General features: G+C 71.4%; 50 protein-coding genes, 1 pseudogene and 3 riboswitches (2 of these 54 only partly in view). Of the genes and pseudogenes, 25 read left to right on the top strand and 26 right to left on the bottom strand.

All coding sequences use genetic code 11. From position 1 onward, the window contains the following. The 5 genes from KAK07_RS20950 to KAK07_RS20930 all read right to left on the bottom strand — a co-directional run. A protein-coding gene (locus KAK07_RS20950) for a beta strand repeat-containing protein (RefSeq protein WP_210863056.1) crosses the window boundary here: on the bottom strand, nt 1-4,482 show its 5' portion. The gene continues 1,254 nt to the left of window position 1, outside the view; 4,482 of the gene's 5,736 nt are visible here — the first part of the coding sequence; the start codon lies at nt 4,480-4,482; its stop codon lies beyond the left edge, outside the window. Between the two features lie 177 nt (nt 4,483-4,659). Next, nucleotides 4,660-5,412, bottom strand: a complete 753-nt coding sequence (locus KAK07_RS20945; RefSeq protein ID WP_210863054.1) for an SDR family oxidoreductase — start codon at nt 5,410-5,412, stop codon at nt 4,660-4,662. Between the two features lie 2 nt (nt 5,413-5,414). Next, nucleotides 5,415-6,062 carry an HAD hydrolase-like protein gene (locus tag KAK07_RS20940; RefSeq protein WP_210863052.1) on the bottom strand — a complete coding sequence of 216 codons (648 nt, stop codon included), beginning with the start codon at nt 6,060-6,062 and terminating at the stop codon, nt 5,415-5,417. 4 nt (nt 6,063-6,066) lie between these two features. After that, on the bottom strand, nt 6,067-8,886 hold the full coding sequence (fdhF, locus tag KAK07_RS20935; protein WP_210863049.1) for a formate dehydrogenase subunit alpha: 2,820 nt from the start codon (nt 8,884-8,886) through the stop codon (nt 6,067-6,069). A gap of 5 nt (nt 8,887-8,891) precedes the next feature. Continuing rightward, on the bottom strand, nt 8,892-10,673 hold the full coding sequence (locus KAK07_RS20930; RefSeq protein ID WP_210863047.1) for an NADH-ubiquinone oxidoreductase-F iron-sulfur binding region domain-containing protein: 1,782 nt from the start codon (nt 10,671-10,673) through the stop codon (nt 8,892-8,894). Between KAK07_RS20930 and KAK07_RS20925 the strand changes: the two are divergent. The 3 genes and pseudogenes from KAK07_RS20925 to KAK07_RS20915 form a co-directional block, all read left to right on the top strand. Next, nucleotides 10,672-11,781, top strand: a pseudogene (locus KAK07_RS20925) (substrate-binding domain-containing protein); the annotation flags it as partial. The gene KAK07_RS20930 and the pseudogene KAK07_RS20925 sit on opposite strands and share 2 nt — an antisense overlap. Then, nucleotides 11,724-12,986 carry an NAD(P)/FAD-dependent oxidoreductase gene (locus tag KAK07_RS20920; protein ID WP_310740757.1) on the top strand — a complete coding sequence of 421 codons (1,263 nt, stop codon included), beginning with the start codon at nt 11,724-11,726 and terminating at the stop codon, nt 12,984-12,986. The pseudogene KAK07_RS20925 and the gene KAK07_RS20920, both read left to right, overlap by 58 nt. A 234-nt stretch (nt 12,987-13,220) precedes the next feature. After that, entirely contained in the window at nt 13,221-17,246 is a 4,026-nt protein-coding gene (locus tag KAK07_RS20915; protein WP_210863044.1) for a beta strand repeat-containing protein, read from the top strand. Between the two features lie 49 nt (nt 17,247-17,295). On the opposite strand, the gene KAK07_RS20910 is transcribed toward KAK07_RS20915, so the two are convergent. Together KAK07_RS20910 and KAK07_RS20905 are read right to left on the bottom strand one after the other, a co-directional pair. After that, nucleotides 17,296-17,484 (bottom strand): hypothetical protein, encoded by a 189-nt coding sequence (locus tag KAK07_RS20910; RefSeq protein ID WP_210863042.1) that lies wholly within the window; start codon nt 17,482-17,484, stop codon nt 17,296-17,298. A 154-nt stretch (nt 17,485-17,638) separates the two neighbouring features. Beyond that, nucleotides 17,639-19,423, bottom strand: coding sequence for an MFS transporter (locus KAK07_RS20905; RefSeq protein WP_210856781.1), 1,785 nt, complete (start codon nt 19,421-19,423; stop codon nt 17,639-17,641). Nucleotides 19,424-19,749: 326 nt separating this feature from the next. Here KAK07_RS20905 and KAK07_RS20900 point away from each other — a divergent pair, with 326 nt between their 5' ends. Then, nucleotides 19,750-20,451, top strand: a complete 702-nt coding sequence (locus tag KAK07_RS20900) for a ZIP family metal transporter (RefSeq protein WP_210802022.1) — start codon at nt 19,750-19,752, stop codon at nt 20,449-20,451. A 25-nt stretch (nt 20,452-20,476) separates the two neighbouring features. Here the strand turns inward: KAK07_RS20900 and KAK07_RS20895 are convergent, their stop codons facing one another. Genes KAK07_RS20895 through hppD form a run of 4 tightly spaced genes read right to left on the bottom strand, consistent with a single transcriptional unit; the run spans nt 20,477 to nt 22,934 of the window. Continuing rightward, nucleotides 20,477-21,061: a 2-hydroxychromene-2-carboxylate isomerase gene (locus KAK07_RS20895; protein WP_210863040.1), complete on the bottom strand. Its 585-nt coding sequence runs from the start codon at nt 21,059-21,061 to the stop codon at nt 20,477-20,479. A gap of 10 nt (nt 21,062-21,071) precedes the next feature. Further along, nucleotides 21,072-21,290 (bottom strand): DUF1289 domain-containing protein, encoded by a 219-nt coding sequence (locus KAK07_RS20890; RefSeq protein WP_210802018.1) that lies wholly within the window; start codon nt 21,288-21,290, stop codon nt 21,072-21,074. Between the two features lie 15 nt (nt 21,291-21,305). After that, a complete protein-coding gene (locus KAK07_RS20885) occupies nt 21,306-21,809 on the bottom strand; it encodes a YbaK/EbsC family protein (protein ID WP_210802016.1) in 504 nt (167 codons plus the stop codon). Nucleotides 21,810-21,845: 36 nt separating this feature from the next. Continuing rightward, entirely contained in the window at nt 21,846-22,934 is a 1,089-nt protein-coding gene (hppD, locus tag KAK07_RS20880) for a 4-hydroxyphenylpyruvate dioxygenase (protein WP_210802014.1), read from the bottom strand. Nucleotides 22,935-23,271: 337 nt separating this feature from the next. Between hppD and paaA the strand changes: the two genes are divergently transcribed. From paaA to paaZ, 6 genes are all read left to right on the top strand, one after another. Beyond that, nucleotides 23,272-24,285 (top strand): 1,2-phenylacetyl-CoA epoxidase subunit PaaA, encoded by a 1,014-nt coding sequence (gene paaA / locus KAK07_RS20875; RefSeq protein WP_210802012.1) that lies wholly within the window; start codon nt 23,272-23,274, stop codon nt 24,283-24,285. Beyond that, complete coding sequence (gene paaB / locus KAK07_RS20870) at nt 24,282-24,581, top strand: 1,2-phenylacetyl-CoA epoxidase subunit PaaB (RefSeq protein WP_210802010.1); 300 nt, start codon at nt 24,282-24,284, stop codon at nt 24,579-24,581. Before paaA ends, paaB begins: the two co-directional genes overlap by 4 nt. 4 nt (nt 24,582-24,585) lie before the next feature. After that, nucleotides 24,586-25,404 carry a 1,2-phenylacetyl-CoA epoxidase subunit PaaC gene (paaC, locus tag KAK07_RS20865; protein ID WP_210856782.1) on the top strand — a complete coding sequence of 273 codons (819 nt, stop codon included), beginning with the start codon at nt 24,586-24,588 and terminating at the stop codon, nt 25,402-25,404. A gap of 128 nt (nt 25,405-25,532) precedes the next feature. Beyond that, on the top strand, nt 25,533-26,090 hold the full coding sequence (gene paaD / locus KAK07_RS20860) for a 1,2-phenylacetyl-CoA epoxidase subunit PaaD (RefSeq protein ID WP_210856783.1): 558 nt from the start codon (nt 25,533-25,535) through the stop codon (nt 26,088-26,090). Nucleotides 26,091-26,106: 16 nt separating this feature from the next. After that, nucleotides 26,107-27,189, top strand: a complete 1,083-nt coding sequence (gene paaE, locus KAK07_RS20855; RefSeq protein WP_210856784.1) for a 1,2-phenylacetyl-CoA epoxidase subunit PaaE — start codon at nt 26,107-26,109, stop codon at nt 27,187-27,189. Nucleotides 27,190-27,383: 194 nt separating this feature from the next. Then, nucleotides 27,384-29,432, top strand: a complete 2,049-nt coding sequence (gene paaZ / locus KAK07_RS20850) for a phenylacetic acid degradation bifunctional protein PaaZ (protein WP_210863038.1) — start codon at nt 27,384-27,386, stop codon at nt 29,430-29,432. A gap of 13 nt (nt 29,433-29,445) precedes the next feature. Here the strand turns inward: paaZ and KAK07_RS20845 are convergent, their stop codons facing one another. Both KAK07_RS20845 and gshA read right to left on the bottom strand, forming a co-directional pair. Then, entirely contained in the window at nt 29,446-30,009 is a 564-nt protein-coding gene (locus KAK07_RS20845) for a lipocalin-like domain-containing protein (protein ID WP_210856657.1), read from the bottom strand. 117 nt (nt 30,010-30,126) lie between these two features. After that, nucleotides 30,127-31,644 carry a glutamate--cysteine ligase gene (gene gshA / locus KAK07_RS20840; RefSeq protein ID WP_210856732.1) on the bottom strand — a complete coding sequence of 506 codons (1,518 nt, stop codon included), beginning with the start codon at nt 31,642-31,644 and terminating at the stop codon, nt 30,127-30,129. 179 nt (nt 31,645-31,823) lie between these two features. Between gshA and KAK07_RS20835 the strand changes: the two genes are divergently transcribed. Further along, nucleotides 31,824-32,480: a class II glutamine amidotransferase gene (locus tag KAK07_RS20835; RefSeq protein ID WP_210863036.1), complete on the top strand. Its 657-nt coding sequence runs from the start codon at nt 31,824-31,826 to the stop codon at nt 32,478-32,480. Here the strand turns inward: KAK07_RS20835 and KAK07_RS20830 are convergent, their stop codons facing one another. Genes KAK07_RS20830 through KAK07_RS20810 form a run of 5 tightly spaced genes read right to left on the bottom strand, consistent with a single transcriptional unit; the run spans nt 32,481 to nt 36,900 of the window. Continuing rightward, nucleotides 32,481-34,388 (bottom strand): B12-binding domain-containing radical SAM protein, encoded by a 1,908-nt coding sequence (locus KAK07_RS20830; protein WP_210863034.1) that lies wholly within the window; start codon nt 34,386-34,388, stop codon nt 32,481-32,483. It abuts the gene before it with no gap. Next, a complete protein-coding gene (locus KAK07_RS20825; protein WP_210863032.1) occupies nt 34,385-34,954 on the bottom strand; it encodes an ATPase in 570 nt (189 codons plus the stop codon). Before KAK07_RS20825 ends, KAK07_RS20830 begins: the two co-directional genes overlap by 4 nt. An 18-nt stretch (nt 34,955-34,972) precedes the next feature. After that, entirely contained in the window at nt 34,973-35,323 is a 351-nt protein-coding gene (locus tag KAK07_RS20820; RefSeq protein WP_210856661.1) for a TA system antitoxin ParD family protein, read from the bottom strand. Nucleotides 35,324-35,377: 54 nt separating this feature from the next. Next, nucleotides 35,378-35,920, bottom strand: a complete 543-nt coding sequence (locus tag KAK07_RS20815; protein ID WP_210863030.1) for a methylated-DNA--[protein]-cysteine S-methyltransferase — start codon at nt 35,918-35,920, stop codon at nt 35,378-35,380. After that, nucleotides 35,917-36,900, bottom strand: a complete 984-nt coding sequence (locus tag KAK07_RS20810; protein ID WP_210856663.1) for a Bug family tripartite tricarboxylate transporter substrate binding protein — start codon at nt 36,898-36,900, stop codon at nt 35,917-35,919. Before KAK07_RS20810 ends, KAK07_RS20815 begins: the two co-directional genes overlap by 4 nt. Before the next feature lie 70 nt (nt 36,901-36,970). Here KAK07_RS20810 and KAK07_RS20805 point away from each other — a divergent pair, with 70 nt between their 5' ends. Then, nucleotides 36,971-37,309, top strand: a complete 339-nt coding sequence (locus KAK07_RS20805) for a YkgJ family cysteine cluster protein (protein WP_210856664.1) — start codon at nt 36,971-36,973, stop codon at nt 37,307-37,309. Continuing rightward, the gene (locus tag KAK07_RS20800; RefSeq protein ID WP_210856665.1) at nt 37,306-39,555 is read left to right on the top strand and encodes a helicase-related protein; all 2,250 of its coding nucleotides are present in this window, start codon (nt 37,306-37,308) and stop codon (nt 39,553-39,555) included. Before KAK07_RS20805 ends, KAK07_RS20800 begins: the two co-directional genes overlap by 4 nt. Nucleotides 39,556-39,720: 165 nt before the next feature. Here KAK07_RS20800 and KAK07_RS20795 read toward each other — a convergent pair whose 3' ends face one another. The 3 genes from KAK07_RS20795 to KAK07_RS20785 form a co-directional block, all read right to left on the bottom strand. Beyond that, nucleotides 39,721-40,377, bottom strand: coding sequence for a hypothetical protein (locus KAK07_RS20795; RefSeq protein ID WP_210863028.1), 657 nt, complete (start codon nt 40,375-40,377; stop codon nt 39,721-39,723). Between the two features lie 128 nt (nt 40,378-40,505). Next, nucleotides 40,506-41,534 (bottom strand): 2Fe-2S iron-sulfur cluster-binding protein, encoded by a 1,029-nt coding sequence (locus KAK07_RS20790; RefSeq protein ID WP_210863026.1) that lies wholly within the window; start codon nt 41,532-41,534, stop codon nt 40,506-40,508. A gap of 134 nt (nt 41,535-41,668) precedes the next feature. Continuing rightward, on the bottom strand, nt 41,669-42,694 hold the full coding sequence (locus KAK07_RS20785; protein ID WP_210863024.1) for a ferritin-like domain-containing protein: 1,026 nt from the start codon (nt 42,692-42,694) through the stop codon (nt 41,669-41,671). 125 nt (nt 42,695-42,819) lie between these two features. Beyond that, a riboswitch (yybP-ykoY riboswitch) is annotated at nt 42,820-42,938 on the top strand. Nucleotides 42,939-43,014: 76 nt separating this feature from the next. Here KAK07_RS20785 and KAK07_RS20780 point away from each other — a divergent pair. Genes KAK07_RS20780 through KAK07_RS20770 form a run of 3 tightly spaced genes read left to right on the top strand, consistent with a single transcriptional unit; the run spans nt 43,015 to nt 44,849 of the window. Then, complete coding sequence (locus tag KAK07_RS20780; protein WP_210856669.1) at nt 43,015-43,587, top strand: TMEM165/GDT1 family protein; 573 nt, start codon at nt 43,015-43,017, stop codon at nt 43,585-43,587. Nucleotides 43,588-43,610: 23 nt separating this feature from the next. Next, nucleotides 43,611-44,546, top strand: a complete 936-nt coding sequence (dmeF, locus tag KAK07_RS20775; protein ID WP_375140995.1) for a CDF family Co(II)/Ni(II) efflux transporter DmeF — start codon at nt 43,611-43,613, stop codon at nt 44,544-44,546. A 9-nt stretch (nt 44,547-44,555) separates the two neighbouring features. Continuing rightward, nucleotides 44,556-44,849, top strand: coding sequence for a hypothetical protein (locus KAK07_RS20770; RefSeq protein ID WP_210856671.1), 294 nt, complete (start codon nt 44,556-44,558; stop codon nt 44,847-44,849). A gap of 12 nt (nt 44,850-44,861) precedes the next feature. On the opposite strand, the gene KAK07_RS20765 is transcribed toward KAK07_RS20770, so the two are convergent. Beyond that, on the bottom strand, nt 44,862-45,416 hold the full coding sequence (locus tag KAK07_RS20765) for a PaaI family thioesterase (protein WP_210856672.1): 555 nt from the start codon (nt 45,414-45,416) through the stop codon (nt 44,862-44,864). A 44-nt stretch (nt 45,417-45,460) separates the two neighbouring features. Here KAK07_RS20765 and KAK07_RS20760 point away from each other — a divergent pair, with 44 nt between their 5' ends. Continuing rightward, entirely contained in the window at nt 45,461-45,937 is a 477-nt protein-coding gene (locus tag KAK07_RS20760) for a MarR family winged helix-turn-helix transcriptional regulator (protein WP_210863021.1), read from the top strand. 21 nt (nt 45,938-45,958) lie between these two features. Here KAK07_RS20760 and KAK07_RS20755 read toward each other — a convergent pair whose 3' ends face one another. After that, on the bottom strand, nt 45,959-46,426 hold the full coding sequence (locus tag KAK07_RS20755; RefSeq protein WP_210863020.1) for a 6,7-dimethyl-8-ribityllumazine synthase: 468 nt from the start codon (nt 46,424-46,426) through the stop codon (nt 45,959-45,961). A 74-nt stretch (nt 46,427-46,500) separates the two neighbouring features. Further along, a riboswitch (FMN riboswitch) is annotated at nt 46,501-46,668 on the bottom strand. Between the two features lie 58 nt (nt 46,669-46,726). Here KAK07_RS20755 and KAK07_RS20750 point away from each other — a divergent pair. Continuing rightward, a complete protein-coding gene (locus tag KAK07_RS20750; protein WP_210863018.1) occupies nt 46,727-47,470 on the top strand; it encodes a sulfite exporter TauE/SafE family protein in 744 nt (247 codons plus the stop codon). Here KAK07_RS20750 and arsC read toward each other — a convergent pair whose 3' ends face one another. Next, nucleotides 47,471-47,815 (bottom strand): arsenate reductase (glutaredoxin), encoded by a 345-nt coding sequence (arsC, locus tag KAK07_RS20745; protein ID WP_210863016.1) that lies wholly within the window; start codon nt 47,813-47,815, stop codon nt 47,471-47,473. After that, entirely contained in the window at nt 47,815-48,759 is a 945-nt protein-coding gene (locus KAK07_RS20740; RefSeq protein ID WP_210856677.1) for a prohibitin family protein, read from the bottom strand. The genes arsC and KAK07_RS20740 overlap by 1 nt, the downstream gene beginning before the upstream one ends. A gap of 83 nt (nt 48,760-48,842) precedes the next feature. Between KAK07_RS20740 and KAK07_RS20735 the strand changes: the two genes are divergently transcribed. Further along, nucleotides 48,843-49,262: a VOC family protein gene (locus KAK07_RS20735; RefSeq protein ID WP_210863014.1), complete on the top strand. Its 420-nt coding sequence runs from the start codon at nt 48,843-48,845 to the stop codon at nt 49,260-49,262. Nucleotides 49,263-49,275: 13 nt separating this feature from the next. Here the strand turns inward: KAK07_RS20735 and KAK07_RS20730 are convergent, their stop codons facing one another. Beyond that, nucleotides 49,276-49,743 carry a YybH family protein gene (locus tag KAK07_RS20730; protein ID WP_210863012.1) on the bottom strand — a complete coding sequence of 156 codons (468 nt, stop codon included), beginning with the start codon at nt 49,741-49,743 and terminating at the stop codon, nt 49,276-49,278. Nucleotides 49,744-49,813: 70 nt separating this feature from the next. Next, nucleotides 49,814-50,054, top strand: a riboswitch (cobalamin riboswitch). 114 nt (nt 50,055-50,168) lie between these two features. Between KAK07_RS20730 and KAK07_RS20725 the strand changes: the two genes are divergently transcribed. The 6 genes in view from KAK07_RS20725 to KAK07_RS20700 are tightly spaced (at most 58 nt apart) and all read left to right on the top strand, a layout consistent with a single transcriptional unit that may run on beyond the window. After that, complete coding sequence (locus tag KAK07_RS20725) at nt 50,169-52,013, top strand: TonB-dependent receptor domain-containing protein (RefSeq protein ID WP_210863010.1); 1,845 nt, start codon at nt 50,169-50,171, stop codon at nt 52,011-52,013. 2 nt (nt 52,014-52,015) lie between these two features. Further along, nucleotides 52,016-52,744 carry an energy transducer TonB gene (locus tag KAK07_RS20720; RefSeq protein ID WP_210863008.1) on the top strand — a complete coding sequence of 243 codons (729 nt, stop codon included), beginning with the start codon at nt 52,016-52,018 and terminating at the stop codon, nt 52,742-52,744. A gap of 58 nt (nt 52,745-52,802) precedes the next feature. Then, nucleotides 52,803-53,810 carry a FecCD family ABC transporter permease gene (locus KAK07_RS20715; RefSeq protein WP_310740756.1) on the top strand — a complete coding sequence of 336 codons (1,008 nt, stop codon included), beginning with the start codon at nt 52,803-52,805 and terminating at the stop codon, nt 53,808-53,810. Continuing rightward, on the top strand, nt 53,807-54,574 hold the full coding sequence (locus KAK07_RS20710) for an ABC transporter ATP-binding protein (protein WP_210863005.1): 768 nt from the start codon (nt 53,807-53,809) through the stop codon (nt 54,572-54,574). Before KAK07_RS20715 ends, KAK07_RS20710 begins: the two co-directional genes overlap by 4 nt. Beyond that, nucleotides 54,574-55,617: a nicotinate-nucleotide--dimethylbenzimidazole phosphoribosyltransferase gene (gene cobT, locus KAK07_RS20705; protein ID WP_210863116.1), complete on the top strand. Its 1,044-nt coding sequence runs from the start codon at nt 54,574-54,576 to the stop codon at nt 55,615-55,617. The genes KAK07_RS20710 and cobT overlap by 1 nt, the downstream gene beginning before the upstream one ends. A 10-nt stretch (nt 55,618-55,627) precedes the next feature. After that, a protein-coding gene (locus tag KAK07_RS20700; RefSeq protein ID WP_210863003.1) for an adenosylcobinamide-GDP ribazoletransferase crosses the window boundary here: on the top strand, nt 55,628-55,655 show its beginning. 749 nt of this gene lie beyond the right edge of the window; only the first 28 of its 777 coding nucleotides appear in the window; it begins with the start codon at nt 55,628-55,630; its stop codon lies off the right edge, out of view.

The raw sequence follows: 55,655 nt of genomic DNA, 5'->3' as shown, positions 1-55,655 counted from the left end.
GCCGCCGCTGCCACCGGTGCCGGTGCTGGTGCCGCCACCCGCGCCGCCATTGGCGTTGTTGGTCACGGTGATCGCGCGGCCCTGCAGGTTGTTGCGGATCAGGTTGGACTGCGCGTTGCCGCCCTGGCCGCCCTGGGCGGTGTACGAGTAGCCGCCCGCGCCGGCCGAGGCCGTCTGGCTCAGGTTCAGCGCGCCGCGCGTGACCCCGTTGACCGCGCCGACCAGCGTGACCGAGGCGCCCTGGCCGCCATTGGCGCCGGTGCTGCCCGTCCCGCCGGCACCGGCGTCGGCCAGCGCCGTCACCGACACCGCGCCGGTGCTCGAGGTGGCCTGGGCCGAGGCATTGGCGGTGGCGCCGTTGCCGCCGGTCTGGCCGACGCCCACGGCCGAGCCGCCGTTGCCGCCATGGGCCTGGACATCCACGGTGGCGGCGCGTGACAGCACGGTGGTGGCGCTGCCACTGGCCTGCGCGCTGCCGCCACTGTTGCCCGACGCGGTGGAGGTGCCGCCACCGCCCGTGGCGCCGGTGGCGTACGAGCCCACCGACAGCGTGCCGCTGCCGCTGGCCGTGACCGAACTGTTGGCCTGGCCGCCGGTGCCGCTGGTGCCTGCGGCGGTCTGTCCGCCGACGCCGCCATTGGCCGCCGCGACCACCGACGCCGACGCCGCCGACCCGGTGTTCAGTGTCAGCTGCGAGCTGGCATTGGCGCCGTTGCCGGCGACACCGCTGTCGGTGCTGCCGCCGGCGCCGCCATAGGCATTCTGCGTGGCCGACAGCGCGCCCAGCGTGCTCCCGCTCACGGCATTGACCAGCGAGATGGCCGCGCCCTGCCCGCCGTTGGCGCCGTTCAGGCCGTCACCGCCGCTGCCGCCGTAGGCACGCACGATGACGGTGGCGGTGCCGGTGCCGCTGCTGGCGTTGGCGCTGCCAGTGGACGAGGCCCCGGCGCCCCCGACCTGGCCCACGCCGCGGCCGGTGCCGCCGGCGCCACCGGTTGTCTGCGCCTGGGCCTGGGCGTCGAAGTCCAGCGAGCTGCTGGCGCTGACCTGGGACGAGGCCGAGGCGCCATTGCCGCCACTGGCCACGCCGCTGCCGACCGATCCGCCGGCGCCGCCGTTGGCGTAGCCGACCAGGAAGGTGCGGCCCGGCGCCGTGCCCGACAACTGGGACGAGGCCTGGTCACCCTGGCCCGCCAGGCCACTGCTGGTGCTGCCGCCCGCGCCACCGTTGGTGGTCATCGAGATGTTCAGGTACTCGGCATCGACCAGCGACACCGTCAGGTTGTTGGTGGCGCTGCCACCGTTGCCGGCCTGGCCGGTGTAGGAATAGCCGCCAGTGCCACCCGCCACGTTCTGGGTCAGGTAGATCGTGCCGGTGGAGGTGCCGCCGACCGCGTTGGTCGCCGACGCGTTGGCGCCGGCACCGCCGCTGGCGCCGACATAGCCGGTGCCCCCATCGCCGCCGTTGGTGGCGGCCGTCAGCGTCAGCGTGCCGTCCTCGGACTGGCCGGCGACGCTGGTGCTGGCGCTGCCCCCTGCGCCGGCCGTGCGGCCCGCCCCGGAGGCCTGGCCGCCACGCCCGCCGGTGGCGGTGCCGGTGACGCGCACCGCCGCGGTGCCGAGGCTGCGTCCCACCAGCGTGGTGCTGGCATTGCCGCCCTTGGCGCCGCTGGCATCGGTGCCCCCGGCACCGCCGGTGCCGCCGGTGGCGGCGCCGTCGAGGTTGAGGGTGTTCACCGCGTCGATCGTGGCCTGCGTGGTGGCCGTGCCGCCGCCCAGCGTGCTGCCCAGCGACGAGGTGCCGCCAGCCCCGCCGTTGGCGGTGACGTCGACATTGAGGGTCGAGGCCAGCAGGTCATTGCGCGTCAGGCTGCTGCTGGCATTGCCGCCCTTGCCGGCCACGCCGCTGGCGCTGTTGCCGCCCGTGCCGCCCTGGGCCAGCTGCGCCATCGTCAGGATGCCCGAAGTGCCGCCGCCCACGCTGTCGGTCAGCGTGACGGCCGCCCCCGCGCCGCCAGTGCCGGTGTCCGAGGCCGCGCCGCCTGAGCCGCCGTAGCTGCGGCTGGTGACGTTGACCGCGCCGCTGCCGCTGGTGCCCGACGCCGACGCGCTGGCGCCACCACCGGCGCCCGCCGTGCCGGCGCTGCTGGTGCCGCCCGTGCCGCCATTGGCCTGGGCCAGCACCGACACCGGCGCGGACAGCACCGCATCGGCCACGGCCGTCGAGGCCGCCGTGCCGCCATTGCGGCCATTGTTCGTGGAGCCGCCGCCGCCACTGCCACCGGTGGCATAGCTGCTGGCCTGCAATTGGCCGACGCCGCTGAGGTCCAGCGCCGAGCTGGCATTGCCGGAGGCGCCGCCGGTGCCGCTGGTGGTGCCGCCACCGTTGCCGGCGTCCGCCCGCAGCGTGACCGTCAGACGGGTGGCGGTGGTGTCGTCACGCAGCAGATTGCTGGTGGCATTGCCGCCGCTGCCGGCCGTGGCGGTGTAGGAGTACCCGCCGCTGCCGCCATTGGCCGTCTGGTTGATCGTCGCGATGCCATTGGTGGTGGCCGACACCGCGTCGACCACGCTGATCGACGCGCCATTGCCACCGCCGGCCCCGGAGTAACCCGTGCCGCCTGAGCCGCCGGTGGCGGTGCCCGTGGCAATGACCGTGCCGTTGCCGGAGGCGCCACTGCTGGTCAGCGCGGCCTGGCCGCCGTTGCCGCCTGCCCCGCTGCCCGAGGCCGAACCGCCGGTGCCGCCGGTGGCGGTGGCGGTGACGGTGGCCGTCTTGTTGGCCACGGTGCTGCCGCTGGCGTTGGCCGTGCCCTTGGCACCGGCGCTGCCGCTGCCGGCGCCGTCGGCGCCGCCGGTGCCGCCCAACGCATCGATGTTCAGGGTCAGGTTGCCGACCGCGGTGACCGTGGCCTCGCTCAGCGCTGTGCCCGACGCGCCGGCGGTGCCGGTGGTGGCCCCACCACCATTGCCGCCGCGGCTGTAGAGGTTGACCGTGTGCTGGCTGGCGAAGGTGTCGTTGCGCGTCAGGCGCGAGGTGGCGTTGCCGCCGTCGCCGGCGATGCCGTCACTCGCCGTGCCGCCATGACCGGCATAGGCCTCCTGGTTCAGGTTCAGCGTGCCGGTGGTCTTGCCGACGGCGGCGTCGGTGACCACCTGGTTGGCCCCGTCGCCCGCGTCAGCGCCAGTGCCGCCCGTGCCGCCGCTGCCGGCCGTGGCGCGTGCCGTCACGGTGACCGTGCCGCTGCCGCTCTGGCCGTTGGCCGAGGTCACGCCATTCGCGCCGGACCCCGCGATGCGGCCCGCCCCGCTGGCCGAGCCGCCGTTGCCCCCGGTGGCATAGCTGCCCACGGTCACCGTCGCCGCGCCGGCGGTGGTGGCGCGGGCGGTGCTGGTGCCGCGGGCACCGGCCGCCCCGTGGGCACTGCCGCCAGCGCCGCCGTCCCCGCCATTGGCGTAGCCATTGACATTGAGCGCGCCGCTGCCGGTGATGCGGACATTGGTGGTGGCCTGCGCGCCAGCGGTGGTGGTGCCGCTGGTGGTGCCGCCGCCGGTGCCGCCGTTGGACCGCACCGTGGCATTGATCGTGGACGGCGTGTTGTTGGTGTAGATCAGCGTGCTGCTGGCGGCGCCGGCGGCGCCCGCGTTGGATTCGTAGGAATAGCCGCCGCTGCCGCCGGTGGCGTTCTGGTTCAGCGCCAGCGTACCGGTGGTGTTGCCGCTGACCGCGCCGGTCACCGACACCGCCGCGCCGTTGCCACCCTGGGCGGTGGTGAAGCCGGTGCCGCCATGACCGCCGTACACGTTGACGGTGGCCGTGGCCGTGCCGCTGCCGGAGTTGGCGGTGGCGGACGCACTGGCCGTGGCGCCATTGCCGCCGACACGGCCGCTGTCGCGGCCGGAGCCGCCATTGCCGCCGCCGGCCGACGCGGTGGCCGATCCGGCCGAGGCCCCGACGCCGGTGGCCACGGCCGTGGCCGTGGCGCTGGCACCGCTGCCACCGCTGCCGCCCAGGCCGGGCCCGGCGCCACCGTTGCCGCCACCGCTGCCGCCGGCGCCGCCACTGCCGCCGTTGGCGGTCGCGGTGGAGGTGGCAGAACCCGCGGCGGGCGCCGTGGTGGCGCTGGCCGTGGCCGATCCGCCATCGCCGCCGTTGCCACCGGAGCCACCCTGGATGACCGCGGTACCGCCGCCGCCGTTGCCGCCGCTGCCGCCGTTGCCGCCATTGGCATTGGCCGCGTTGCTGCTGTCGCCATTGGGGCCGGCCGCCGCGTTGGCACTGCCGCCGGTGCCGCCATTGCCGCCAGCGCCGCCTGGTGAGGAGCCGGGCGTACCGGTCGTGCCGGCGGTCCCGGTGTCGTTGACCGTGGTCGCCCAGGCCTGCTGGATCGCGGTGCTGAGCAGCAGCGGCACCAGCACCGCCCCCATGGCCAGCGGACGGGTCATGCCGCGGGCGCGGCGGGCAGGGGTGGGTCGGTTCATGGCAATCCTCCAGAGGGCAGCGCACCATCCCTTCCGGCGCGCCGCATCTGAGGATGCTGCCAGCCGCCGGGCGTGCGCACCCTCCCTCGGATCAAGGTTCAGTCGTTCGCGCGCCCCTTGACCTAGGGGTGCGCAGGCGCCACCGGAATCCGTGCCGCCACGGCGGCGGCGAAGTGTTCAGCCCCGCCCGACGAAGGGCATGCCGGTGGCCATCACCGTCATGAACAGCACGTTGGCCTCCAGCGGCAGGCCGGCCATCTGCACCACCGCGTCAGCCACATGGCGCACGTGCATGCGGGCCTCGGCGCGCACGCTGCCGTCGGCCTGCGGCATGCCGGCGGCCATGGCGGTGGTCATGTCGGTGGCGGCGTTGCCGATGTCGATCTGGCCCACCGCGATGTCGAAGGCCCGGCCGTCCAGCGCGCAGGACTTGGTCAGCCCGGTCATCGCGTGCTTGGTGGCGGTGTAGGCCGCCGAATTCGGCCGCGGCACGTGGGCCGAGATCGAGCCGTTGTTGAGGATGCGCCCGCCGCGCGGCGACTGCGCCTTCATCAACCGGAAGGCGGCGCGGGTGCATAGGAAGGCGCCGGTCAGGTTGGTGTCCACCGCGGCGCGCCAGGCGGCCAGCGGCAGGTCTTCCAGCGGCACGCCAGCGGTGAACACGCCGGCGTTGTTGAACAGCAGGTCCAGGCGGCCGAAGCGCTGCTGGATCTGCGCGAACAGCGCATCGACCGAGGCCTCGTCGGTGACATCGGCGACGATCGCCACACCGCGCTCCGGCGTGGGTGAGGTGTTGATCGCGGCCTGCAGCTTGTCGGCCGAGCGGCCGCTGAAGACCACGGTCCAGCCGGCGGCCATCAGGGCCAGCGCGCAGGCCTGGCCAATGCCGGAGCCGGCGCCGGTGACGAGAGCAATGCGGGAGGCAGCCATGTTCATGCCGCCGAGTCTGCCACCAGTCGGAGCCAGTCCTGCGGCTGGTCGAACCAGTGGGTGGGCGACTCGGCCGCCAGCTCGTCCTGGCTGCCATGGCCCCAGCGCACTGCGCCGCTGTCCAGGCCATTGCGGTGCGCGGCGATCAGGTCCACCGCGCGGTCGCCGATCATCACCGCGTGGTCGGGCACGCGCCCGGCGGCACGCAGCTCGCCCAGCTGCTGCCACTTGTGCAGGCCGTCGCGGCCGCCGCTGAGCCAGGCGAAGTGCTCGCGCAGGCCAAAGAGGCGCAGGATCTGCTCGGCGAAGTCCACCCGCTTGGAGGTGCACAGCACCAGCGTGGCCCCCGCCCCGGCCAGCGCGGCCAGGGCCTCGGGCACGCCGGCATACATCGTGTTCTCGGCGTAGCCGACCGCGCCGTAGCGCGCGCGGTAGGCGGCCAGCAGCGCCTGCACCGTGGCCTCGTCGGCGCCGGGCACCAGTTCACGGAAGGACTCGGACAGCGGCGGGCCGATGTAGCGCGTCAGCGCCGCCTCGTCCTGCGTCGCCTGCCCGATCGAGGCCAGCGCGTGGTTGATCGAGCGGGCGATGCCCTGCTGCGGGTCGCTCAGCGTGCCATCCAGATCAAGCAGCAGAAAGGGCCGGGACATGCGCTCACTGTACCGCCCCGGTGCCATAGCCTGCGGTGGCCAGCACCTCGCCGCCGGCGCTGACCCGCACCGCGCAGTACTTGAATTCCGGGATCTTGCCGAAGGGGTCCAGCGCCGGGTTGGTCAGCAGGTTGGCCGCCGCCTCGGCGTAGGCGAAGGGGATGAAGACCGTGCCCTCGGGCGTGCCGTCGTCGCGCCGCGCATGCAGCGTGACGCTGCCGCGGCGCGAGGCCACCGTCAGCGCATCGCCGGGCTGCAGGCCCAGGCGCTGCAGATCAGCGCCGCACAGGCTGGCGGTGGCCAGGGGCTCCACCGCATCCAGCACCCGGCTGCGCCGCGTCATGCTGCCGGTGTGCCAGTGCTCGAGCTGGCGGCCGGTGATCAGCACGAAGGGGTAGTCGGCATCCGGCGGCTCGTTGCCCGGCACCAGCGAGGTGGGCACCAGGTGGACCTTGCCGTCGTCGGTGGGCACGCCGTCGGTGAAGACGATGGGCTGGCCGGGGTCGTCTTCGCTCATGCAGGGGTAGGTGACCGAATCGGCCTGCAGCAACCGCTCCCAGCTGACGCCGGCGATCACGCCGTGCATGGCCTGGCGCATCTCTTCAAAGACCGCGGCGACACCGTCGTCCGGGCCCTCGTAGCGCCAGTCCAGGCCCATGCCGCGCGCCAGCTGCTGCAGGATCCACAGGTCGCGCCGCGCATCACCCGGCGGCGCCACGGCGGGGCGGCCCATCTGCACCATGCGGTCGGTGTTGGTGGCGGTGCCCCACTTCTCGGGCCAGGCGCTGGCGGGCAGCACCACGTCGGCCAGCCAGGCGGTCTCGGTGAGGAACAGGTCCTGCACCACCAGGTGCTGCAGCGAGGCCAGGCCTTCGCGCGCATGGTTCAGGTCGGGGTCGGACATCGCCGGGTTTTCGCCCATCACATACATGCCGCGGATCTTGTGCGGGTCACTGTCGGGCGCCTTGGCCTTGTGCAGGATCTCGACCACCGTGTAGCCCGGCGTGGCGTCCAGCGGCGTGCCCCAGAAGCGCTCGAACCAGGCATGGGCCTCGGCGTTGTTCACCCGCTGGTAGTTGGGGAACATCATCGGGATCAGGCCGGCGTCGCTGGCCCCTTGCACGTTGTTCTGGCCGCGCAGCGGGTGCAGGCCGGTGCCGGACCGGCCGATCTGGCCGGTCAGCGTGGCCAACGCGATCAGGCTGCGCACGTTGTCGGTGCCGTGCACGTGCTGGCTCACCCCCATGCCCCACAGGATCATCGAGCCCTTGCTCTTCGCGTAGGCGCGGGTGACCTCGCGGATGGTCTGGGCCGGGATACCGCAGATCGGCGCCATGGCCTCGGGGCTGAAGCCCTGGACGCCGTCGATCACCGCCTGCAGGTTGTGGGCGCGCTGGGCGACGAAGGCGTGGTCGATCAGGTCCTCCTCGACCACCACGTAGAGCATGGCGTTGACCAGGGCCACGTCGGTGTCGGGGCGGAAGTTCAGCACCTGCCAGGCGTCGCGGGCCAGCTCGGTGCGGCGCGGGTCGGCCAGCACGATCTTGGCGCCGCGGCGCGCGGCGTTCTTCATCCAGGTGGCGGCCACCGGGTGGTTGGCGGTGGGGTTGGAGCCGATGACGATGAACAGCTCGGCCAGCTCCACATCGCGCACCGGGTTGCTGACCGCGCCCGAGCCCACGCCTTCCAGCAGCGCCGCCACGCTGGAGGCATGGCACAGCCGGGTGCAGTGGTCGACGTTGTTGCTGCCGAAGCCCACCCGCACCAGCTTCTGGAACAGGTAGGCCTCTTCATTGCTGCCCTTGGCCGAGCCGAAGCCGGCCAGCGCCTTCGGGCCGTGCTGGTCGCGCAGCGACTTCAGGCCGCCGGCGGCCAGCGCCAGCGCCTCGTCCCAGCTGGCCTCGCGGAAGACCTCGGCCCACTGGTCCTGGCGCCAGGGGATGCTGGGGTCCTTGGCCACGCCGGCGCGACGCACCAGTGGCCGGGTCAGGCGCTGCGGATGGTGGATGTAGTCGTAGCCGAAACGGCCCTTGACGCACAGCCGCCCGCCGTTGGCCGGGCCGTCGCGGCCGGTGACGCCAACGATCTGCTCGTCCTTGACATGCCAGGTCAGCAGGCAGCCCACGCCGCAGAAGGGGCAGACCGAGTCGACGCTGCGGTCGGGCGTCAGGCCCGGCGGCATGGTCTTGGCCGACAGCGCGCCGGTGGGGCAGGCCTGCACGCATTCGCCGCAGGCCACGCAGCTGCTCAGGCCCATCGGGTCGCCCAGGTCGAAGGCGATCTGGGCGTGGGCGCCGCGGTGCAGCACGCCGATGACGTCGTTGTTCTGCGTCTCGCGGCAGGCGCGCACGCAGCGGGTGCACTGGATGCAGGCGTCCAGGTTCACCGCCATCGCCGGGTGGCTCAGGTCAGCGGCGGGCGCCGGGGCGCGCAGCGCGGTCAGCGCCTCGCGCGGCTGCACGCCCAGGCGAGCGGCCCAGTCGGCCAGCTCGCCCAGCGGGCGGCCGCTCTCGCGGGGATCGGGGCGGTCGGCCAGCAGCAGCTCCAGCACCATCTGCTGGCTCTTGCGCGGGCGCTCGCCGCTGGCATTCACCTCCATGCCAGGCTGCACGCTGCGGCAGCACGAGGCGGCCAAGGCGCGCTCGCCCTTGACCTCGACGACGCAGGCGCGGCAGTTGCCGTCGGGGCGCAGGCCGTCGCTGAAGCACAGGCGCGGCACGCTCACGCCATGGCGCTCGGCGGCCTTCAGGATGCTCTCGCCTTCAAAGGCCTCGGCGGGCTGGCCGTCCAGCACGAAGGCGATCATCTTGGGCAGATCAGTCATGGCGTTCACAGGCCCACCTCCTGCGGGAAATGCCGCTGCACGCAGCGGATCGGGTTGGGGGCCGCCTGGCCCAGGCCGCAGATCGAGGCATCGGCCATCACCGTGGCCAGGTCCTCCAGCGTGGCGTGGTCCCAGTCGGCGCGGGCCATCAGCGCGGCGGCCTTCTCGGTGCCCACGCGGCAGGGCGTGCACTGGCCGCAGCTCTCCTCGGCGAAGAAGCGCATCGCGTTGAGCGCCGCCTCGCGCGCGGTGTCGTGCTGCGACAGCACCACCACCGCCGCCGAGCCAATGAAGCAGCCGTGCGGCTGCAGCGTGTCGAAATCCAGCGGCACATCGGCCAGCGAGGCCGGCAGCAGGCCGCCCGAGGCGCCGCCGGGCAGGTAGCCGTAGAGCGTGTGGCCGTCCAGCATGCCGCCGCAGAACTCGTCGATCAGCTCGCGCAGCGTGGTGCCAGCCGGCGCCAGCTTGACACCCGGGCGCTTCACGCGACCGCTGACCGAGTACGAGCGCAGCCCCGTGCGGCCATGCCGGCCGTGGCCGCTGAACCAGGCGGCGCCGCGCTGCACAATGTCGCGCACCCAGTACAGGGTCTCGAAGTTGTGCTCCAGCGTCGGCCGGCCGAACAGGCCCACCTCGGCGATGTAGGGCGGGCGCAGCCGCGGCTCGCCGCGCTTGCCCTCCAGGCTTTCGATCATCGCCGACTCTTCGCCGCAGATGTAGGCGCCGGCACCGCGGCGCAGCACCAGGCGCGGCAGCGCGCAGGGCGGGTCGGCCTGCAGCTCGGCCAGTGCGTGCTCCAGCACCGCGCGGGCGCCGTGGTACTCGTCGCGCAGGTACAGGTAGGCGGCCTCGCAGCCCACCACCTGGGCGGCCACCAGCACACCTTCCAGGAAGCGGTGCGGGTCGCGCTCCAGATACGTGCGGTCCTTGAAGGTGCCGGGCTCGCCCTCGTCGATGTTCACCGCCATCAGCCGCGGTCCGGGGAAGCCGCGTACGATGCGCCACTTGCGGCCGGCCGGGAAACCGGCGCCGCCCAGGCCGCGCAGACCGGCGTCGGACAGCGCCGTGAGCACCGCCTCGGCGTCGCGCTCGCCATTCACCACCTCGGCCGCCAGCGCGTAGCCGCCGGCCGCGCGGTAGGCGGCGTAGCCGACATGCGCGGGAGCGATGTCAGAGGCGGGGCCGGTGACCTCGTGCGGGCCATGGGCGGCGGGGTCGAAGGCGCCGTCGCCCGCCGACAGCGCGTGGCGGGTGTCGCCTGCCGCGATGGCGTCCTGCACGCTGGCCAGCGTGGCCTGCGGCAGCGCGCGCTGGCCCAGCACCGCCACCGGCGCCTGCTCGCAGCGGCCCACGCAGGGCGCGGGGATCACCCGCACCTCGGGGCCCACCGCGGCGGCCAGCGCGGCCATCAGCGGCGCGGCGCCAGCCATGGCGCAGCTCTGGCTGTCGCACACGCGCAGCGTCATCGCGGGCGGGGTGTCGTCGTCGGCGCGGATGTCGAAGTGGTGGTAGAAGCTCGCGACCTCGGCCACCTCGGCGATGGCCAGACCCATCTCGGCGGCCAGCGCCACCAGGTGGCCCTCGAACAGCGCGCCGTGGGTGTCCTGCAGGCGGTGCAACTGCTCGATCAGCGTGTCGCGGGCGTGCGGGCCGGGGCCGATCAGCGCGCGCACCGCGGCGCGGGCGGCGTCGCCCGGCTGGCGGCCCTTCAGGCGGCTCTTGCGCTTCAGGCGCTGGCGCAGGTCGTCAACGCTGACCGTGGTCTCCGGAGGATGTGCTGGGCTCATGGCGGCGCCTTGTCGCGCGGGGGATCCGCGGGTGCTCGGCGCACTGTACGCAGCGCGCCGCTGCGGCTCAATATGCGGCGCACGGCGGGCAGCATGTGCTGGCCAGTGCATAAATCGTTTACCCTGCCCCATCGCCATGAAACGCATCACGATCCGCCCCACCTGGACCGTCCAGGACCCCGACGGCCCGGCGCTGCCGGTGCGCCTGGTCGAGCTGCTGGTGCAGGTGCAGGCGCAGGGCAGTCTGCTGTCGGCCTGCCAGCAGCTGGGCATGTCCTACCGCCACGCCTGGGACCTGGTGCGCCAGGGCGAGGCGCTGTTCGGCAGCACGCTGCTGCACATGGAGCGCGGCAAGGGCTCCACCCTCAGCGCGCTGGGCGAAAAGCTGGTCTGGGCCGACCACCGCATCACTGCCCGGCTGGGGCCGGTGCTGGATTCGCTGGCTTCGGAGCTGGCCGCCGAGATCGGCCGCGTGGTCGAGCAGGTGCCGCCGGTGCTGCGGGTGCACGCCAGCCACGGCTTCGCGATCGAGGCGCTGTTCGAGCAGCTGGGCCGCCAGGGCCTGGTGGTGGAGCGCCGCTACGGCAGCACCACCGCTGCACTGGCCGCGCTGCACGACGGCGACTGCGACGCCGCCAGCCTGCACATCCCGCAGGGTCCGCTGCAGGCCGCGGCGCTGGCGCATTACGCACGCTGGCTGGACGGCGACGACCTCAGCGTGCTGGACATCGCCGTGCGCCGCCAGGGCCTGATGGTGCCGGCCGGCAACCCCAAGAAGCTCTACGAACTGCGTGATCTGGCGCGGCCCGATGTGCACTTCATCAACCGCGAGGCCGGCTCGGGCACGCGCTTCCTGCTGGAAGGCCTGCTGCGCGCCGAAGGCCTGGCGCCGGAGGCCATCGCCGGCTTCGAACGCGGCGAGTACACACATGCCGCGGTGGCCGCCTACGTGGCCAGCGGCATGGCCGACGCCGGCTTCGGCCTGGAACCGCCGGCGCGGCAGTTCAAGCTCGACTTCATCCCGCTGGCCAGCGAGCGCTACTTCCTGCTGTGCCGCGCCAGCACGCTGGCCACGCCGGCCATGCAGCGCTTGGTGGACACGCTGCGCGACCCGGCTTTCCACGCCGCGGTGGACGCCCTGCCTGGCTACCACGCCGCCGACACCGGCCGCGTCTGGCCGCTGCGCGAGGCCTACCCCGAGGCCTGATGGACAGCGTCGACACCGTCGTCATCGGCGCCGGCGTGGTGGGCCTGGCCTGCGCCCGCGCGCTGGCCCGCGCCGGCCGCGAGGTGATCGTGCTGGAGAGCGAGAACGCCTTCGGCACCGCCACCAGCGCGCGCAACTCCGAGGTCATCCACGCCGGCCTGTATTACCCCGCCGGCTCGCTGCGTGCGCGCTTGTGCGTGCGCGGCAAGCAGTTGCTCTATGACTTCTGTGCCGAGCGCGGCGTGGCGCACCAGCGCTGCGGCAAGCTGGTGGTGGCCACGGACGCCGATGAGCTGCCCGCGCTGCAGCGCCTGCAGCAGCATGCCGCCGGCAACGGCGTGGACGACCTGCGCTGGCTCAGCCGCGAGGAGGCGCAGGCGCTGGAGCCCGCGCTGCGCTGCGAGGCGGCGCTGCTGTCGCCCTCCACCGGCATCGTCGACAGCCACGGCCTGATGCTGGCGCTGCTGGGCGAGGCCGAGGCGCACGGCGCGATGCTGGCGCTGTGCTCGCCGCTGCAGCGCGCCCGCGTGCTGGACGACGGCCTGGCGCTGCAGGTGGGTGGCGACACCGCCACCACGCTGCATGCGCGCCAGGTGGTCAACGCAGCCGGCCTGAACGCCTGCGCCGTGGCCGCCGCGATCGACGGCCTGGCCCCGGCCCATGTGCCGCGTCCGTACTACGCCCAGGGCGCCTACTTCACCCTCAGCGGCCGCGCGCCGTTTCGCCACCTGGTCTACCCGGTGCCCGGCGAGAGCAGCCACCTGGGCGTGCACCTGACATTGGACCTGGGCGGCCAGGCCCGCTTCGGGCCGAGCTTTCGCTGGGTGGACGCGGTGGACTATGTCGTCGAGCCGGCCGACGGCGCCGGCTTCGCCGACGCGGTGCGCCACTACTGGCCTGGCCTGCCCGAGGGCGCGCTGCAGCCCGGCTATGCCGGCGTGCGGCCCAAGATCAGCGGCCCGGGCGAGCCGGCCGCCGACTTCCGCATCGATGGCCCGGCGGTGCATGGCGTGCCGGGCCTGGTCAACCTGTTCGGCATTGAATCGCCGGGGCTGACGGCGGCGTTGGCGATCGCCGACGAGGTGCTCGCCCACCTGCGCCCCTGACCCCCTCGGGAAACCTCTGCCGCGGGCCCCCTGGCCGACCCCACCGGCGGCACTTACAATTCGTTAACAAAACCGCAGGACGCGCGTCGCCGCCCACCTGTGCGCCTGACCGGGAGGAGGCGATGCCTGCGCCGCGCGCGCAGTGCCGTGGTTCACCCTGCCTGCGCGCTCAGCCCGGTGCCTGGTGCTCGTCATGACGGGACATCCCCACCCGCCTGACACCAGAGCAGACCCATGGCCACGCTGACCGCCGAAAGCAACTTCAATCCCCTGGTCCAGGCCACCTGGACGGTCTTCCAGGCCGCCGGCACGTCGACGTGGTTCCAGATGGAAGACAGCGGGAAGGCTCAGTACTTCCAAGGCAGCTTCACCTACCCGGACGCCACGCACGTCAAGGGCGTGGTGAACGAGATCAGCCTGTGGAACAAGGCCGACCCGACCAAAGGCTTCACCATCTCGGGCCTGGCCGCCGACGCCGCCGCCGTGCAGACCAAGGTGGTGGCCGGCGCCGGTCTGTACAGCTACCTGCTGTCGGGCAACGACACCATCAGCGGCGGCCTGCGCCAGATGGGCTTCGCCGGCAACGACGTGATGCGACCGTCGATGCTGCTGGGCGGCATGGTCTGCGACGGCGGTGACGGCAGCGACACCGCCGAGATCGTGACCTCCACCGGGATGGCAGCCAGCCTGCTGACCCAGCGCATGGGCCTGCCGGGCAGCCAGTACTACGCCTCGCTGGTGAACATCGAACACCTTCGGGGCGGCTACGGCAGCGACACGCTGACGGGCAACGCGGGTGACAACCGGCTCGATGGCAACCTGGGCATCGACACCGTCAGCTACGACGGCGTGACCACCGCGGTCAACGTCAACCTGGCCACCGGCGTGGCCACCGGCCACGGACGCGACACGCTGGTCGGCATCGAGAACATCACCGGCACCCGCCAGGCCGATGTGCTGACCGGCGACGGCCTGGGCAATGTGCTCAACGGCGGCCTGGGCGCCGACACGATGAGCGGCGGCCTGGGCAACGACACCTACATCGTCGACGCCAGCGATGTGGTCACTGAAGCGGCCAACGCCGGCATCGACACGCTGGTGGTCACGACCGATTGGACGCTGAGCCGGCCCAACATCGAGAACCTGCAGCTGACCGGCGCCGCGCTGCGCGGCACCGGCGACGCAGGCGCCAACCGCATCACCGGCAACGACCTGGCCAACGTCCTGGATGGCAAGGCGGGTGTGGACACGTTGGTCGGCGGCAAGGGCAATGACAGCTACCTGGTGGATGTCAGCGGCGACATCGTGATCGAGGCGCTGAACGAGGGCACCGACACCGTCACCAGCCTGGTCACCCAGACGCTGGGTGCCAACGTCGAGAACCTGATCCTCGCCGGCAGCGCAGCCATCAACGGCACAGGGAACGTGCTGTCCAACGCCATCACCGGCAACGCGGCCGCGAACGTCCTGAGTGTCGGCGCCCTGGGCGGCACCGACACCTTGACCGGAGGCGCCGGCAACGACCAGTACGTTCTGGGGACGGCCAGCGGGACCATCATCGTCGAGGCCGCCAACGCCGGCTTCGACACGGTCACGAGCGACCTCAGCTACACGCTGGGTGCCAACCTGGAAGGCTTGACGCTCAGACAGGGGACCGGCGCGAGCACTGGCATCGGCAACAGCCTCAACAACGCCATCTTGGGCAACGCGGGCGACAACACTCTGGATGGCGGTGCGGGTGCGGACACCCTCACTGGCGGCGTGGGTGAGGATACGTTCATCGTCGACAACAGCGGCGACGTCGTGGTCGAGTTGGCCAACCAGGGGGGTCATGACCTGGTCCTGGCCAGTGCCAGCTTCACGATGGGTCAGAACGTGGAGGACCTGGTCCTGACCGGCAGCGCCAGTGTGAATGGCACCGGCAACGCCTCGGCCAATTCGCTCAGGGGCAACAGTGGCGCCAATCGCCTGGACGGCGGCGCTGGTACCGACTACCTGTACGGTGGGGCTGGCAACGACACCTACGTGGTGGATCGCAGCACCGACATCGTGGCCGGCGAGGACACCGCGGGCGGCATCGACACGATCGAGAGCTCGGTGTCGTGGACGCTGGGCCTGGGCATTGAGAGGGGCCTGCTGATCGGCAGCGCGGCGATCTCGCTCACCGGCAATGCCGTGGCCAACCTGTTGACAGGCAACCTGGCGGCCAACACCCTGACCGGGGGCCTCGGCAACGATTCCTTGTGGGGCAGTGGCGGCGCCGACAGCCTGAACGGCGGCATCGGTGTCGACTCCTTGCAAGGCGGCGACGGCGACGACCGGCTCGACGGCGGTGTGGAGGCCGACATCATGGTGGGCGGCGCCGGCAACGACACCTACCTGGTCGATGTCGCCGGCGACATCGTCGCCGAAACCAGCGGCAACGGCGTGGACACCGTGATCAGCAGCCTGTGGAGCTACTCGCTCGGTGCCTACGTCGAGAACCTGCAAGGCCATGGCGAGCTCTACGGCAATGCCTTGAACAACCAGATCACGGGCAGCATCAACGGTGACACCCTCAACGGCGGCGCGGGCGCTGACACGATGATCGGTGGTGACGGCAGCGACCTGTACTACGTCGACAACGCCGGCGATGTGGTGATCGAGACCGCCAACCATGGCACCGACATGCTGATCCTGTTGGCCGGCAGCTTCGTGATGGGTGCTGACCTGTCCATCGAACGGGTCCAGCTGCGCAGCGCGGCCGCCGACCTGACCTGCAATGCGGGGGCCAACGTCGTGGAGAACGGTGCCGGCAACAACCGCATCGATGGCGGGGGAGGGATCGACACGCTCTGGTGCGGCAGTGTGGATAGCGGGGTCGTGGTCGACCTGGCGCTGGGCACCGCCACGGGTCAGGGCAACGACACCTTGGTCAGCATCGAGAAGGTGTACGGCTCGTACCGGAACGACACGCTGCGCGGCAACGATGGCAATGACACCATGGACGGTGGCGATGGCGATGACCTGCTGTGGGGCGGCGTCGGCGCTGACGATCTGGGTGGCGGTTTCGGCTCGGACAGCCTGGAGGGCGGCGCGGGTGCGGACAGCCTCGGCGGCAGTTACGGCGCTGACACCCTGGACGGCGGCGAAGGCGACGACCGCCTCGACGGCGGCGACGGCGTCGACCGCCTGGTGGGCGGCACCGGCAACGACACCTACCTGGCCAATATCGATGGGGACGTGGTCGTTGAGGCCAATCGGAGCGGCAACGACACGGTCATCTACACCGGCACAGGCACCTACCAGCTGAGCGACAACGTCGAGTACCTGGAGGGCTCGCACGCGTCCCTCATCGGCAACGACATGAACAACCGGATCACCGGTTCGAGCCAGACCGAAACCCTGGACGGTGGCCTGGGCGCAGACACGCTGCGCGGAGGCGGGGGGATGGACTTCTATGTCGTCGACGATGCCGGCGATGTGGTGATCGAAGCCATCGGCGACATCGGCTGGGACATCGTGACGGTGGTCGCGGGCTCGTGGGTGATGGGCAGCGGACAGGAGATCGAGGACGTCCACCTGGGCGGCAGCGCCCTGGATCTGACCTGCAATGAGTTGAACACCACCGTGTTAAGTGACGGCAAGGGCCACCGCATTGACGGCGGCACCGGTTTCGACCGCGTCGGCTACACGGACGCGACCCAGGGCGTGTTCATTGACCTGAGCCTGGGGACGGTCATCGGCCAGGGCACGGACACCCTGGTCAACATCGACATCGTATGGGGATCAGAGCACGATGACACGATCCACGGCAGCGCCGGCGTGGACACCCTCTATAGCGGCGGTGGCGACGACACGCTGCAGATCGACAGCCTCGTGGCGGCCGATGTGCTGGACCAGTTCAGCTCGGGCCATGACCACCTGCAGCTGATCCAGTCAGGCTGGTCGATCGGCAATGGCGACAACGTGGTCGACGGCGCCGTGGCGATCGATGCGCCCCGCAGCTTTGCCGCATCAGCGGAACTGGTCCTGGTCAATCCCCGGATCCTGGGCGGCCTCACGAATGCCAATGTCGCGGCGGCGATCGGCGCCGCCAGCGATGACTACGCGGTTGGCCAGACAGCGGTCTTCCTGGCGCATGGGTCCACTGGATGGGCCGCTTACCTGTTCACCTCCAGCGGCCATAACGCCACCGTCAGCGCCGGGGAACTGACGGTGCTGTGCATTGGGACCCAATCGGATATTCGCCTGACCGACGTCGGCTTCGCCGGCGGCTGACCGCCGCCCGACGCCGCAGCCTGACCCGACATGGGGTCAGGCGCCTTTGTCAGCTGGCGGACGCCGCCGAAGCAGCCACCGGCGCGGGCGTGCTGGCCGGCGCACTGGCGGCCTCGGGCGCATGCACGGCCTCGGAGCCGTGCTTCTCGCCGCTCATGTCGAGCTTGTCGCCGCCCTTCATGATGATGAACATGGCCAGGCCGGCAAAGACGATGAAGCCGAGGGCGATCTTCCACATGGTGTTGAGTCTCCTGAGGGAACAAGGGGGAATGAAGGCATTGTGGGGGCCGCGACTGACGCGACCCCTTCACTGAAAGGACAAGGCCCGCCGGGCGGCGGGCCTTGGGGCGCCGGGGCCCGGACTGCCACGCAGCCCGGCCCGGTCACGGGGCTCAGTCGCCCGCGTAGATGTCGACGTCCTTGGTCTCCTTGACGAACAGCATGCCGATGACGAAGGTCATCGTGGCGATGATGATCGGGTACCACAGGCCGTTGTACATGTTGCCGGTCTGCGCCACGATCGCGAAGGCGGTGGTGGGCAGCAGGCCGCCGAACCAGCCGTTGCCGATGTGGTACGGCAGGCTCATCGAGGTGTAGCGGATGCGGGTGGGGAACATCTCGACCAGCATCGCGGCGATCGGGCCGTAGACCATGGTGACGTAGATCACCAGGATGGTCAGGATGCCGACGATCTTCACCTTGTCGAGCTTGGCCGGGTCGGCCTTGGTCGGGTAGCCGGCGGCCTTCAGCGCGGCCGACAGGCCGGCCTTCATCGCGGCGTCCTTGGCCTTGACTGTGGCCGCCTTGGCGTCCTTCTCGAAGCCGGCGACGGCCTCGGTGGCCTTCTTGATGTCCTCTTCCTTGCCGCCGGCGGCCTTCAGGTCCTCCAGCTTCTTGGTGGCGGCAGCCTTGGCGGCGGCGATGTCCTCGTCGCTGACCTTGGCGGCGTTGTAGCTGCTGACCACGGTGTCGCCCACCTTGATCACGGCGGTCGTGCCAGCCGGCGCGGCCACGTTCTCGTAGCTCACCGAACCCGCGGCCAGCTGCTGCTTGGCGATGTCGCAGGAGCTGGTGAACTTGACGGTGCCGGTCGGGTTGAACTGGAACGAGCACTCGGCCGGATCGGCTTCCACCACCACCTTGTTCGCGGCCTGGGCCTTGGCGAGGTCGGGGTTGGCGGCCTCGGTCAGCGCCTTGAACAGCGGGAAGTAGGTCAGCGCGGCGATCAGGCAGCCGGCCATGATGATCGGCTTGCGGCCGATCTTGTCCGACAGCGTGCCGAAGACCACGAAGAAGGGCGTGCCGATGATCAGCGACGCGGCCACCAGGATGTTGGCGGTGGCGCCGTCAACCTTCAGGGCCTGGGTCAGGAAGAACAGGGCGTAGAACTGGCCCGTGTACCAGACCACGGCCTGGCCGGCGGTCAGGCCGATCAGCGCCAGGATCACGATCTTCAGGTTCTTCCACTGGCCGAAGGACTCGGTCAGCGGCGCCTTGGAGGTCTTGCCCTCTTCCTTCATCTTCTTGAAGGCGGGCGACTCGTTCATGCTCAGGCGGATCCACACCGAGATGCCCAGCAGCACGATCGAGACGATGAACGGCACGCGCCAGCCCCACTGGGCGAAGGCTTCCTCACCGGTGAAGGTGCGGGTGCCCAGGATCACCATCAGCGACAGGAACAGGCCCAGGGTCGCGGTGGTCTGGATCCAGGCGGTGTAGGCGCCGCGCTTGCCGTGCGGCGAGTGCTCGGCCACATAGGTGGCGGCGCCACCGTACTCACCGCCCAGGGCCAGGCCCTGCAGCAGGCGCAGCACGATCAGGATCACCGGGGCGGCGACGCCGATCGAGGCGTAGTTGGGCAGGATGCCGACGATGAAGGTCGACAGGCCCATGATCAGGATGGTCACCAGGAAGGTGTACTTGCGACCGATCATGTCGCCCAGGCGGCCGAACACCAGCGCACCGAAGGGGCGCACGATGAAGCCCGCGGCGAAGGCCAGCAGCGCGAAGATGAAGGCCGAGGTCGGGTCCAGACCCGCGAAGAACTGCTTCGCGATGATCGCCGCGAGCGAGCCGTAGAGGTAGAAGTCGTACCACTCGAACACCGTACCCAACGACGAGCCGAAGATGACCTTCTTCTCCTCGGCGGTCATGGGCGCATTGGACGCCGTTGCCATATGTTGTCTCCTGTTGATGCGGGCGGACCACCACACTGACCGTGGCCCGTGGAAGGCGACTGTGTTCAGGGTCGCTGACCGCGATCTGACGCGAGGCTGAACGAAACCTGACAAAGTCAGGAGCAACCCGGACGCGCCGTTTCGCACGGTGAGATGGTGACCGGGTGTACGGGAAAATCCCGACGATCGCAGTCAGGTTCAACCGGGGCGATCACGTGCGCTGCAGGCTGGGTCAATGGCCGGCGAGCGCGGCCATCGTCGGCCTCAGACGGGCGACAGCTGCGGCGCGCAGAATCGCCCGCTCCCGCATCGACGAGCCGCCCGACATGAACACCCACGCCACCCTCATCATGGCCATCCCTGCGGGCGTGGCGGTGGCCGGCGGCGCGCTGGCCGCGCTCTGGCGTCCGTCGCATCAGCTGCGCAGCCTGATCCAGCATTTCGCGGCGGGGGTGATCCTGGCGGCGCTGGCGGTGGAGCTGCTGCCCGACATCGGCAAGGAGCACGCCACCAAGGCGGTGGTGCTGGGCGCGTTTGCCGCCGGCAGCCTGTTCATGTATGCGCTCAACCTGTGGACCGAGCGGCTGGAGCAGGCCGCCCAGGGCGCGGCCGTGGGCCTGCTGGTGGCGACCTTTGTCGATGTGGCCACCGACGGCTTCATCATCGGCGCAGGCTTCGCTGCCGGCGGCGAGACCGGCACCGTGCTGGCGCTGGGGCTGTCGGTGGAGCTGCTGTTCCTGGGGCTGGCGGTCACCTCGGAGCGCATCGCCGGGTGGCGCATCGTGGCCGTGACGGCGGCCCTGGGGCTCACCGTGATGGGCTGTGCGGTGCTGGGCAGCGCGCTGCTGGCCGGGGCCTCGCCGGCCCTGCTGGCGGGCACCTTGTCATTCAGCGCCGCGGCGCTGCTCTACCTGGTGACCGAGGAGCTGCTGATGGAGGCCCATGAGGTGGAGGAAAAGCCGATCGCCACGCTGGTGCTGTTCGGCGGCTTCCTCACCTTCTGGGGCATCCAGCTGATGGGGCACTGAGCGCGGCGCGGCGGCACGTCGCCACTCACAGATCGGCCAGTAGGTCCTCGCGCAGCATCGGCAAAGCGTCGACACCCCAGTAGAAACGCCCGTCGACCTCCACCGTCGGCACGCCGAACAGGCCGCTGGCCACCGCCTGGTCGGTCAGTGCGCGCAGCTCGGCCTTGACCTCGTCGCCTTGCGGGTCGCGCAGCGGCTCAAGGTCGGCCTGCAGCGCCTGCAGGCGATGCGGGTCGTTCGGATCGGCGCCGTCGGCACACCAGGCATGGCGGAACAAGGCCTCGACGATGCGCCGCCCCGGCATCTGGCCGGCCGGCACGCACGCCAGGCCCAGGCGCAGCAGCGCCAGCGGGTTGAACGGATGGGGCTGCGGCAGTTGCAGCGGCACGCCCAGCTGGCGCGCCAGCCAGTCGACCTGGCGGTAGGTCCATTCGCGCTTGCCCGGGATCTCGGCCGGGCCCTTGTGCCCATGGGCCTTCAGCAGGCCGGCGAACAGCACCGGGCGGTAGGCCACCGCATGGCTGATGCCTTCCATCGCCTGGGGCAGCCGCTCGAAGGCCAGCCAGGCGTAGGGCGAGACCACGTCGTAGTGGAAGACCAGCGACTTCACGCGCGGGCGCTCATTCGTTGTGCACGCGGGCGCGGCGGCCGGGCAGCAGCATCCAGACGTCCATGCGCTGCTCGTCGGTCATCGTCGACCACGCCGCGATCTCCTGCAGCGTGCGGTGGCAGCCCTGGCACCAGCCGGTGTCGGGGTCGGTGCGGCAGATGCTGATGCACGGCGAAGGCACGCCGCCGGCCGGGCTGTGCGAGGTCTGCGGGGCCACGGGGTCGGTCATGGAGGGTCTCCTGGGTCAGCGGGCCTGCACGACATCGGCCACCGGCGCCGCGGTCAGGCGCGCCAGGTCGGCGAAGCTCAGGCGGAAGACGCCATTGGGGTGTCCGGCTGCGGCCCAGATCTCGTCGAAGCGGGCCAGGTCGGCGTCGATCAGCGTCACCGGCTCGGTGGCGTGGCCGATCGGGGAGACACCGCCGATCGAGTAGCCGGTGCGGGCCTTGACGAAATCGGCGTCGGCACGGCCGATGGCCCCGACCAGCGCCGCCACCTTCTTCTCGTCGACGCGCCGGTCACCGGAGGTGATGACCAGCACCGCGGCCTCATCGGACTTGCGCCGGAAGATCACGCTCTTGGCGATCTGCCCGACCGTCACGCCCAGCGCGTCGGCCGCCTCCTGGGCGGTACGCGCGGGCACGCTCAGCCACTGCGGGGCATGCGGGTGCCCGCGCTCGGCCAGCAACCGGGTGACGGCGGCAAAGGCCTGGTGCGGGGCGTCTTGCAGGGAGGTGTCGTCGGCCATGGCGGCGATTGTCGCCAAGTTCGCCACACCCCTGTTTCAGGCGGTGGCGATGGCGCCGCGGCGCAGCTGGTCGCGCTCCAGGCTCTCGAACAGGGCCTTGAAGTTGCCTTCGCCAAAGCCCTCGTCGTTCTTGCGCTGGATGAACTCGAAGAACACCGGGCCCAGCAGCGGCTGGCTGAAGATCTGCAGCAGCAGGCGCTTGTCGCCGCCAGCGGTGGAGCCGTCGACCAGGATGCCGCGGGTCTTGAGCTCGGGCACCGGCTCGCCGTGGCCGGGCAAGCGCTCCTCGAGCATCTCGTAGTAGACGTTGTTGGGCGCGGTCATCAGCGGGATGCCGGCCAGCTGCAGCTTGTCGACGGCGGCGATCAGGTCGTCGCACAGCAGCGCCACGTGCTGGATGCCCTCGCCGTTGAACTGCATCAGGAACTCCTCGATCTGGCCGCCGCCCTGCTTGGCTTCCTCGTTGAGCGGGATGCGGATCAGGCCATCGGGCGCGGTCATCGCGCGGCTGGTCAGGCCGGTGTACTCGCCCTGGATGTCGAAGTAGCGGATCTCGCGAAAGCCGAACAACTTCTCGTAGAACGCGCCCCAGTGGGCCATGCGGCCGCGGTAGACGTTGTGCGTCAGGTGGTCGACCACCTTGAAGCCGTGGCCTTCGGGGTGGCGGTTCGCCGGGTCGGCGAAGGCGGGCAGGAATTCGAAGTCGATGTCGTAGATGCTCTTGCCGTCTTCGAAGCGGTCGATCAGGTACAGCGGCGCACCGCCGATGCCCTTGACCGCCGGCAGGCGCAGCTCCATCGGGCCGGTGGGAATCTCGATCGGCTGCGCACCGCGCTCCAGCGCCAGCGCATAGGCCTTGTGCGCGTCCTTGACGCGGAAGGCCAGGCCGCAGGCTGACGGGCCGTGCTCGGCGGCGAAGTAGGCCGCCTGGCTCCGGGGCTCGCGGTTGACGATGAAGTTGATGCCGCCCTGGCGGTACAGCAGCACGTCCTTCGAGCGGTGCCGGGCGACGAGCGAGAAGCCCATCGCCTCGAACAGCGGCTCCAGGACATTCGGGGTGGGGGATGCGAACTCGACGAACTCGAACCCCATCAGGCCCATGGGGTTGTCAAACAGATCAGCCATGTGCGGCTCCTGCAGAAAGAAACGATGAACACAGGCTCCGGGCGCGGCAGGCGGCCAGGCCGGGGGCAATCAGCGCGTTTCGCAGGTTCCAGGCGGCGAGCAGGGCACGCCCCGCACGCTGCGTGCGAGGTGATCGCCGATCACACCCTGGAAGACGGAGGTCGTCATGGGGGCGCATCGTAGCCGTCGGGCCCCGCAGGCGCCAGTGGCGAAACTGCTTAACCCCAATCAAGGGTATTCCCGGAGGGTTCTGACTTGCGTCAAGCCACGCCGGAAATTACATTGACCGACCGGTCGGTCGAATAACTCGATCCGGCCCTCACCGGAGATCCCCCGCATGTACACCCAAGCCATGGACACCATGGGCAAGGACGGCGAAAGCGCCGCCGGCAAGCCCGTGCGCTCGGCCGAGGAGATGCACCTGGAACAGCGCTTCGAGGCCCGCATCGACGACGGCGGCTTCATCGAAGCCAAGGACTGGATGCCCGAGCACTACCGCAAGACGCTCACCCGCCAGATCAGCCAGCACGCGCACAGCGAGATCGTCGGCATGCTGCCCGAGGGCAACTGGGTGACCCGCGCGCCGACGCTCAAGCGCAAGGCCATCCTGCTGGCCAAGATCCAGGACGAGGGCGGCCACGGCCTGTACCTGTACGCCGCGGCCGAGACCCTGGGCACCAGCCGCGACCAGCTGCTGGGCGCGCTGCACAGCGGCAAGGCCAAGTACAGCTCGATCTTCAACTACCCGACGCTGACCTGGGCCGACGTGGGCGTGATCGGCTGGCTGGTCGACGGCGCGGCGATCATGAACCAGGTGCCGCTGTGCCGCTGCTCCTACGCGCCCTATGCGCGGGCGATGGTGCGCATCTGCCGCGAGGAGAGCTTCCACCAGCGCCAGGGCTATGACGCGCTGCTGGTGATGATGCAGCAGGGCACGCCCGAGCAGAAGGCGATGGTGCAGGACGCGGTGAACCGCTGGTGGTGGCCCTGCCTGATGATGTTCGGTCCGCCCGACGCCGAGAGCGTGCACAGCGTGCAGAGCATGCGCTGGGGCATCAAGCGCATCAGCAACGACGACCTGCGCCAGAAGTTCGTCGACGCCACCGTGCAGCAGGCCGAGGTGCTGGGCGTGACGCTGCCCGACCCCGAACTGAAGTGGAACGAACAACGCGGCCACTGGGACTTCGGCACCATCGACTGGGACGAGTTCTGGCGCGTGGTGGGCGGCGACGGCCCCTGCAACCGCGAGCGCCTGGGCATGCGCGTGAAGGCCTGGAACGACGGGGCCTGGGTGCGCGAAGCCGCCCTCGCCCACGCCCGCAAGCAAGCAACCAAGCAGGAGGCCGCATGAGCGCCGACAACACATCGAAGGAATGGCCTCTGTGGGAGGTGTTCGTCCGCAGCAAGGCGGGCCTGGACCACAAGCACTGCGGCAGCCTGCACGCAGCCGATGCGGCCATGGCCATCCAGATGGCGCGCGACGTCTACACCCGGCGCCAGGAAGGCACCAGCGTGTGGGTGGTGCTGTCCAGCCAGATCGTCGCCAGCGACCCGGGCGACAAGGACATGTTCTTCGACCCGATGGAGGACAAGGTCTACCGGCATCCGACCTTCTACAAGCTGCCCGCCAGTGTCGACCACATGTAAGGCCATGACTGCCCCTTCCGTCACCCCCAGCCGCGCCCCCGCGGTGCGCTACCTGCTGCGCCTGGCCGACCTGTGCCTGATCCACGCCCAGCGCCTGGGCGAGTGGTGCGGCCACGCGCCCATCCTCGAAGAGGACATCGCGCTGACCAACCTGTCGCTGGACCTGATCGGCCAGGCCCGCGCGCTCTACACCCATGCCGGCCGGCTGGGCGCCGCCGACACCGGCGGCCAGGCGCTGGACGAGGACCAGCTCGCCTTCCTGCGCGAGGAGCGCGACTACCTGAACCCCACGCTGGTCGAGTTGCCGCACAGCGCCGACGGCAGCCCGCGCGGTGAGCGCGACTTCGCCATCACCACGCTGCGCAACGCACTGGTCGCCACCTGGCTGCGCCTGGCCTGGGAGCGGCTGATGAACTCCTCGGATGAGGAAGTCGCCGCGATCGCCGCCAAGGCGGTGAAGGAAGCGCGCTACCACCAGCAGCACTCGGCCGACTGGGTGGTGCGCCTGGGCGACGGCACGCCGGAATCGGCGCGCCGCATGCAGAACGCGGTGGAGCAGCTCTGGCGTTTCGTGCCCGAGCTGTTCGAGGACGACGAGGTCGACGCCCACGCCGCCGCCAGCGGCCTGGGCCCGGCCGCCTCGTCACTGAAGGAAGCCTTCGACGCCGAGATCGCCGAGCTGCTGGCCGAGGCGCAGCTGAAGGCGCCCGCCGACAGCGTGTTCCGCAGCACTGGCCGGCGCGGCGTGCACAGCGAGCACCTGGGCTTCATCCTGGCCGAGATGCAGCACCTGCAACGCGCCTATCCCGGGGGCGCGTGGTGACGGTTGACCCCTCGCCCGGCGGGTACACCGGTCGGTCCTGCGGACCGCGCCCTCACGTCCGGTCGGGCTCCTCGTCAGGCGATGACTGTCCCCCGGACAGCCATCGTCCGGCCTCGGCCCCCGAGGGGATGACGCCGGGCTTGGGGCGGCCCGGCGCTCCGGCGTCGTCCGCGTCCGAGACCGCTGAGCGCATCCAGCAAGCCTGGACCGTGCTCCAGCAGGTCCCTGACCCGGAGGTTCCCGCGATTTCGGTGTGCGAACTGGGCATCGTGCGCGCGGTTCAGGAGGCCACGGACGGCACGCTGGAGGTGGTGCTCACGCCCACCTACTCGGGCTGCCCAGCCACCGAGGTGATCGAGCGCAGCGTGCTGGATGCGCTGGCCGCCGCGCAGCTGGGCCCGGCGCGCGCACTCACCCGCCGCCACCCCGCCTGGACCACCGACTGGATCAGCGACGAAGGCCGGCGCAAGCTGCGCGAGTACGGCATCGCGCCGCCGGGCTGCACCACGGCGGCCGACACCGCGCCGATCCGCATCGTGCGCCGCCAGCGTGAGCCGGCCGTGCCCTGCCCGCGCTGCGACAGCGCACAGACCGAGCGCCTCTCCGCCTTCGGCTCCACCGCCTGCAAGGCGCTGTACCGCTGCCTGGCCTGTCGCGAACCCTTCGAGCACTTCAAGCCGATCTGAACCTGGAATCTCTCCGATGAGCACACCGCTGTTCCATTCGCTGCGCGTGCGCGCGATCGAGCCCGACACCGCAGAAGCGGTGGTCGTCAGCTTCGACGTGCCGCCCGAGCTGCGCGAGACCTTCGCCTTCACCCAGGGCCAGTACCTGACGCTGCGCGCCACCGTCGACGGCGAGGACCTGCGCCGCTCGTACTCGATCTGCGCCGGTGTCGACGACGGTGAGCTGCGCGTGGGCGTTCGCCAGGTGAAGGGTGGCCGCTTCTCGAACTGGGTCAACCAGCAGCTCAAGGTGGGTGACCCGGTGCAGGTGATGGCGCCGCAGGGCCGCTTCTTCGTGCAACTGCAGCCCCAGGCGCGCCGGCACTTTGTGGGTATCGCCGGTGGCAGTGGCATCACGCCGATCCTGTCGATCATGAAGACGGTGCTGGCGCGCGAGCCGCTGAGCCGCTTCACGCTGCTGTATGCGAACCGCGCGCTGGCCTCGACGATGTTCAAGGAAGAGATCGAGGACCTGAAGAACCAGTACCTCACGCGCGTGGTGCTGCACCATGTGTTCTCCGACGAGCCCACCGAATCGCCGATCAACCACGGCCTGATGAACCGCGACAAGCTCGCCGAGTTCCTGAGCACGCTGGTGCCCGCCGCCACGATCGACCACGCCTTCGTCTGCGGCCCCTTCCAGATGAACGACGAGGCCGAGGCCGCGCTGAAGGCCGCCGGCGTGCCGGCCGAGGGCATCCATATCGAGCGCTTCGGCGTGCCGCAGGACAAGAAGGTGGACGCCATCGTCCACCAGGCCCAGCCCGGCGACGCCGAGCAGGCCCGCGTCACCATCGTGCGCGATGGCCTCAAGCGCGAGATCGCCTTCCACAAGGACCAGCCCAGCATCCTGGACGCCGCCAGCGCCGCCGGGCTGGAGGTGCCGTTCTCGTGCACGTCTGGCGTCTGCGGTACCTGCCGCGCCAAGGTGCTGGAGGGCCAGGTGCGCATGGAGCGCAACTTCGCGCTGGAAGCCGCCGACGTGGCTGCCGGTTTCGTGCTGTGCTGCCAGGCGCACCCGCTCACGGAACGTGTCCTGCTGAGCTTCGACGAGAAATGACGGCACCCGGCGCCGGAGTACCGGCGCCACCCTCCGAGAGGGTGCCGAGGCCGCTTGGGAGCGGCCCGGCGCTGGCCTCGGCGGGGATTGACAACACCCGGCGCCGGGGTACCGGCGCCACCCTCCGAGAGGGTGCCGAGGCCGCTTGGGAGCGGCCCGGCGCTGGCCTCGGCTCTTGATTCGCCAGGGATCCCATGACCATGCAACTCCAGTCCTACATCGCCGGCCGCTGGGTCGGCCGCGAGGCCGCGCAGACGCTGCGCAGCGCCATCAACGGCCAACCGGTGGCCACCACCCACGCCGAGGCGATCGACTTTGCGGAAGCCGTGCACCACGCGCGCACCGTCGGCGTGGCGAACCTGCTGAAGCTCGACTTCCAGCAGCGTGCCGCGATCCTGAAGGCGCTGGCCAAGTACCTGAATGAGCGCAAGGAGCAGCTCTACGCGGTGTCGGCGCACACCGGCGCCACGCGCGCCGACAGCTGGATCGACATCGAGGGCGGCACCGGCACGCTGTTCGCCTACGCCAGCAGCGGCAGCAACGAGCTGCCCTCGGGCAATGTCTGGCATGAAGGCCCGGCGCTGTCGCTGGGCAAGCAGGGCCAGTTCGCCGGCACCCACATCCTGGTGCCGCGCCGCGGTCTGGCGGTGCACATCAACGCCTTCAACTTCCCCATCTGGGGCCTGCTGGAAAAGTTCGCGCCCAGCTTCCTGGCCGGCATGCCCTGCATCGGCAAGCCCGCCAGCGCCACCAGCTACCTGACCGAAGCGGCGATGCGGCTGATCGCCGAGAGCGGCCTGCTGCCCGAGGGCGCACTGCAGCTGGTGATCGGCTCCACCGGCGACCTGCTGGACCGCCTGGACGGCCGCGACGTGGTCACCTTCACCGGCTCGGCCGACACCGCGGCCAAGCTGCGCGTGCACCGCAACGTGATTGCCAAAAGCATCCCCTTCAACGCCGAGGCCGACTCGCTGAACTGCGCAATCCTGGCGCCCGATGCGGTGCCCGGCTCGCCCGAGTTCGACCTCTTCGTCAAGGAAGTGGCGCGCGAGATGACGGTGAAGGCCGGCCAGAAGTGCACCGCGATCCGCCGCGCCATCGTGCCGCGCGCGCACCTGGACGCGGTGGCCATGGCCCTGCGCGAGCGCCTGGCCAAGGTGGTGGTGGGCGACCCGGCGGTCGATGGCGTCAAGATGGGCGCGCTGGCCAGCGCCGACCAGCAGCGCGACGTGGCCGAGCGCGTGGCCGCGCTGATCGAGGGCGGCGCGCGCCCCGTCTTCGGCGCCAGCGACGGCTTCGCGCCGCGTGGCGAGGGCGTGGCCGAGGGCGCCTTCTTCGCGCCCACGCTGCTGCTGGCCGAGCGCGCGCTGCACACCCCTGCCGTGCATGAGCTGGAGGCCTTCGGCCCAGTCAGCACGCTGATGCCCTACGACGACCTGGACGAGGCGGTGGCGCTGGCGGCGATGGGTCAGGGCAGCCTGGTCGGCTCGCTGGTCACCCACGACCCCGCCGTGGCTGCGCGCGTGGTGCCCGAGGTGGCCGCGCTGCATGGCCGGATCCTGGTGCTGGACCGCGACGCCGCGCCCGAATCCACCGGCCACGGCAGCCCGCTGCCGATGCTCAAGCACGGCGGCCCGGGCCGCGCCGGCGGTGGCGAGGAGCTGGGCGGCACGCGCGCCGTCAAGCACTACCTGCAGCGCGCCGCGCTGCAGGGCTCGCCCACCATGCTGTCCGCAGTGACCGGCGAGTACGTGCGCGGCGCCGCCCGCATCGAGACCGAGGTCCACCCCTTCCGCCGCCACTTCGAGGAGCTGCAGATCGGCGAGAGCCTGCTGACGCACCGGCGCACCGTCAGCGAAGCCGACATCGTCAACTTCGGCGGCATCTCGGGCGACTACTTCTACATGCACTTCGACGCCATCGCCGCCAAGGACACCGCCTTCGGCCAGCGCATCGCCCACGGCTACTTCGTGCTGTCGGCGGCGGCCGGCCTGTTCGTGAGCCCGGCACCGGGCCCGGTGCTGGCCAACTACGGCCTGGACACGCTGCGCTTCGTCAAGCCGGTGGCCATCGGCGACACCATCCAGGCGCGCCTGACCGCCAAGCGCAAGATCGACCGCATGAAGGTGGATGCGCAGGGGCGCGGCCAGGGCGTGGTGGCCTGGGATGTCGAGGTGACCAACCAGGCCGGTGACCTGGTGGCCAGCTACGACATCCTGACGCTGGTGGCCAAGAAGGGCTGACCACCCGGCGGCGTCAGGGCGCCGGCTGCTTGGTCAGCACCAGCATCACGTTGGTGTTGTCGGCCGGGTTGGCGGAGGCCATGGTCATCACGGACAGGCCGGCGTCGATCTTCACGGCCAGCCCGCTGTCCAGGGTCAGGTCGTTGCCCTTGAGCTTCCACTTGCCGCGCGCCACGGCCTCGGGATTCACGTAGGAGCTGACCGCCTCGCCACCATTGGTCAGCCGGTTGCCGGACTCGACGATGGTCAGCTTGTACTTGCCATCGGCGGTGAATTCGACCGTGCCGTTGTAGACATAGCTGCTCACCTGCCAGCTGCCCACGCCGGCATGCAGCTCGGACTGGAAGCCCTTGAGGGTCCAGGTGCCCACGATGTCACTGGGCAGGACCGCGGTGGCGCGGGCCTGCCGCGCACCCTGCTGCTGCTGCAGCTGCGCCAGCTGGGCCGACAGCGCGTCCACCCTGGCACTCAGCTCCTGCAGCCTGGACGAGGCCGCCGAGGCGGTGAAGGGCAGCAGGGCCAGCGAGGCCACCAGTGCGCAGCGGGGTGCCCAGAGGGCGAGTCGAACAGATCCCATGACAGCTTCCTTGAGGGTGGGCGCGGCCAAACCATCCGGCCGCGTGTCCGCGATGCTGCGGGCGGGCCTCAGCGCGCTGGCTTCGGGCTAACCCGCAGCCATCCCCAAGCCGGTGGATCAGGCCAGCAAGCGGCGGGCGTCCAGGTAGTCCGTCACGAAGTCGTCGAAGCTGCCCTGCTGTTCGGCCTCGATCCGGGCCTGCTCGCGCAGCGACCGGTCGGCCAGCGCGGCCCAGTGCAGCGCGCGCTCGGTGGACAGCGGTTGCGCCAGCAGCACCCGCCGGGTGGCCTGCGACAGCGCGGCGATCATCGCGGTGTATTCGCCGCGCCAGGTGTCGGAGGCTTCGCGCAGCACCCGCGCCGAGGGCAGCGCATCGGGGTGCAGCAGCCGCGACTGCGCGCTGGCCAGCGCCTGCCGGTAGGCCTGGCCGCCCAGCGCCGCGTCCATGCGCCGGGCGATCGGCTCGCAGCCTTCCAGCAGCTCGGCCGCCCACTCCACCAGCACCACCTCGGCACCGCCGCGGGTCAGGCGCAGGCCCGGCTCGCGCCCGCGGGCGGCCACGCGCTGCTGGTTCTCGCTGAGCGCGGCAATCTCGTCGGGGTGGTCGGGCGGGCTGTCGCTGGCCAGGCAGTGCAGCAGGAACAGGTCGATCACGCGGGCGGTGTCGGGCGCGATGCCCAGCGGCTCGAAGGGGTCGAGGTCCATGCAGCGCACCTCGACATACTCGACGCCGCGCTCGCGCAGCGCGTGCAGCGGCCGCTCGCCGGAGTGGATCGTGCGCTTGGGGCGGATGGTGCCGTAGAACTCGTTCTCGATCTGCAGCAGATGGGTGCTGAGCTGGCGCCAGCCGCCCTGCTCGTCGCGCAGGCCGATCGCCTGGTAGGCCGGCCAGATGCGGGTCATCGCGTCTTCCAGCGTGGCGCCGTAGCCGTCCAGCCCGTTGTAACTGACGGCCAGCGAGGCCTGGGCCTCGCTCTGGTAGCCCAGCCGGCCCATGCGCAGTGAAGTGGCGTGCGGCAGGTGCAGCGTGCCAGCGCTCAGCGGCTCCAGGCCATGCGGCAGGCCGTCGACGAAGCTGGCGCACACCGCCGGTGACGCGCCGAACAGCCACAGCAGCAGGAAGCTGTCGCGGCGGAAGTTGCGGATCAGGTGGAAGTACTCGTCATTGCCCAGCCCGGGCAGCGACCAGTTGTAGTGGATGCCCGAGATGGTCTGCATGCGCCGCCCGTAGCGGTGCGACAGGCCCTGGCGGTAGACGGTCTTGACGCGGCCGATGTGCGAGGCGCCGTACTGGCCCAGCGGAATGGCCTCTTCGCTGGGCAGGCAGCAGGGCATGCTGGAGACCCACATGCGCTCGTCGCCCAGGGCCTGAGCCACCACCTGGTGTAGTTCACTGAGTTGCGCGAAGGTGGCCTCGACGCGGGTGAAGGCGCCGGTGACCAGCTCCAGCTGCGACTCGCTGAAGTCGGTGGTGATGTGCGGGTGGGTGAGGGCCGAACCCAGCGCCAGCGGGTGCGGCGTCATCGCCAGGCCGCCGTCGGGGGTGGTGCGCAGGCTTTCCTTCTCGATGCCGCGGCGCATGCCGACCAGTTGGTCGTCACGCCAGGCGTCGATGCGGTCTTGCAGGGTCAACAGGGTCTCCTTGTCGGGCCCACCGAAGCAGCCCGGGGGCGTATTGGACGCCTTTTTCGTGATCGGCGTGCAACCGGGGCCAAGCCGGGCCGAAGTCGGACTCAAGTCAGGCCCGGGCACGCCGAAGTCCCCGGGAACGCGACTTGCATCAACCGATTCGCCCCCTCACGCGTTGTCGCCCGATGTGCCTGATCATCCACAAGCCCGCCGGCCGCCCGGTCTGCCCCGCCTTCGTCGAGAACGCCTGGCGCCGCAACCCCCATGGCTGGGGCGTGATCACCTGGGGCGCCGACGACGAGCCCCGCGCCCAGCAGGGCATGCGGCTGGATGACCTGCTGGGTCACCTGCAGTCGCTGCCCGAGGATCAACCGGCGCTGCTGCACCTGCGTCAGGCCACCGTGGGCTCTGTGAACCTGGCGATGACCCACCCCTTCCTGGTGCGGCCGGGCCTCTGGCTGATGCACAACGGCTCGATCCGCCAGCTGCGGCCCAGCCAGCCGGGCCACAGCGACACCGCCGAACTGGCCCGCCTGCTGGGCGAGCTGCTGGCCGGCCTGACCGACGCCCAGGCCCGCGCCACCGTGCGCTCCGAGGCCTTCGCCCGCCTGCTGGCGCCGCTGGTCAAGGGCTCGATGGTGCTGCTGGCCGACCGCGACGGCGTGGTCCGCCTGGGCCGCGAGTGGCACCGTGTGGCCCACGACGAATGGCACCCCAGCATGCAGGGCATCGAGGTGTCGAACGCCCGCACCTGGCGGCCGCGCTGCCCGCAGGCCTGGCGCCAGGCCTGGGCCGACCTGCGCTGGCAGTTCCGCCACTGGAAGGCCCGGCTGGCCGCCTGATCAGCGCTGCTGCAACGCCCGGGCGATGCGCTGGCGGTGCACCGTGGGCCGCGGCACCTTGCCCGGCCACTGCTCGAACCAGGCGCGCACGTCCTCGTCCAGGCCGATGCCGTGCATGAAGTTGTAGATCGCCTTCTTCAGCCCCGGGCCGAGCAGGTCGTGGTCCACACCGGTGGGATCGACGAAGCCCACGTCGTTCATCGCGAACGGGGAGTCGGGCAGCGGCAGCAGCTGCACGCCGTAATGCGCCGGATCTTGCCCCACCGGCGAATGGACGGTGCAGGCGAAGCGGTGGAAGAAGCCGCTGTGGATGCAGCCCTCGGCAAACAGCTGGCGCACCAGCTCCAGCGCGTCCACCGTGTCCTGCAGTGTCTGCGTGGGGAAGCCGTACATCAGGTAGGCGTGGACCAGCACCCCCGCGTCGGCAAAGCCCTTGGTGACGCGCGCCACCTGCTCCACCGTCACGCCCTTGGCCATCAGCGCCAGCAGGCGGTCGGAGGCCACCTCCAGGCCACCGGTGACGGCGATGCAGCCGCTGTCGGCCAGCTGCCGGCACAGCGCCGGCGTGAAGGTCTTCTCGAAGCGGATGTTGCCCCACCAGCTGATGCCGGTGTTGCGGCGCTGCAGCTCATCGGCCAGCGCCTTGAGCGCCTTGGGCGGCGCGGCCTCGTCGACGAAGTGAAAGCCCGTCTGCCCGGTCTCGGCGACGATGGTCTCGATGCGGTCGACCAGCACCGAGGCATTGGCCGCCTCGTAGCGCGAGATGTAGTCCAGGCTGACGTCGCAGAAGCTGCACTTCTTCCAGTAGCAGCCGTGCGCCACGGTGAGCTTGTTCCAGCGCCCGTCGCTCCACAGCCGGTGCATCGGGTTGAGCATGTCCAGCAGCGACAGGTACTTGGCCAGTGGCAGGCCGTCCCAGGTGGGCGTGCCGACCTCGTCGAAGGGGATGTCGGGCTCGGGCCAGTGGATCTGGCGCACCGCGCCCCCCTCGCGCACCATGGCGCGCACCAGGCGCTCGCGCGAGCGCTGGCCCTGCAGGTGCTCGATCAGCGCCAGCAGCGGGCGCTCGCCGCCGTCCAGCGTGATCACGTCCACATGGTCGAAGAGGCGCGGCTCGCGCAGCTGGCGCAGCTCGGTGTTGACGAAGCCGCCGCCCAGCGCCACGGTGATCGTGGCATCGTGTGCCTTGACCGCCGCGGCGATGCGCAGCGCCGCGTACAGCGCGCCCGGGAAGGGCACCGACAGCAGCACCAGCGTGGGCTGGTGGCGCGCCAGCGCCTCGCGCGTCAGGCGCGCCAGCGTGCGGTCGAGCAGGTTGGGCGGCGCGGCCAGGGCCTCGGCCATCGGCTCGAAGCTGGGCTGGCTGGTGGCCAGGCGCTCGGCATAGCGGACGAACTCGAAGCGCGGGTCCACTGCCTCGCGGATCACGTCGGCCAGGTCGTTCAGGTAGAGCGTGGCCAGGTGGCGCGCGCGGTCGGTGCCGCCCAGCACGCCGAAGGCCCAGCCCAGCGGGTCGCCGCTGCCGTCGTCCACGTAGTGCTCCAGCGCGTCGAAGCGCGGGCCTTCTGGCAGCAGGGTGCGGGCGTTGATGCGGTGCGCCAGCGTGCTGTCGCCGCCCTGCAGGAAGCGGATCACCGGCGCGATGGTGGCGCGGTAGGCGTCGAAGTGCTGCAGGAAGTGGGCGATGACCCGGCCGGGCTTGGCCACGCAGCGGGCATCGGCGCGCAGCGCGTCCAGGCCGTCGGGGGTGAACAGGTCCAGCACCAGCGCCAGCGCCAGATCCTCCTGCGCCGCGGTGATGCCGCGCGAGCGCAGGAAGCCGGTCAGGTAGGCGGTGGACGGGTAGGGCGTGTTGAGCTGCGTCATCGGCGGGATGACGCTGAGCACGCGGACCGGCGTGGCCGTCATGGCCGGGGCTCCAGCCAGGGCGACCAGGTGGGCAGCTCGATCGGCCCCAGCGCGCGGCCGTGTTCGTAGGTGGCGGCCAGGCGGAAGGGGTGGCGCGCGCTGCTGTTGTCGTAGACACGCGTGCCATCGGCGCGCCAGGCGGCCTGGGCCAGCAGGCTCCACAGCCGCTGGTGGCGCTCGCGCACGCGATCTTCCGGCACCGAGTGCCCGCCCTGCGCCGCCCGCAGCTTCACGCGCGCCACGCTCAGCTCCACCGGCACCAGCACCACGTGCAGGTGGACCAGGTAGCCGCGGGCCTGGGCGTCCTGCACCAGGGCCAGCTTGGAGGGGTGGGAGAACACCGTCTCGGCCGCGAAGGACAGGCCTTGCGCCAGCGCCTGCTGGCGGGCCTGCGCGGCCAGTGCGGCGGCCTCGTGGCCATGCGCTTCTTCGTCACCCGGCCAGTGCTGGCGCGCCAGCACGTCGGCATTGATGAAGGGCAGGCGCGTGATGGGTGACAGCACGCGCTCGAAAAAGGTGGTCTTGCCCGCGCCGTTGGGGCCGGCGATCAGTTGCAGCAGGGGCATCCGGTGGGGGCGGCAGCCTCACTCGACGATGCGCAGCTGGCCGTTGGCGTCCAGCTCGGCGTAGCGGTGGCCCTCCTGGGCGAAATCGCGTGCCAGGTCCAGGCGCGCCAGCTGCGCCGCCAGCTGTTCCTCCCAGGTGGCGCGCACCACGGCCTGTTCCTGCAGCTGCAGCGCGTCGTATGAGGCCTGGCCGCGCAGCACCGCCTGCACCTGGGCCACCGAGACGCCCGGGCTGCGTTCCAGCTCGCGGCCCAGCCGGGCCCAGTGGCTGACCTGCTCGGCCACGCTGCGGCTCATGGTCTGGGCGGCCTCGCGGGCGGCGGCGGCCAGTTCACGGTCCAGGCGGATGGGGGCGGCGGCAGTGGCCATGGCAGGCTCCGACAGCAGTGGTAGCAATATGCTACAACAAACCGCTCGCCCGCGTCAGAACAAGGACGTCTGGTCCGGGTGGGGCGTCAGGCGCGCGTGTTCCAGCGCCAGCAGTTGCAGCTTGGTGCGCGTGCCGCCCGGCGCCGAGAAGCCGCCCGCGCCGCCGTGGGCGGCCAGGATGCGGTGGCAGGGCACGATGGGCGCGAAGGGATTGGCGCCCAGCGCCTGGCCCACGGCGCTGGCGGCACCGGGTTCGCCCAGGGCCAGCGCCAGGTCGCCATAGGTCCGTGTCTGGCCGGGCGGGATGGCGCGCGCCAGCGCCCAGACGCGGCGGTGGAAGTCGGGCGCGTCGTCATCGGCCAGCGGGATGTCGGAAAGGTCGTCGTTGGCGCCGGCCATCACCGCGCGCAGGCGGGTGATCCAGGCCTGGGCGACGGCCGGCACGTCGCTGGCCGGGCCCTCGCCGTGGCGGCGGCGCATGCGCGCCGACAGGCCGTCGCCGGGCAGCAGGCTGCCGGCCAGGCGCTGCTGCGTGTCCCAGGCCAGGCCGCAGACGCCGACGGGCGTCTCGAACGCGACCCAGCCGCGATCGGTCATTGCGCTTGGAAGCCGGTGGCCTTGATGATCTTCGACCAGGTCGCGGTGTAGGCCGCCTCGGTCTTGCCCAGTTGCTCGCCGCTCATGTGGCCCACGGTCAGGCCCATCGCGCTCAGGCGATCGTGCACCGCCGGCTTGGCCACCACCTTGGCCAGTGCGGCCGAGAGCTGGTCCAGCGTGGCCTTGGGCGTGCCGGTGGGCGCCCAGATGCCGTAGTAGGGCAGGTCCTCGAAGCCACTCAGGCCCAGCTCCTTGAAGGTGGGCACGTCGGGCAGCACGGCCTGGCGCTTCTCGCCGATCACCGCCACCATGCGCAGCTTGCCGGCCTTGTGGTTCTCGATGAAGTCGGGCACCGAGCCCACACCGGCGGCGATCTGGTTGCCCAGCATGTCGGCCATCATCGGCGCGCTGCCGCGGTAGGGCGCGGCCACCAGGTCGAGCTTGTTGCGCTCACCCAGCACCTTGACCAGGAACTCGGGCACCGAGCCCGGCGCCGGCACGCCCACCACGCCCTTGCCGCCCTGCGGGCCACGCAGCCAGGCCAGGTACTCGGTGTAGCTCTTGGCCGGCGTGCCGCCCGACACCGCCAGGGCGTTGACGAAGGTGGCGAAGCCGGCCACCGGCACAAAGTCCTTGGCGGGCTCGAAGCCCGGCGTCTTCACGGTCTGCGGGACGATCGAGATCGTGTGGTCGTGGCTGAGGAAGAGTGTTGTGCCATCGGCCGGCGCGGCCTTCAGCGCCTGCGCGGCCAGCTGGCCGCCGGCGCCGGCCTTGTTCTCGACAATGATGGTCGCGCCACCCAGCTCATCCTTCAGATGCTCGGCCAGCAGGCGGGCGATGGCGTCGGTGCCGCCGCCGGGCGGAAAACCCACCAGCAGCTTGATGGTCTTGCCATCGGCGTGGGCCAGGCCGGCGGCGCTGAGTGCGGCGGCAGCGGCCAGGGTGCGGACCAGGCCGCGGCGGGTGAAGGCATGGGTCATGGATCGGGTGTCCTGCGCAGGTAATTGGGGCGGCCATGGCCGCCGGTCAGCGGCCAGAATACCGCAACCGATGTCGCTCGACTGCACCACCTGCGGCGCCTGCTGCGCCACCTTCCGGGTCTCCTTCCACTGGTCCGAGACCGATGCCTGTCCGGGCGGCGGCGGTGTGCCGGCCACGCTGACCGAGCCGGTCAGCCCGCACCTGGTGGCGATGCGCGGCACCACCGCGCGACCGGTGCGCTGCGTGGCGCTGGACGGCCAGGTGGGCCAGTCGGTGGGCTGCCGGATCTATCCGCTGCGCGCCAGCACCTGCCGCTCGGTCGAGCCCGGCGACACCCAGTGCCGCAAGGCGCGTGCGGCGCACGGCATGGCCGATCCGCCGAAGCCGCGACAATCGGGCAGCGCATGAACCCTCCCCTCCTTCGCCTGCCCGACGCCCGCCACGCCCCCCGCGTGCCGGCCCACATCACCCCCGAGCAGCTGGAACGCGTTCGCCAGGGGGCCTACAACCTGCCGCAGGTGGTCAAGCCGGCCGACTTCCTCGATGAAGCCGCGCCCGGTTTCGAGCACCACCTGGACGAGCGCGGCCTGATCCTGCTGCAGAAGGCGGTGCCGCACCAGCGGCCCAGCCGCTGGATCGCGCCGGGCCTGATCGACGCCGCGCTGCGCCACCTGGACGAGGTCGGCGTGGGCCGCGAGACCCGCGGCCCGATGCTGGAGCGCCACGCCACGCTGGAGGCGCTGGGCATCACCCGCGACACCGCGCGCGGCCTGGGCGAAGGCTGGGAACGCCTGTACCGCGCGCCGCTGCCGCTGCGCTGGGCGGCCTGGTCCCAGCCCGGCGCGCTGCAGATCGCCTACCGCGCGCCGGTGGACGCCGAGGTGGTCTGGGCCTACTTCCGCCACGGCGACAAGCGCGCGCTGCTGGGCGGCCTGGCCGACGCCCCGCCCTGCCCCCATGCGGCCGAGGTCGCCGCCCACATCGACAGCCTGGCCGAGCGCAGCGCCTGGTGCGACGAGGCGGCGATGGACACCCTGCTGCCGCGCCTGCAGGCCGAACTCTCGCGCGCCGGCAGTGCCGACGAGCTGAAAGCCGCCTGCACCCGCGCCCAGGACCGCTGGGAGCGCCAGGTGGGCGAGCAGCAGACGCTCTCCAGCCTGACCCATGAACTGGCCTTCCAGGGCTACCCCGACAGCTTCCCGCTGGCGCGACAACTCAAGCGCAAGGTCACGCTCTACGTGGGCCCGCCCAACAGCGGCAAGACCCACGCCGCCTTCGAGAAGCTGGCCGGCGCACTGGACGGCGCCTACCTCGCGCCGCTGCGCCTGCTGGCGCTGGAGGGCCGCGACCGCCTGGTGGCGCGCGGCGTGCCCTGCAGCCTGCTGACCGGCGAGGAGAACCAGCCGGCCGACGGTGCGCGCGTGGTCAGCAGCACGATCGAGATGGTGGGCACCCGCGAGGTGCTGGATGTGGCCGTCATCGACGAGGCGCAGATGATCTTCGACGCCTCGCGCGGCTGGGCCTGGACCCAGGCCATCGTCGGCGTGCCGGCGCGCGAGGTGATCGTGATCTGCTCGGCCTACGCGGTGCCGGCGATCGAAACCCTGCTGGGCCTGTGCGGCGAGGCGGTGGAGGTGCGCCAGTTCCAGCGCAAGCAGCATGTTCAGTTGCTGCCCGGCCCAGTGGCCCTGCCCACGCTGAAGAAGGGCGACGCCGTGGTGGCCTTCAGCCGCCGCGACGTGCTGATGCTGCGCGACCAGATCGCCGCCAATGGCCATCCGGTCAGCGTGATCTACGGCGCGCTGCCGCCCGAGGTGCGCCGGCGCGAGGCCGAGCGCTTCGCCGGTGGCGAGTCGCACATCCTGGTGGCCACCGACGCCATTGGCATGGGCCTGAACCTGCCGATCCGCCGCGTGCTGTTTTCCACCATGGTCAAGTTCGACGGCGTGGGCGACCGCGCGCTGACCGAGTCCGAGGTGCACCAGATCGCCGGCCGTGCCGGCCGCTACGGCATCCACGAGGAAGGCTTCACCGGCGTGCTGCACGAGGCCGAACCCGGCGCCGCGCGCGCTCTGAAGGAACTGCTGCCGCGCCCGCCACGCGCGCCGCGCCATTTCAAGGCGCCGGTGGCGCCGAACTGGTGGCATGTCAGCACCATCTCGCAGCGCCTGGGCAAGTCGCGGCTGCACGAGGTGCTGAGCGTGTTCATGGACCAGCTGGCGCTGGACAACGCCCACTTCGAGGTGGCCGAGCTCGAGCAGATGCTGGACCTGGCGGTGGAGCTGGATGCCCAGGCCGGCAGCCTGAGCCTGAAGGAGCGCTTCATCTACGCCCAGGCGCCGGTGGACACCCGAACCGAGCACCTGCTGCAGGACTTCTACAGCTGGGCCCACCAGCACGCCGCCACCGGCCAGGCCGGCCGTCCGGTGTTCCTGGACATGGTCGACAGCCACAGCCGCCTGGAGCGCATGGAACAGGCCCTGCGCGCCTGCACGCTGTGGCTGTGGCTGGACCTGCGCTTCCCCGGGGTCTACGGCAACCTGGACGAGGTGCTGGGCCTGCGCGAAGTGCTCAATGACGGCATCGAGCGGCAGCTCAAGGCCAAGCGGCCGCTCTGGCAGGCGCGCCAACGGCGCGGCAGCCCTCGGCGGTGAAGCAGGCGCGCCAGCGTCGCGGCAGCCCTCGGCGGTGAAGCAGGCGCGCCAACGGCGCGGCAGCCCTCGCCGGTGAAGCAGGCGCGCCAGCGGCGCGGCAGCCCTCGGCGGTGAAGCAGTCGCGCTCAGCGCCGCAGCGAGCGGCGCTGAGCACGCCGGCATCGGTCAGTTGGCGCAGCTGCCGTCGATGGTGGGGTTGTCGAAGGCGGTGCGCACCCTCATGTCGCCGAAGTAGCTGTCCTGGCTCCAGCTGGTCAGGCCGAAATACACCGGCGCCGCCGTGAAGGTGGCGCTGGTGGCCACCGGCACCCATTGTCCGTGCGGGCCGTCCCAGAAATAGGCGGTCAGCATCTGGCCGGCACGCTTCAGGCGCAGCTTGCCCTGGATGTTGCTGGTGTTCGCCGGGGCGTTGAGCGTGTAGCCATAGTTGCTCAGGTCGCCGGCGTACTGCGCAGTGCCGTCAGGCAGGCTGACCATCTGCATCGCGGCGTAGGTGGTGTCGAAACCGACGCCGTTGGTCTGCGTGGTGTTGAGCATCAGACCGACGCGCACGCCGTTGGCGGCGGGGTACTCGGGCAGGTAGAACTCGGTCGACACATCAAAGTCGCCGGTCAGTTGGCAGGTGCTGTAGTAGCCACCGCTGGAGACCTCACCCTTGACGCCCTTGTTCAGGTCCACGCGCAGCCGGCCGGCGTGCTCGAAGACATGCACCGCGGGGGAGACCCGCACCACCCACTTGGTGAGCTGGAAGTTGTCGTACACCGTGCCCGCCTGGGCCATGCCGGTGAGGGCCGCAAGCGCCAGGGCGTGAATTGTCTTCATAGGTATCTCCATGAGATGAACGGAAGGGGACCTCCCGCACGGATACGGCTGGTGCGGTCTGGGCATGGTGGAGGGGGGAGTGGGGCTGCCTCTGTGCGGTGGGCAACACAGGCCGCGCTGCGATCGGCTCAGGGCTGCGCGCGGTCCTGGCTGAAGTAGCCCTCGGTGTGCAGCAGCTCGTCGCGCGCGCCCAGCGCTCTCGCGGCGGCCACGCAGTCGTCCACGAAGGCGGTGGCGCCGGCCACGAACACGCTGTGGCCGGACAGGTCCTGGAACAAACCGGGCAGCAGTGCCGGGATGCGGCCGGTCAGGCCCTGCCAGCCCATCGGCGCAGGACCGGTCAGCGTGGGCCGATAGCTGAAGCCACGGTGCCTGGCCTTCCACCAGGCCATCAGGCCGGTGTCGTAGACGTCGTCCGGCGTGCGGCCTGAGTAGACCAGGGTCACCGGCTGCTTGAAGCCGCGGCGCAGCGCCGCCTCGGTCAATGCCAGGATCGGCGCCAGGCCCGAGCCGGCCGCCAGGCACAGCACCGGCGTGTCCACGGCCGGATCGCCAATGAAGGTGCCGTAGGGGCCGCTGACCTTGACCTGCTCACCGGGCTGCAGCTGCTCATGGATCCAGCGGCTGGTGGTGCCCTGGTCCTGGCGCGTCACCTGCAGCGTGATCTCGCCATCCTCGCGCGGCGCGCTGGCCAGGGAATAGCTGCGCACCGGCGCACCGGCCGAGGCATCGCCCAGCTGCACGTACTGGCCGGGCCAGTAGCGCATCGGCTCGCCCAGAGGACGCAGCTTCAGCTCGACGATGCGCGGCGTGCGCGGCACACGGTCGGTCACCACGTAGTACTGCTGCTCGCGCGGCGGAAACAGCTTGGGGCCGGCGGCGTCGGTGCCCCACTCGATCACCAGCTCGTCGCTCAGCGGCTTGGCCATGCACATCAGGCCATAGCCCTGTCGCCGCTCGTCCTGGCTGAGCGCCATGTCCAGCACGAAACCCTGGTCGAAGTGGCCCGAGACCACCTTCACCTTGCACTCGCCACAGGCGCCAGCCCGGCAATTGTTCGGCAGGGCATAGCCCGCCTTCTCCAGCGCCTCCAGCACGGTCAGGCCGCTGTCACACTCCACCGTGCGCCCGCTGGGATGCAGACGAATCACACCCATTCAGTTCTCCGCTTTGACGATGCGCCGACCGCGGCGGTACGCCGCCCCGTCAAGGACCGCGCGCGGAACCGGCTTCGCCGGGCCGCTGCGCGAGCCCCCCTGGGGGGTGGCGACCGCCAGGGAGCCTGGGGGCCTCAGAACACCGGGATGATGTCGACCATGTCGACGTCGCGGATCTCTTCTCCGGTGATGCCCACTTCGGGGATCGCCGGGAACGGGATGCCGTACTTGTCGAGCACGCCCTTGAGGTTGAGCATGGCGTTCTTCCAGTTCTCCTTCTTGGCCTCGTATTCCGGCACGTAGAAGCCGGCGTTGCGGGCCACGGTCTCGATCTCGCGCTGCCAGGCGACGAAGTCAGCGGGGATGTCCCAGAAATCCTCCGGCGGCTCGAACAGCACGCCCGACAGGAACAGGAAGCCGGCGCGCACCTGCTTGGTGATCAGCGCCTTGTCGCTCAGGTCCATCTTCGGGTAGTCGCGCTCCATCAGCGACAGGCAGATCGCCATGTGGCGGCCCTCGTCGCGACCGATGTTGCGAAAGGCCTCCTTGAACACCGGCTCGGTGCACTTCGCGGCCATCTGGTGGAAGATGGTGGCGGCGGCGATCTCGCCCATCAGGAAGCTGCTGAACAGCACCGCCAGGCTGTACTTGGGCACGGCGTTCTTGTAGCCGTTCCAGTAGCGCCCACCGTTGTAGTACAGCCAGTGCGCATTGCGCTGCGCCTTGCGGCCGATCTCGGTCTTGGGCACATAGGTCAGCGGGTCCGGGTGCTCCAGCATCTTGGTGATCGCCAGGCCGCAGATCTGCTCGTGGTTCTGCTCGTCGCGGGTGACGCTGAAGAAGCAGCGGCGCACCGGGTCTTCCTCGTGCGCCTCGTAGGTCTTGATGAAGGCGGCGGCGAACACCGGCGGCGCCGAGGCGTCAAACACCGACAGGATGGTCCACCAGTAGGCGATGGCCTCGCGCTCCTCCCAGCTGTAGGTGCTGGGGTCGAACGTGTCCCAGGGCAGCTTCTTCGGGTCCCAGTTCTCGCGCTGGGCGGCGTCCCAGATGTCTTCCAGCTTCTTCGTGTGGGCGTGCCAGCTCAGCGGGTAGACATTGGGCTGCGGCGTCATCGGCGGCAGCGCCATGCTCTTGGCGAGGTGTTCGTGCTTGGCCATCGGGTGTCTCCTTGCGGGTGGGGGTTCATTCATTAACCGACCGGTCGGTAATCTAATTCAGGTCAAGCCCTGACGCAAGGCGCTCGGCCGCCCGGATAAACCCTGATGACATCAGGGTGGCTGCTACACTGGCGGGGTCATGGGGGAGTAGCCACCCTGCGCAACGCAGGGGCCCGACGTCAACACACTTGGCCTGAAAGCGGCCATGGCGCGGGCAACCTCACCGTCCGGCAAGACCTTTGACCACGCGCGCTGCCACCCGGGGCCGGAGCGGCGCCGTGGTCATCGCGACCCGCGCCGGCCCCTGGAATCCACTGCACATGGAAGCTTTTCTCGTCTCGACCGGTCTGGTCGCCCTGGGTGAAATGGGCGACAAGACGCAGTTGCTGGCCCTGATGCTGGCCGCCAAGTTCCGCCGTCCCGCGCCCATCGTGGCCGGCATCCTGGTGGCCACGCTGCTCAACCACGCCGCCGCCGGCGCAGTGGGCGGCTGGGTGGCTTCGCAGCTGGGCCCCACCGTGCTGCGCTGGGTGATCGGCGGCGGCTTCCTGGCGATGGCGGTGTGGATGCTGGTGCCCGACTCGCTGGACGAGGACACCGAGGGCGGCACCCAGCGCTGGGGCGTCTTCGGCACCACGCTGGTGGCCTTCTTCCTGGCCGAGATGGGCGACAAGACGCAGATCGCCACCGTCGCGCTGGCCGCGCGCTACCCCAGCCTGGTGGCGGTGGTGGCCGGTACCACGCTGGGCATGATGCTGGCCAACGTGCCGGCGGTGTTCCTGGGCGATGCGGTGTCCCGGCGTGTCAACATGCGGCTGGTGCACACCATCGCCGCGGCCGTGTTCGCGCTGCTGGGCGTGCTGACCCTGCTGAACGTCGGTCAGCTCTTTTGAGCCAATATCGCGCCATGACAACGCTGCACGACGACGGCCCCAGCGGCTGGCTGCATTCCCATGACTTTGACGCCGGCAACCCGGCCGGCGAGCGCGGCACGCGCCTGGTGATGTGGCTGACGCTGGCCACGATGGTGGTGGAGATCGCCGCCGGCTGGTGGTTCAACTCGATGGCCCTGCTGGCCGACGGCTGGCACATGAGCTCGCACGCGCTGGCGCTGGGGCTGGCGGCCGGCGCCTATGCGCTGGCCCGCCGCGAAGCACGTGACCCGCGCTACGCCTTCGGCACCTGGAAGATCGAGGTGCTGGCCGGCTTTGCCAGCGCGGTGCTGCTGCTGGTGGTGGCGGCGCTGATGGTGGCCGGCTCGGTCGAGCGCCTGATCGACCCGCAGGCCATCCACTACCCCGAAGCCATGGCGGTGGCCGTGCTGGGTCTGCTGGTCAACCTGGGCAGCGCCTGGCTGCTGGGGGGCGGCCATGGGCATCACCCTGGCCACTCGCATGGGCACCACCACGATCATGGCCACGACCACGAACACGCCCACCACCACGACCTGAACCTGCGGTCGGCCCAGGTGCATGTGCTGACCGACGCCGCCACCTCGGTGCTGGCGATCGTCGCGCTGGGCGCCGGCTGGTGGCTGGGCTGGGCCTGGCTGGACCCGGTGATGGGCATCGTCGGTGCGGTGCTCGTGGCGCTGTGGGCCAAGGGCCTGGTCACCGACACCGCCCGCGTGCTGCTCGACCGCGAGATGGACCACCCGGTGGTGGCCGAGATCCGCGAGGTGGTCGAGGTCGACGGCGCGCGCATCAGCGACCTGCACGTCTGGCGCGTCGGGCGCGAGCGCTTCGCCTGCGCGATCACGCTGAGCGCCCCGGCCGGCCTGACCGCCGCCGAGGTGCACCGTCGCCTGGCCGTGCACGAGGAGATCGTGCACGCCACGATCGAGCTGCAGTAGGCCCCGGCCATGGACGCCAGCCACCAGTTGCCCTGGATCCCCGACAGCTTCGCCGCCCTCTACCAGGGCCAGCGCGGCAAACTGATGGTGCTGGTCGAGGAGCTGCGCGCACGCTACGAGCTGTGCGAGGACCTGGCCCAGCAGCTGATGCCCACCGCCCAGGCCCTGCACCATGACGACGGACTGGCCGAGGACGATGTGCTGGGCCGCATGCAGGCCGCGCTGTCGGTGCCCGACTCGGGCCTGCGCGAGGACGAGGCCGGCTGGGTCGTCACCCGGCTGGCCGAGCTGCTGCGCTGGTAGACCGCCCGCGGCTCAGCGCGGCTGCAGCATCGCGCAGGTGGTGGTGGCGTGGGCGTAGAGGCGCCCATCCGCGCCATAGAGCCGGCCCTCTGCAAAGCCCAGCTGGCGACCCGCACTGATGACCTTGCCTTCGGCGCGCACCAGCGGCGTGTCGGGCAACAGCGCGCGCAGGTAGCTGATCTTCAGCTCGGCCGTGGTCTGCGCACGGCCCGCGGGCAGCGTGGTGTGGATCGCGCAGGCCACCGCCGAGTCCAGCAGCGCGGCGATCCAGCCGCCGTGGATGGTGCCCATCGGGTTGAGGAACTTCACGCTGGGCCGGCCCTGGAAGACAAAGCGGCCCTCCTCGTACTCGACCGGGTAGAAGTCCATCGCCACGCCGATCGGCACGCTGGGCAGTGCCCCCCTGCTGATCGCCGCGAAGAACTCCAGGCCGCTGAGGTGCGCCACATCGGCCGGGCGGTTCACGCCCGGCGGCGCCAGCGTGGCGCGCACCCGCGCCTCGTCGGCCTCCCAGCGCGCCAGCGTGGCGGCGATCTCGTCATGCAGGGCGTGGCTGGCGGTGCTCATCAGGGTCTCTCCGTTCCATTGCAGGTGCAATCGTTGCAGGTACAATGATAACCATGCCTGCCGCTCGCCCATCAGTCACCCTGGCGACAGCCGCCACGCCACGCGGCTGCAGCAACTTCAAGCTGCGCCAGGCCGACCGCGTGGTCAGCCGCCACTACGACCGCCACCTCGCCGAGGCCGGGCTGAAGACCTCGCAGTACTCGCTGCTGGGGCACATCGCCGCGATGGCGCCGGTGCGCCCGGCGGCGCTGGCCGCGGCGATGGCGCTGGACGCCTCCACGCTGACCCGCAACCTGCAGCCGCTGGTGGCCCAGGGCTGGGTGGCGGTGGGCGCCGGTGACGACGCGCGCTCACGCTCGGTGCAACTCACCGAGGCTGGCCGCGCCAAGCATGCCGAGGCCAAGCGCGCCTGGAAGAAGGCGCAGCTGGCCTTCAACGCGCGCCTGGGTGAGGCGCGCGTGGCCGAGCTGCACGCGCTGCTCGACGACTGCCTGCAACGGCTGGACGCCGCCGAGCCCTGACACGGTCAGGTGGTCAGGCGGTCAAGCCGCCTGTCGCTGGTGTACCGCCAGCGTCTGCAGCACGGCCCGCGCCGCCTCGGTGCCCTTGAGCACGAAGTGCTCGCCGAACTGCTGCTGGTGCACCGGATGCTCATGGAAGTTGTGGGGGGTCAGCACCGCCGAGACCACCGGCACGCCGGTGTCGAGCTGCACCCGCATCAGGCCGTCGATCACCGCCCGGCCGACGAAGTCGTGCCGGTAGATGCCGCCATCGACCACCAGCCCGAAGGCGACGATGGCATCAAAGCGGCCGCTGTCGGCCAGGCGCCGCGCCAGCAGCGGGATCTCGAAGGCGCCGGGCACCTCCAGGTACTCGATGCCGTCGGGCGGCCAGCCCTCGCGCAGCAGTTCGTCGGTGCAGGCATCGCGGGCGCGGTGGACGATTGCCGCATGCCATTGGGCACTGATCGCCGCCAGGCGGCGCACGGGGAACTTCGGGATCTGATTCATGGTGATTTCCTTGAGTTGAAGGCCAGAATCAGGGCAAGCGAACGCGCGGCCCGCCGTGCAGGCACGGCAGCCGGTGCGGTTCTCTTTCATCCGGACTGTGACCGTCGGCCCCGGGATCACACCGGGTCTGCTGACCCCGTCCACGGGCGTGGACGGGCGCTCGCGGGCTCGTGCGCGGAGTCTGTTGCCAGACCTGCGCCATCACCGCCGGTGGGGACTTCCACCCCGCCCTGAGAACATCGGCACCGCCAGCAGGCGGCACCGCGGTCGATCTTCGCACAGGCCCGACAATGCGCGCCGATGAACCCCGAGACCTGGATCCTGCTGCTCACCGCCGCCCTGGCCGCTGGCGCCCTCAATGCGGTGGCGGGCGGCGGCAGCTTCCTGACCTTCCCGGCGCTGGTCTTTGCCGGTGTGCCGCCGATCGCCGCCAACGCCACCAGCGCGGTGGCGGTGAGCCCCGGCTACCTGGGCAGCACGCTGGGCTTCCGGCCCGAGCTGGCGGCCCTGCCACGGCCGCGGCTGTGGGCCGAAGGCGCGGTGTGCGCCGCGGGCGGCCTGGCCGGGGCCGGGCTGCTGCTGGTGACACCGGCCAAGCTGTTCTCGGCGCTGGTGCCCTGGTTGCTGCTGTTCGCCACCGCGCTGTTCGCGCTGGCGCCGTGGCTGACCGGGCGGCGCGGCGGCGCCGCGCATCCCGCGGCGCGCATGGCCGGGCTGGCCTGCGTGGCGGTCTATGGCGGCTACTTCAACGGCGGCCTGGGCATCCTGCTGATGGCGCTGTACGCGATCACCGGCGAGACCTCGATCAACACCGCCAACGCGCTGAAGAACCTCAACTCGCTGGTGCTGTCGCTGCTGTCGGTGGCGGCCTTCGCCTGGGCCGGTGCGGTGGCCTGGCCGCAGGCCTTGGCGATGGCGCTGGCGGCCACGGTCGGCGGCTATGCCGGCGCGCGCGTGGCGCGGCGACTGCCAGCGAAGCTGCTGCGCAGCGGTGTCATCGCCACCGGGCTGGTGATGGCAGCGCTGTTCTTCGCGCGCGGCTGATCAGAGCATTTCGGCCACGGTGGCCGCTGGCCGGCACATCCGCGTGCCACGCGGGGACACCACGATCGGCCGGTTGATCAGCACCGGGTGCGCCAGCATCGCATCCAGCAGCGCGTCGTCGCTGGCGCCCTCCAGCGCCAGTTCGGTGTAGAGCGCCTCCTTGGCGCGCACCAGGCCGCGCACGCCCTGGCCGATCTCCTGCGCCAGACGCTGCAGCGTGGCGCGGTCGGGCGGCGTTTTCAGGTACTCCACCACCTGCGGCTCGATGCCCGCCTCGCGCAGCGCGGCCAGCACCTGGCGCGAAGTGCTGCAGCGGGGGTTGTGGAAGATCGTCCAGCCGCTCATCAGTTCTTGCCGGCCTTGGCGGCGCCCTCGTGGTTGAGGTTCAGGAAGGGCACCGGCGCGCCGGCGTAGATGTTCTGCGGCAGCTCGCCGTTCCAGCGCTCGGCCTTGATCTTTTCCACCTCGATGCGGCGCAGCTCCAGCACCTCGCGGCTCTGCGCCAGCGCGGCGTTCTGGATCTTCAGCGCCTCGGCCTGCGCGGTGGCCGCCTTCAGCGCGGCATAGGCCTCGCCGTCGGCCTTGGCCTTGAGCGCAGTGGCCTCGGCCTCGGCGATGGCCACCTTCTGCTTCTGCTCGGCCTCGACGGTGCGCACCTTGTTCTCGGCGGCCAGGCGCAGCTGCTCCTGGGTGACCTTCTGGTTGATCGCCGACATGTAGTCCTGCGAGAAGCTGAAGTTGCGCATGTCGACGTTGATCACCTGCGCCCCGTAGATGGCCAGCTTGCCGCGCAGCGCGGCGACGATGTCATTGCTGACCGCCGCGCGCTTGGCAATCAGGTCGGGCGCGTTGTAGCGCGCGGTCACCGCCTTGAACACCTCCTGGGTGGCGGTCTGCACATAGCTTTGCAGGTCGCCGTCGCGGCTGTACTTCTCGAAGACCTCGGCCACCTTGTCGGTCTGGATGCTGTAGCGCACCGTCAGGCTCACCTTGACCGGCTGGGTGTCGCTGGTGCTGCCTTCAGCGTTTTCCACCGTGGCCTCTTCGGCGCGGATGTTGAAGATGCTCAGCGACTGCCAGGGCCAGATCAGCGTGAAGCCCTCGTTCTCGATGCCCTTGATCGCACCGCCCACGGTGATCACGCCGCGGTGGCCGGTGGGCACGGTGCGCAGCGGCCACAGCCACCACAGCACGGCCACCACCACCAGCAGCGTCAGCCCCTTGCGCAGCAGTCCGGGGGCGGCCGACGGCGTGTCGCTGCCACGGGCAAACAGACTTCTCACGTCCATGCTCTCCTCCTGTCGATGGCCGCAGTGTAGGAGCAAGCCCGCAGCGGCCGCGGGCCCATGGCTGACGGCGCACAATCACCCGCATGAAATACCTGCACACCATGGTCCGCGTGACCGACCTCGACGCCTCGCTGCGCTTCTACCGCGATGCCCTCGGCCTGGAGGAGGTGCGTCGCAGCGAGTACCCGCAGGGCCGCTTCACGCTGGTCTACCTGGCCGCACCGGGCGACCACGACGCCCAGATCGAGCTGACCCACAACTGGGACCCCGAGGTCTACACCGGCGGCCGCAACTTCGGCCACGTGGCCTATGCGGTGAAGGACATCTACGCCACCTGCCAGCGCCTGCAGGACATGGGCGTGACCATCCTGCGCCCGCCGCGCGACGGCCGCATGGCCTTCGTGCGCTCGCCCGACCAGATCAGCGTGGAGCTGCTGCAGGACGGCCCGGCGCTGGCGCCGGCCGAGCCCTGGGCCTCGATGCCCAACACCGGCAGTTGGTGATCACGCGCAGTGGTCAGGGTTTGGCGCAGCCATCCGGGCTGACGTCATAGCCGTTGTCCAGCACCACGCGCCAGCGGCCGTCGGCCTCGCGCCGCCAGGTGCTGTAGAAGCGCGCCACCAGCGTGCCGGCGGGGTCGGTGACCGGACCGGTGGACTGTGCCAGGCCGCCACTGCCGATCACCTCGACCAGCTCGGGTCTCCAGGCGAAGGGCGCCCGGGGCCCGTCAAAGAAGCGCTGCCAGTGCGCCAGCACCGCGTCCTTGCCGCGCAGCGGCTGGCCACCATTCAGGAACACCGCGTCGTCGGCCACGAAGCCGGCGAATGCCGCCAGGTCGCGCCGTGCCATGCTGTCGGCGAACGCCGCCTCGGCGCCGCGCACTTCCTCGCGCAGCGCGGCCAGGTCCGGGGCGGCGGCCACGCCGGCTGGCAAAGCGGCCAGCAGCCACAGGGCGGGATCGAACAGGCGGCGCAGCGGGCTCATCGGCACTCCTTGAACGCAGGGGGGCGGCCGGCCCATTGTCCCGCCGCAAGCTTCGTGTCGGGAAGCGGATGCTAAGATTTCGGCCGTTGGTGCCTGGGCCGTCCATCGTGGCGGCTTGGGGTAAACGGGAAGCAGGAAGGCCGCCCTCGACGAGGAACGCCCAACCTGCGCTGCCCCCGCAACGGTAAGCGGACAGGGTGCTGCTCACAGCCCCCTCGCTCGTGCTCCCTCGCCACTGAAGCCACGGCTTCGGGAAGGCCGCACGGGTCGTCTCCGCCAGCCCGGATACCGGCCAACGACGGGGTGGTGCTGCGCAGGCGGCGTCACCGACATGGTGCCCAGCTGCGGGGAAGCGGCCGGGCACGACCATCGTTCCCGGCCCGCCCGTCTTCGGCGGCCGGGGCGCCTTTGCAGACGCTTCCATGATGTTCCCGCGCACCGCGCTTGCCCTGGCCACGCTGCTGGCCGCTTCGCCCCTGGGCGCCTTCGCCCAGACCCCCCCTGCCGCCGACGACGACCTGGTCGTCACCGCTGCCCGCCAGCCGCAACGCGCCAGCGCCGCGGTGCGGCCGGTGCAGGTCATCACCGCCGAGGACATCCGCGCCGCCGGCGCCGGCTCGCTGACCGAGCTGCTGCGCAGCCTGGGCGGCGTCGAGACCAGCACCAACGGCGGCCTGGGCCAGATCAGCGGCGTGTTCATGCGCGGCGCCAACAGCGACCACACCGTGGTGCTGATCGACGGCGTGCGCATCGGCTCGGCCACGCTGGGCACCGCGCCGCTGGAGGCCATTCCGCTGGCCTTGATCGAGCGCGTCGAGCTGCTGCCCGGCGCCTCGAGCAGCCTGTACGGCGCCGACGCGATCGGCGGCGTGATCCAGATCTTCACCAGGACCGCGCAGCGCAGCCCGGGCGTCGATCTGTCCTGGACCGCCGGCGAGCGCGGTCTGGCCCGTGTGGCCGGCAGCTTTGCCGCGCGCCTGGGCCAGACCGAGCTGTCGCTGGGCGCCACCGCGCTGCGCAGCGACGGCTACAACGTCTCCGACCCCAGCTTCTGGGGCTACAACCCCGACCGCGACGGCAGCCGCCAGCTGGGCCTGCAGGCCCGTGTGGTGCAGCACCTGGACGGCGGCCAGCAGCTGGGCCTGCAGTTCCTGCGCAGCGACAGCAAGGTGCAGTACGACGCCACCGCCGTGGCCGACGACCTCAGCCGTGACCGCACCCAGACCCTGGCCGCGCACTGGAGCGGTCCGCTGCTGCCCGGTGTCGAGCACACGCTGCGCCTGGCGCGCAGCTGGGACGACAACCACCTGGCCGGCAGTTCCACGGTCTTCACCGACACCACCCAGGACCAGCTCTCGTGGATCGGCCGCCACCGCGTGGCCGGCGGCACGCTGAGCGCCGGCCTGGAGTGGTCGCGCCAGGCGGTGGACAGCGCCACCGCCTATGCCCGCGACAGCCGCAGCGTGCGCAGCGGCCTGCTGGGCTGGCAGGCCGCGTACGGCGCGCTGTCGGTGCAGGCCGACCTGCGCCATGACGCCAACAGCCAGTACGGCGGCCACAGCACCGGTCAGCTGGGTCTGGCCTGGCAGGCCTCCAGCGCGTTGCGCCTGCGCGGCGCGCTGGGCAGCGCCTTCAAGGCGCCCACCTTCAACCAGCTCTACTACAGCGACAACTTCGGCAGCAACGGCAACCCGGCCCTGCAACCCGAGCGCAGCGTCAATGCCGAGCTCGGCGCCGACCTGTCGATGGGCGGCGTGCAGTGGAGCGCCACGCTGTTCTCCAACCGCATCCGCCAGCTGATCAACTGGGTCGAGACGGTGCCGGGCAGCTTCAGCTACCAGCCGCGCAACACCGCGCGCGCCCGCATCGACGGCCTGGTGCTCGGCGCCAGCGGCACCCTGCCCACCGGTACCCGCGTGCGCGCCAGCCTGACCGCGCAATCACCCGAAGACAGCGACACCGGCGCTCAGCTGCAGCGCCGCGCCCGCCAGTTCGCCCAGCTGCACCTGGTGCAGCCGCTGGGCGACTGGTCGCTGGGCAGCGATCTGGGCTACAGCGGCGCGCGCTGGGATTCGGTGGACGAAAGCGCCGGCACCCGCATGGGCGGCTACGCCACCGTCGCCCTGTTCGCACGCTGGCGCGTGACGCCGGAGTGGTCGCTCGAGGGCCGCGTCGACAACCTCACCGACCGGGTCTACCAGCAGGCACTGGGCTATGTCGCCCCGGGCCGCCAGGCCCAGCTGACGCTGCGCTGGACGCCGCTGTTCTGAGCATGGCCTGGCCCCGCCGCCACATCAGCCACCCGCGCGCCCAGGGCGCGCTGGCGGCGCTGGTGCTGCACGGTGTGGCCTGGGCGCTGGTGTGGCCGGCGCTGAACACGCGGCCGGCCGCAGCGCCCCCCGAGCGCGGCCCGGCGCTGGTCTACCTCAGCGCACCGACCGTGGGGGTCGAGGCCCCCACCGTCCGCACCGACCCGCGGCCGGCCGTCGCGGCCCCCCGGCGAGCGACTCCACCGCTCAGCGCCCTCACCCGGCCCGGCCCCGAGGCGGCGCCGCCCGCACCGGCGCCCACGCTGCTGCTGGCGGTGGCCGCCGCGCCGGCGGCCCCGCTGCCGCACAGCACCCCAGTGGCCAGTGCACCGCACAGCGGTGCGGTGGCCAGTGCGCCGGTCAGCGCCGCGCCGGCGGTGGCCGCGGCCCTGCCCGCGCGCCCGCTGCCCGGCAACGCCCTGCCCGCCTACCCCGAGGCCGCACGCGAGGACGGCTTGCAGGGGCGCGTGCGGCTGCAGTTGCAGATCGACGCACAGGGCCGCGTCGAATCGGTGCAGTGGCTGCAGCGCAGCGGCATCGCCCTGCTCGACCTGGCCGCGCGCGACGCCGCCCGCGGCTGGCGCTACGAGCCCGCGCGCGTCGGCGGCGAGGCCGTGGCCAGCAGCGTGAGCGTGGCGATCCGCTTCCAGCTGGACCAGCCGGTCAGCAGCACGCTGCTGGCCAGCCAATGAACACGCCCGGCCACGCCCCCGCGCGCGCCCCGGCCTGCGTCGCCCGGAGGGCCCGCCCGTGACCCCGCTGCGCCGCCCCGGCCCGGTGCTGGCCCTGCTGGCTGCCGGGCTGGCCGGGCTGTTTCTGCTGGCGCTGTCGGTGGGCAGCCTGACGATCTCACCGGCCGAGCTGCCAGCCTTGCTGCGCCAGCCCGACGCCTCGGCCGAGGCCGAGATCCTGCACCGGCTGCGCCTGCCGCGCGCACTGGCCGCCGTCAGCGTGGGCGCGCTGCTGGCTCTGGCGGGCGCGCTGATGCAGGTGCTGCTGCGCAACCCGCTGGCCGACCCCTATGTGCTGGGCCTGTCCGGCGGCGCCGCGCTGGGCGCGCTGGGCCTGATGGTGCTGGGCGGCGGGGCCCTGGCCGTGCATGGTGGCGCCTTCGCCGGCGCCTTCGCCGCGGTGCTCACCGTCTTTGCGCTGGCCCACCCCGACCTGGGCCGCGTCGAGCTGGCCAGCCGCCAGGACGCCACGCCACGCCTGCTGCTGACCGGCGTGATGCTGTCGGCGATCGCGATGGCCGGCGTCGGCCTGCTGCTGTCGCTGGCGCCCGACGCGCAACTCAAGGGCATGCTGTTCTGGATGATGGGCGACCTGTCCGCGGCCGAGCCCACGTGGGCCGTGCTGATCGCCCCCTGGCTGCTGCTGGCCGGGCTGTGGCCGCTGGGCCGCGAGCTGAACCTGCTGCTGCGCGGCCCCGGCGCAGCGCAGATGCTGGGCGTGCCGGTGGCGCGCGTGCGGCTGGTCGTCTACCTGGCCGCCTCGGCGGCGGCGGCACTGGCCGTGGCCACCGCCGGCACGATCGGCTTCGTCGGTCTGGTGGTGCCGCATGCGCTGCGCCTGCTGATCGGCAACGACCAGCGCTGGCTGCTGCCGGCCAGTGCGCTGGCTGGTGGCGCCTTCCTGCTGGCCGCCGACACCCTGGCACGCACCGTGGCCGCACCGCTGCAGCTGCCGGTGGGCGTGGTCACCGCGCTGGTGGGCGCGCCGGCCTTCATCGCCCTGCTGACGCGCGGAGGCCAGCGATGACGCTGCTGTCCACGCGCGGGCTGGCGGTGCGCATCGGTGCGCGCGTGCTGGTCGAGTCGCTCGACCTGCAGCTGCAGCGCGGCGAGGTCTGGTGCCTGCTGGGCCCCAACGGCGTGGGCAAGACCACGCTGCTGCACACGCTGGCCGGCGCCCGGGCCCCGTCGGCCGGCACGGTCTGGCTGGGCGAGCGACCGCTGGCCGAGCGGCCACTGGCCGAGCAGGCCTGCTGGCGCGGCTTCGTGCCACAGGCCGTGCACGACGCCTTTGCCGCACCGGTGCTGGACGTGGTGCTGCAGGGCCGCCATCCGCACCTCTCGCGCTGGCACTGGGAGGGCGAGTCCGACCGCGCACTGGCGCTGGCCGCGCTGGCCCGCGTCGGCCTGGCCGGCTTCGAGGCACGCGATGTCACCACCTTGTCCGGCGGCGAGCGCCAGCGCGTCGCGCTGGCCACGCTGCTGACGCAGGACCCGCCGCTGGCGCTGCTGGATGAACCGCTGGCCCACCTGGACCTGGCGCAGCAACTGCGCGTGGCCGAGCTGCTGGCCGCCGAAGCGCGCGAGCGCGGGCGCGGCCTGCTGCTGTCCATCCACGACCTCAGCCTGGCCCAGCGCCTGGCCACCCACGCGCTGCTGCTGCCCGGCGATGGTCGGGCGATCGCCGGCCCCGCCGCCGAGGTGATGACCGAGGCCGCGCTGTCCGCCGCCTTCGGCCATCCCCTGACCCCCCATACCGCCCACGGCCACCGCTGGTGGCTGCCCGCCTGATGATGCGCACCGCCTTCCACATCCTGCCCGTCTCCACCGCACTGGATGCCGAGCTGCGCCACGCGATCGACCGCAAGACCAAGCCGCTGGGCGCACTGGGCCGGCTGGAGGACCTGGCGCTGCAGCTGGGCCGCATCCAGGGCACGCTGCGGCCCGTCATCCAGCGGCCGCGCGTGATCGTGTTCGCTGGCGACCACGGCATCGCCGCCGAAGGCGTCAGCGCCTACCCGCAGGAAGTCACCTGGCAGATGGTGATGAACTTCGTGCACGGCGGTGCGGCGGTCAATGCGCTGGCGCGCAGCCTGGGCGTGGATGTGGAGGTGGTCGACGCCGGCGTGGCGCACGACTTCGGCCCGCTGCCCGGCCTGGTGGATGCCAAGCTCGGCCACGGCACCCGCAACTGCGCCACCGAGCCGGCGATGACGGCCGAGCAGTGCGAGACCGCGCTGGCCCGCGGCCGCGAGCGCGTGCAGGCCGCGCGCGCCGAGGGCTGCACGCTGCTGGCCTTCGGCGAGATGGGCATTGCCAACACCAGCGCCGCCAGCCTGCTGCTGCACAAGCTGCGCCGCGTGCCGCTGGGCGTGGCCACCGGCCGCGGCACCGGTCTGGACGATGCCGGCCTGGTGCACAAGCGCGCGGTGCTGGCGCGCGCGGCAGCGCGCACCGACGGCCTCACCGATGGCCGCGAGGCGCTGACCGAGTACGGCGGCTTCGAGATCGCGATGATGGCCGGCGCGATGCTGGGCGCCGCCGAGGCCGGCATCGCCTTCATCGTCGACGGCTTCATCACCGGCAGCGCCTACCTCGCGGCGCAGTGCATCGAGCCCGCCGTGCGCGACCACGCGGTGTTTGCCCACCGATCGGCCGAGGCCGGTCATGGCGCGATGCTCGAGCTGCTGCAAGCGCAGCCGCTGCTGGACCTGGGCCTGCGCCTGGGTGAAGGCACCGGCGCCGTGCTGGCGGTGCCGCTGCTGCGGGCCGCCTGCGCCTTCCTGGGCGAGATGGCCAGCTTCGACAGCGCCGGCGTCAGCGGGCAGGCCTGAGGGGCGGCGCATGCGCGAGGAGCTGCGACTCTTCTTCA

Origin of the sequence: Ideonella alba (assembly GCF_018069875.1) — a bacterium.
Taxonomy (GTDB): Bacteria; Pseudomonadota; Gammaproteobacteria; order Burkholderiales; family Burkholderiaceae_C; genus Ideonella; species Ideonella alba.
This window is presented reverse-complemented; position numbering and strand designations above follow the sequence as displayed.

Bases quoted from the DNA above. Each gene is read 5' to 3' on its own strand.
- hppD (WP_210802014.1), bottom strand. From the start codon at position 22,934: ATGGCTGATCTGTTTGACAACCCCATGGGCCTGATGGGGTTCGAGTTC.
- KAK07_RS20760 (WP_210863021.1), top strand. From the start codon at position 45,461: ATGATAACCATGCCTGCCGCTCGCCCATCAGTCACCCTGGCGACAGCC.
- KAK07_RS20810 (WP_210856663.1), bottom strand. From the start codon at position 36,900: ATGACCCATGCCTTCACCCGCCGCGGCCTGGTCCGCACCCTGGCCGCT.
- KAK07_RS20750 (WP_210863018.1), top strand. From the start codon at position 46,727: ATGAACCCCGAGACCTGGATCCTGCTGCTCACCGCCGCCCTGGCCGCT.
- KAK07_RS20845 (WP_210856657.1), bottom strand. From the start codon at position 30,009: ATGGGATCTGTTCGACTCGCCCTCTGGGCACCCCGCTGCGCACTGGTG.
- KAK07_RS20900 (WP_210802022.1), top strand. From the start codon at position 19,750: ATGAACACCCACGCCACCCTCATCATGGCCATCCCTGCGGGCGTGGCG.
- cobT (WP_210863116.1), top strand. From the start codon at position 54,574: ATGATGCGCACCGCCTTCCACATCCTGCCCGTCTCCACCGCACTGGAT.
- KAK07_RS20910 (WP_210863042.1), bottom strand. From the start codon at position 17,484: ATGTGGAAGATCGCCCTCGGCTTCATCGTCTTTGCCGGCCTGGCCATG.
- KAK07_RS20930 (WP_210863047.1), bottom strand. From the start codon at position 10,673: ATGAGCCCAGCACATCCTCCGGAGACCACGGTCAGCGTTGACGACCTG.
- KAK07_RS20735 (WP_210863014.1), top strand. From the start codon at position 48,843: ATGAAATACCTGCACACCATGGTCCGCGTGACCGACCTCGACGCCTCG.
- KAK07_RS20755 (WP_210863020.1), bottom strand. From the start codon at position 46,426: ATGAATCAGATCCCGAAGTTCCCCGTGCGCCGCCTGGCGGCGATCAGT.
- KAK07_RS20805 (WP_210856664.1), top strand. From the start codon at position 36,971: ATGTCGCTCGACTGCACCACCTGCGGCGCCTGCTGCGCCACCTTCCGG.
- KAK07_RS20940 (WP_210863052.1), bottom strand. From the start codon at position 6,062: ATGTCCCGGCCCTTTCTGCTGCTTGATCTGGATGGCACGCTGAGCGAC.
- KAK07_RS20945 (WP_210863054.1), bottom strand. From the start codon at position 5,412: ATGGCTGCCTCCCGCATTGCTCTCGTCACCGGCGCCGGCTCCGGCATT.
- KAK07_RS20815 (WP_210863030.1), bottom strand. From the start codon at position 35,920: ATGACCGATCGCGGCTGGGTCGCGTTCGAGACGCCCGTCGGCGTCTGC.
- KAK07_RS20820 (WP_210856661.1), bottom strand. From the start codon at position 35,323: ATGGCCACTGCCGCCGCCCCCATCCGCCTGGACCGTGAACTGGCCGCC.
- KAK07_RS20790 (WP_210863026.1), bottom strand. From the start codon at position 41,534: ATGGGTGTGATTCGTCTGCATCCCAGCGGGCGCACGGTGGAGTGTGAC.
- KAK07_RS20885 (WP_210802016.1), bottom strand. From the start codon at position 21,809: ATGGCCGACGACACCTCCCTGCAAGACGCCCCGCACCAGGCCTTTGCC.
- KAK07_RS20890 (WP_210802018.1), bottom strand. From the start codon at position 21,290: ATGACCGACCCCGTGGCCCCGCAGACCTCGCACAGCCCGGCCGGCGGC.
- KAK07_RS20825 (WP_210863032.1), bottom strand. From the start codon at position 34,954: ATGCCCCTGCTGCAACTGATCGCCGGCCCCAACGGCGCGGGCAAGACC.
- KAK07_RS20740 (WP_210856677.1), bottom strand. From the start codon at position 48,759: ATGGACGTGAGAAGTCTGTTTGCCCGTGGCAGCGACACGCCGTCGGCC.
- paaD (WP_210856783.1), top strand. From the start codon at position 25,533: ATGACGCCGGGCTTGGGGCGGCCCGGCGCTCCGGCGTCGTCCGCGTCC.
- paaB (WP_210802010.1), top strand. From the start codon at position 24,282: ATGAGCGCCGACAACACATCGAAGGAATGGCCTCTGTGGGAGGTGTTC.
- KAK07_RS20770 (WP_210856671.1), top strand. From the start codon at position 44,556: ATGGACGCCAGCCACCAGTTGCCCTGGATCCCCGACAGCTTCGCCGCC.
- paaZ (WP_210863038.1), top strand. From the start codon at position 27,384: ATGACCATGCAACTCCAGTCCTACATCGCCGGCCGCTGGGTCGGCCGC.
- fdhF (WP_210863049.1), bottom strand. From the start codon at position 8,886: ATGACTGATCTGCCCAAGATGATCGCCTTCGTGCTGGACGGCCAGCCC.
- KAK07_RS20720 (WP_210863008.1), top strand. From the start codon at position 52,016: ATGGCCTGGCCCCGCCGCCACATCAGCCACCCGCGCGCCCAGGGCGCG.
- KAK07_RS20800 (WP_210856665.1), top strand. From the start codon at position 37,306: ATGAACCCTCCCCTCCTTCGCCTGCCCGACGCCCGCCACGCCCCCCGC.
- paaE (WP_210856784.1), top strand. From the start codon at position 26,107: ATGAGCACACCGCTGTTCCATTCGCTGCGCGTGCGCGCGATCGAGCCC.
- KAK07_RS20785 (WP_210863024.1), bottom strand. From the start codon at position 42,694: ATGGCCAAGCACGAACACCTCGCCAAGAGCATGGCGCTGCCGCCGATG.
- KAK07_RS20795 (WP_210863028.1), bottom strand. From the start codon at position 40,377: ATGAAGACAATTCACGCCCTGGCGCTTGCGGCCCTCACCGGCATGGCC.
- paaA (WP_210802012.1), top strand. From the start codon at position 23,272: ATGTACACCCAAGCCATGGACACCATGGGCAAGGACGGCGAAAGCGCC.
- KAK07_RS20915 (WP_210863044.1), top strand. From the start codon at position 13,221: ATGGCCACGCTGACCGCCGAAAGCAACTTCAATCCCCTGGTCCAGGCC.
- KAK07_RS20830 (WP_210863034.1), bottom strand. From the start codon at position 34,388: ATGACGGCCACGCCGGTCCGCGTGCTCAGCGTCATCCCGCCGATGACG.
- KAK07_RS20710 (WP_210863005.1), top strand. From the start codon at position 53,807: ATGACGCTGCTGTCCACGCGCGGGCTGGCGGTGCGCATCGGTGCGCGC.
- KAK07_RS20725 (WP_210863010.1), top strand. From the start codon at position 50,169: ATGTTCCCGCGCACCGCGCTTGCCCTGGCCACGCTGCTGGCCGCTTCG.
- KAK07_RS20730 (WP_210863012.1), bottom strand. From the start codon at position 49,743: ATGAGCCCGCTGCGCCGCCTGTTCGATCCCGCCCTGTGGCTGCTGGCC.
- KAK07_RS20765 (WP_210856672.1), bottom strand. From the start codon at position 45,416: ATGAGCACCGCCAGCCACGCCCTGCATGACGAGATCGCCGCCACGCTG.
- KAK07_RS20835 (WP_210863036.1), top strand. From the start codon at position 31,824: ATGTGCCTGATCATCCACAAGCCCGCCGGCCGCCCGGTCTGCCCCGCC.
- KAK07_RS20780 (WP_210856669.1), top strand. From the start codon at position 43,015: ATGGAAGCTTTTCTCGTCTCGACCGGTCTGGTCGCCCTGGGTGAAATG.
- KAK07_RS20905 (WP_210856781.1), bottom strand. From the start codon at position 19,423: ATGGCAACGGCGTCCAATGCGCCCATGACCGCCGAGGAGAAGAAGGTC.
- paaC (WP_210856782.1), top strand. From the start codon at position 24,586: ATGACTGCCCCTTCCGTCACCCCCAGCCGCGCCCCCGCGGTGCGCTAC.
- arsC (WP_210863016.1), bottom strand. From the start codon at position 47,815: ATGAGCGGCTGGACGATCTTCCACAACCCCCGCTGCAGCACTTCGCGC.